Source organism: Saccharopolyspora sp. NPDC000995, from assembly GCF_053599315.1.
In genome coordinates this window covers 57288-105404 of the sequence record NZ_JBSFLZ010000010.1, presented here as the reverse complement: position 1 = coordinate 105404, position 48117 = coordinate 57288, and the positions used below count along the sequence as shown (strand labels likewise).

The 48117-nt window shown below is 68.4% G+C and carries 43 protein-coding genes and 1 tRNA gene (1 of these 44 cut by a window edge); 18 read left to right on the top strand and 26 right to left on the bottom strand.

The features are described from left to right. Nucleotides 1–201 precede the first annotated feature (201 nt). The 3 genes from otsB to ACWDKQ_RS06150 all read right to left on the bottom strand — a co-directional run bounded on the left by otsB (nt 202) and on the right by ACWDKQ_RS06150 (nt 5909). Nucleotides 202–2751 carry a trehalose-phosphatase gene (gene otsB / locus ACWDKQ_RS06160; RefSeq protein WP_450137659.1) on the bottom strand — a complete coding sequence of 850 codons (2550 nt, stop codon included), beginning with the start codon at nt 2749–2751 and terminating at the stop codon, nt 202–204. 136 nt (nt 2752–2887) lie between these two features. Further along, entirely contained in the window at nt 2888–4327 is a 1440-nt protein-coding gene (locus ACWDKQ_RS06155) for an alpha,alpha-trehalose-phosphate synthase (UDP-forming) (protein ID WP_450137658.1), read from the bottom strand. Nucleotides 4328–4469: 142 nt separating this feature from the next. Continuing rightward, the gene (locus tag ACWDKQ_RS06150) at nt 4470–5909 is read right to left on the bottom strand and encodes a threonine/serine ThrE exporter family protein (RefSeq protein WP_450137657.1); all 1440 of its coding nucleotides are present in this window, start codon (nt 5907–5909) and stop codon (nt 4470–4472) included. A gap of 221 nt (nt 5910–6130) precedes the next feature. Between ACWDKQ_RS06150 and ACWDKQ_RS06145 the strand changes: the two genes are divergently transcribed. Next, nucleotides 6131–6203, top strand: a tRNA-Thr gene (locus ACWDKQ_RS06145). A 104-nt stretch (nt 6204–6307) separates the two neighbouring features. Here ACWDKQ_RS06145 and ACWDKQ_RS06140 read toward each other — a convergent pair. After that, nucleotides 6308–7399, bottom strand: a complete 1092-nt coding sequence (locus tag ACWDKQ_RS06140) for a chitinase (RefSeq protein ID WP_450137656.1) — start codon at nt 7397–7399, stop codon at nt 6308–6310. Here ACWDKQ_RS06140 and ACWDKQ_RS06135 point away from each other — a divergent pair. The 8 genes from ACWDKQ_RS06135 (at nt 7298) to ACWDKQ_RS06100 (ending at nt 14058) form a co-directional block, all read left to right on the top strand. Continuing rightward, nucleotides 7298–8140 carry a DUF2127 domain-containing protein gene (locus ACWDKQ_RS06135; protein ID WP_450137655.1) on the top strand — a complete coding sequence of 281 codons (843 nt, stop codon included), beginning with the start codon at nt 7298–7300 and terminating at the stop codon, nt 8138–8140. The two genes, ACWDKQ_RS06140 and ACWDKQ_RS06135, sit on opposite strands and share 102 nt — an antisense overlap. A 61-nt stretch (nt 8141–8201) precedes the next feature. Beyond that, a complete protein-coding gene (locus tag ACWDKQ_RS06130) occupies nt 8202–8507 on the top strand; it encodes a DUF3099 domain-containing protein (RefSeq protein ID WP_450137654.1) in 306 nt (101 codons plus the stop codon). Nucleotides 8508–9092: 585 nt separating this feature from the next. After that, entirely contained in the window at nt 9093–9482 is a 390-nt protein-coding gene (locus tag ACWDKQ_RS06125; protein ID WP_450137653.1) for a hypothetical protein, read from the top strand. Between the two features lie 442 nt (nt 9483–9924). Beyond that, nucleotides 9925–10425 carry a diaminobutyrate acetyltransferase gene (gene ectA, locus ACWDKQ_RS06120; RefSeq protein WP_450137652.1) on the top strand — a complete coding sequence of 167 codons (501 nt, stop codon included), beginning with the start codon at nt 9925–9927 and terminating at the stop codon, nt 10423–10425. Nucleotides 10426–10513: 88 nt separating this feature from the next. Next, the gene (ectB, locus tag ACWDKQ_RS06115; RefSeq protein ID WP_450137651.1) at nt 10514–11761 is read left to right on the top strand and encodes a diaminobutyrate--2-oxoglutarate transaminase; all 1248 of its coding nucleotides are present in this window, start codon (nt 10514–10516) and stop codon (nt 11759–11761) included. Between the two features lie 106 nt (nt 11762–11867). Continuing rightward, complete coding sequence (locus ACWDKQ_RS06110) at nt 11868–12278, top strand: ectoine synthase (protein ID WP_450137650.1); 411 nt, start codon at nt 11868–11870, stop codon at nt 12276–12278. A gap of 207 nt (nt 12279–12485) precedes the next feature. Beyond that, nucleotides 12486–13388 (top strand): ectoine hydroxylase, encoded by a 903-nt coding sequence (thpD, locus tag ACWDKQ_RS06105; protein ID WP_450137649.1) that lies wholly within the window; start codon nt 12486–12488, stop codon nt 13386–13388. 520 nt (nt 13389–13908) lie between these two features. Further along, complete coding sequence (locus ACWDKQ_RS06100; protein WP_450137648.1) at nt 13909–14058, top strand: hypothetical protein; 150 nt, start codon at nt 13909–13911, stop codon at nt 14056–14058. Between the two features lie 269 nt (nt 14059–14327). On the opposite strand, the gene ACWDKQ_RS06095 is transcribed toward ACWDKQ_RS06100, so the two are convergent. Both ACWDKQ_RS06095 and ACWDKQ_RS06090 read right to left on the bottom strand, forming a co-directional pair. Further along, on the bottom strand, nt 14328–15611 hold the full coding sequence (locus tag ACWDKQ_RS06095; protein ID WP_450137647.1) for an alginate O-acetyltransferase AlgX-related protein: 1284 nt from the start codon (nt 15609–15611) through the stop codon (nt 14328–14330). Between the two features lie 1163 nt (nt 15612–16774). Then, complete coding sequence (locus tag ACWDKQ_RS06090) at nt 16775–18208, bottom strand: MBOAT family O-acyltransferase (RefSeq protein WP_450137646.1); 1434 nt, start codon at nt 18206–18208, stop codon at nt 16775–16777. A 159-nt stretch (nt 18209–18367) separates the two neighbouring features. On the opposite strand from ACWDKQ_RS06090, the gene ACWDKQ_RS06085 reads away from it, so the two are divergent. Next, nucleotides 18368–19231 carry a phospholipid scramblase-related protein gene (locus ACWDKQ_RS06085; protein WP_450137645.1) on the top strand — a complete coding sequence of 288 codons (864 nt, stop codon included), beginning with the start codon at nt 18368–18370 and terminating at the stop codon, nt 19229–19231. Between the two features lie 66 nt (nt 19232–19297). Here ACWDKQ_RS06085 and rlmB read toward each other — a convergent pair whose 3' ends face one another. From rlmB to ACWDKQ_RS06045, 8 genes are all read right to left on the bottom strand, one after another. After that, nucleotides 19298–20251 (bottom strand): 23S rRNA (guanosine(2251)-2'-O)-methyltransferase RlmB, encoded by a 954-nt coding sequence (gene rlmB, locus ACWDKQ_RS06080; RefSeq protein WP_450137644.1) that lies wholly within the window; start codon nt 20249–20251, stop codon nt 19298–19300. Between the two features lie 3 nt (nt 20252–20254). Continuing rightward, entirely contained in the window at nt 20255–21649 is a 1395-nt protein-coding gene (gene cysS, locus ACWDKQ_RS06075) for a cysteine--tRNA ligase (protein ID WP_450137643.1), read from the bottom strand. 71 nt (nt 21650–21720) lie between these two features. Further along, nucleotides 21721–22401, bottom strand: coding sequence for an HAD family hydrolase (locus ACWDKQ_RS06070; RefSeq protein ID WP_450137666.1), 681 nt, complete (start codon nt 22399–22401; stop codon nt 21721–21723). Between the two features lie 643 nt (nt 22402–23044). Beyond that, on the bottom strand, nt 23045–23287 hold the full coding sequence (locus ACWDKQ_RS06065; protein ID WP_450137642.1) for a hypothetical protein: 243 nt from the start codon (nt 23285–23287) through the stop codon (nt 23045–23047). Nucleotides 23288–23500: 213 nt separating this feature from the next. Continuing rightward, complete coding sequence (locus ACWDKQ_RS06060; RefSeq protein WP_450137641.1) at nt 23501–23722, bottom strand: hypothetical protein; 222 nt, start codon at nt 23720–23722, stop codon at nt 23501–23503. Between the two features lie 168 nt (nt 23723–23890). After that, entirely contained in the window at nt 23891–24373 is a 483-nt protein-coding gene (ispF, locus tag ACWDKQ_RS06055) for a 2-C-methyl-D-erythritol 2,4-cyclodiphosphate synthase (RefSeq protein WP_450137640.1), read from the bottom strand. Beyond that, nucleotides 24370–25092, bottom strand: coding sequence for a 2-C-methyl-D-erythritol 4-phosphate cytidylyltransferase (gene ispD / locus ACWDKQ_RS06050; RefSeq protein ID WP_450137639.1), 723 nt, complete (start codon nt 25090–25092; stop codon nt 24370–24372). Before ispD ends, ispF begins: the two co-directional genes overlap by 4 nt. A gap of 19 nt (nt 25093–25111) precedes the next feature. Then, nucleotides 25112–25600 carry a CarD family transcriptional regulator gene (locus tag ACWDKQ_RS06045; protein ID WP_132623361.1) on the bottom strand — a complete coding sequence of 163 codons (489 nt, stop codon included), beginning with the start codon at nt 25598–25600 and terminating at the stop codon, nt 25112–25114. Nucleotides 25601–25898: 298 nt separating this feature from the next. On the opposite strand from ACWDKQ_RS06045, the gene ACWDKQ_RS06040 reads away from it, so the two are divergent. From ACWDKQ_RS06040 to disA, 3 genes are all read left to right on the top strand, one after another. Next, nucleotides 25899–26486: a copper chaperone PCu(A)C gene (locus ACWDKQ_RS06040; protein WP_450137638.1), complete on the top strand. Its 588-nt coding sequence runs from the start codon at nt 25899–25901 to the stop codon at nt 26484–26486. Between the two features lie 190 nt (nt 26487–26676). Beyond that, nucleotides 26677–28053: a DNA repair protein RadA gene (gene radA, locus ACWDKQ_RS06035; RefSeq protein WP_450137637.1), complete on the top strand. Its 1377-nt coding sequence runs from the start codon at nt 26677–26679 to the stop codon at nt 28051–28053. Next, a complete protein-coding gene (gene disA / locus ACWDKQ_RS06030) occupies nt 28050–29159 on the top strand; it encodes a DNA integrity scanning diadenylate cyclase DisA (protein WP_450137636.1) in 1110 nt (369 codons plus the stop codon). Before radA ends, disA begins: the two co-directional genes overlap by 4 nt. A gap of 47 nt (nt 29160–29206) precedes the next feature. Here the strand turns inward: disA and ACWDKQ_RS06025 are convergent, their stop codons facing one another. Beyond that, nucleotides 29207–29794, bottom strand: a complete 588-nt coding sequence (locus ACWDKQ_RS06025; RefSeq protein ID WP_450137635.1) for a hypothetical protein — start codon at nt 29792–29794, stop codon at nt 29207–29209. 339 nt (nt 29795–30133) lie between these two features. On the opposite strand from ACWDKQ_RS06025, the gene ACWDKQ_RS06020 reads away from it, so the two are divergent. The 5 genes from ACWDKQ_RS06020 to ACWDKQ_RS06000 all read left to right on the top strand — a co-directional run bounded on the left by ACWDKQ_RS06020 (nt 30134) and on the right by ACWDKQ_RS06000 (nt 34733). Next, nucleotides 30134–31039 (top strand): A/G-specific adenine glycosylase, encoded by a 906-nt coding sequence (locus ACWDKQ_RS06020; protein WP_450137634.1) that lies wholly within the window; start codon nt 30134–30136, stop codon nt 31037–31039. Continuing rightward, nucleotides 31039–31566, top strand: a complete 528-nt coding sequence (locus ACWDKQ_RS06015) for a 2'-5' RNA ligase family protein (protein ID WP_450137633.1) — start codon at nt 31039–31041, stop codon at nt 31564–31566. The genes ACWDKQ_RS06020 and ACWDKQ_RS06015 overlap by 1 nt, the downstream gene beginning before the upstream one ends. 176 nt (nt 31567–31742) lie before the next feature. Next, nucleotides 31743–32423, top strand: coding sequence for an ATP-binding cassette domain-containing protein (locus ACWDKQ_RS06010; protein ID WP_450137632.1), 681 nt, complete (start codon nt 31743–31745; stop codon nt 32421–32423). After that, entirely contained in the window at nt 32420–34360 is a 1941-nt protein-coding gene (locus tag ACWDKQ_RS06005) for a YhgE/Pip family protein (RefSeq protein ID WP_450137631.1), read from the top strand. The genes ACWDKQ_RS06010 and ACWDKQ_RS06005 overlap by 4 nt, the downstream gene beginning before the upstream one ends. A gap of 64 nt (nt 34361–34424) precedes the next feature. After that, nucleotides 34425–34733, top strand: coding sequence for an antibiotic biosynthesis monooxygenase family protein (locus ACWDKQ_RS06000; RefSeq protein ID WP_168586235.1), 309 nt, complete (start codon nt 34425–34427; stop codon nt 34731–34733). A 105-nt stretch (nt 34734–34838) separates the two neighbouring features. Here ACWDKQ_RS06000 and ACWDKQ_RS05995 read toward each other — a convergent pair whose 3' ends face one another. The 11 genes from ACWDKQ_RS05995 to ACWDKQ_RS05945 form a co-directional block, all read right to left on the bottom strand. Beyond that, complete coding sequence (locus ACWDKQ_RS05995) at nt 34839–35834, bottom strand: endonuclease/exonuclease/phosphatase family protein (protein WP_450137630.1); 996 nt, start codon at nt 35832–35834, stop codon at nt 34839–34841. Between the two features lie 977 nt (nt 35835–36811). After that, nucleotides 36812–39367: an ATP-dependent Clp protease ATP-binding subunit gene (locus tag ACWDKQ_RS05990; protein WP_450137629.1), complete on the bottom strand. Its 2556-nt coding sequence runs from the start codon at nt 39365–39367 to the stop codon at nt 36812–36814. Nucleotides 39368–39609: 242 nt separating this feature from the next. Continuing rightward, nucleotides 39610–40473, bottom strand: coding sequence for an ABC transporter ATP-binding protein (locus ACWDKQ_RS05985; RefSeq protein WP_450137665.1), 864 nt, complete (start codon nt 40471–40473; stop codon nt 39610–39612). A gap of 11 nt (nt 40474–40484) precedes the next feature. Continuing rightward, nucleotides 40485–41576, bottom strand: coding sequence for a FecCD family ABC transporter permease (locus ACWDKQ_RS05980; protein ID WP_450137628.1), 1092 nt, complete (start codon nt 41574–41576; stop codon nt 40485–40487). Then, nucleotides 41573–42655, bottom strand: a complete 1083-nt coding sequence (locus ACWDKQ_RS05975) for a FecCD family ABC transporter permease (RefSeq protein WP_450137627.1) — start codon at nt 42653–42655, stop codon at nt 41573–41575. The genes ACWDKQ_RS05980 and ACWDKQ_RS05975 overlap by 4 nt, the downstream gene beginning before the upstream one ends. 286 nt (nt 42656–42941) lie before the next feature. Next, entirely contained in the window at nt 42942–43295 is a 354-nt protein-coding gene (locus tag ACWDKQ_RS05970) for a histone-like nucleoid-structuring protein Lsr2 (protein ID WP_450137626.1), read from the bottom strand. A 183-nt stretch (nt 43296–43478) separates the two neighbouring features. Then, nucleotides 43479–44933 carry a lysine--tRNA ligase gene (gene lysS / locus ACWDKQ_RS05965; RefSeq protein ID WP_450137664.1) on the bottom strand — a complete coding sequence of 485 codons (1455 nt, stop codon included), beginning with the start codon at nt 44931–44933 and terminating at the stop codon, nt 43479–43481. Between the two features lie 276 nt (nt 44934–45209). Further along, nucleotides 45210–46013 (bottom strand): type III pantothenate kinase, encoded by an 804-nt coding sequence (locus ACWDKQ_RS05960; protein ID WP_450137625.1) that lies wholly within the window; start codon nt 46011–46013, stop codon nt 45210–45212. Between the two features lie 263 nt (nt 46014–46276). Next, entirely contained in the window at nt 46277–46753 is a 477-nt protein-coding gene (gene panD / locus ACWDKQ_RS05955; RefSeq protein WP_450137624.1) for an aspartate 1-decarboxylase, read from the bottom strand. Between the two features lie 90 nt (nt 46754–46843). Further along, complete coding sequence (gene panC, locus ACWDKQ_RS05950) at nt 46844–47761, bottom strand: pantoate--beta-alanine ligase (protein ID WP_450137623.1); 918 nt, start codon at nt 47759–47761, stop codon at nt 46844–46846. After that, a protein-coding gene (locus ACWDKQ_RS05945) for a Rossmann-like and DUF2520 domain-containing protein (protein WP_450137622.1) crosses the window boundary here: on the bottom strand, nt 47758–48117 show its 3' end. Its footprint extends 540 nt past the window's final position; 360 of the gene's 900 nt are visible here — the last part of the coding sequence; its start codon lies beyond the right edge, outside the window; its stop codon occupies nt 47758–47760. Before ACWDKQ_RS05945 ends, panC begins: the two co-directional genes overlap by 4 nt.

Genomic DNA, 48117 nt, shown 5'->3' with positions numbered 1-48117 from the left:
CAACGCGAACAGCCCGTCGACCACGCCCTCAACTCTCCAGAAACCACGATCCCCGCAACTCCCTGAAATCCAGGGTGTTGCGGGGATCGCTAGAACCCGCCGGCACGAACGGTCCGTTCACCTCACCTTTGTGGGCTGGGGCGAACGGACCGCTCGTGCCGTAGGGGGTGGCGAACAGGCCGTTCGCTGCTCTCGACCGCCCTACGCCGACAGCAGCTGGGCGCAGCGGATCAGGCCGAGGTGGGAGTAGGCCTGCGGGTGGTTGCCGAGGGAGCGCTCCGCGATCGGGTCGTACTCCTCGGACAGCAGCCCCGTCGGGCCCGCCGTGTCGACGATCTGCTGGAAGAGCTCCTCCGCCTCGGTGCGCCGACCGATCAGCAGGTACGCCTCGATCAGCCATGCGGCGCACAGGTGGAAGCCGCCCTCGTCGCCGGGCAGCCCGTCGTCGCGACGGTAGCGGTACACAGTGGACCCGCTGCGCAGCTCCGCCTCGATCGCCGTGACCGTCGCCTGGAACCGCTCGTCGGACGGATCGATCAGCCCGGACAAGCCGACGTGCAGGGACGCCGCGTCCAAGTCCGATCCCTCGTAGGCGGTGGTGAACGCCTGCACGTCCGGGTGCCAGCCGTTCTTGATCACGTCCTGGGCGATCTGGTCGCGCAGCGGCTCCCACGACGGGTCGGCCTCGCGGCCGTACGCGGTGGCCAGCTTCAGCGCCCGGTCCAGCGTCACCCAGCACATGACCTTGGAGTACACGTGGTGGCGGGGCACGTCGCGCTCTTCCCAGATGCCGTGGTCGGGTTCGGCCCAGCGGTGCGAGACGGCCTCGGCCATCGCCGTGACCAGCTCCCAGTCCACGTCCCGGACCCGGCTGGTGGCCTGCGCGAGGTGCGCGATCAGCTCCACCACGGGGCCGAACACGTCGAGCTGCACCTGTTGGTCGGCGAGGTTGCCGACGCGGACCGGCCGCGAACCGGCGTAGCCAGGCAGGCTGTCGATCACAGCCTCCGGCCCGAGCCCGGTGCCCTGCAGCGTGTACAGCGGGTGCAGCCGCTCCGGACCGGGCAGCGTCTCCAGCACCCGGTGCAGCCAGTTCAGGAACGCCTCGGCCTCGGCCGTGGAGCCGAGCGTGACCAGCGCCTGCGCGGTCATCGCGCCGTCGCGCAGCCAGCAGTACCGGTAGTCCCAGTTGCGGACGCCGCCGATCTCCTCCGGCAGCGAGGTGGTGGCGGCGGCCATGATCCCGCCGGTGTCGGAGTTGCACAGCCCGCGCAGCGTCAGCGCGGAGCGGGCGACCAGGTCGCGCTCCACCTCGGGCAGCGACAGGGTCTTCATCCATTCCGACCAGTACCGGTCGGCCTCCAGCCGGCGGTTCACCTCGGTGCGCGCCGACGACAGGTCGTCGGTGCCGCAGCGCAGCTCCAGCACGAGCGGGCTGTCCTCGGTCGGGTCGACGACCGCGTGCGCGGACTCGTGCATGCCATCGGAGGTGATCTCCCACTGCACGCCGGGCGAGTAAAGGACCATCGGCTCCGAGGTGCCGAGCACTCGCAGCCCGCCCGCCTCGGCGGTCAGCCGCACCGGCACCTGCCCGAACTCTGGCCGCGGCGCGAACTCCACGGCCGCGCGGGTGCTGCCGCTGATCACCCGGACCAGGTCGGTGCGGTGACTGTCGGTTCCGTGCGCGAGGTAGTCCGTGACCAACAGCCGCGACCAGCGGGTTTCCACGATCATGGTGTTCGGCACGTACCGCTGACCCAGCGGCAGCGGGCTGCGCTGGGCACCGTTGCCGCCCTGCGGGCGGATCGTGAAGTGGCCCGCGCCGGGGCCGCCCAGCAGGTCGGCGAACACCGCCGCCGAGTCCGGGCCGGGGTGGCACATCCAGGTTAGTCGCGCGTCCGGGGTGAGCAGGCCGACGGTGCGCTCGTTGGACAGCATGGTCAGCCGCTCGATCGGCGGGGCCTGCTCGCCGTAGAGCCAGGTGCGCCGCTCCTCCATCAGGAACGCCAGCACGGTGGCGACGTCGGTGGTGCTGCCGATCCGGTACGACGCCAGCGTGTCCCCGTCACCGACCTTGATGCCCAGATCGGGGCCGTGCAGCCGGGCGAAGGCCTTCTCGTCGGTGACGTCGTCGCCGAGGAAGACCGCCGCGGTGGCGCCGACCTGGTGGCGCAGCGCGTCCAGCGCGTTGCCCTTGTCGGTTTGCACCACGGCGAGCTCGACGACCGCCTTGCCGTCGGTGACCTGCACGCCGTCCCAGGACGCCGGGCCGTTTCGGACGGTCTCCAGCACCTCCTCGGCCAGGGCGGGCTCGGCGCGCCGGACGTGCACGGCGACGCTGGCGGGCTTGTTCTCCAGCGTGACGCCGGGCTTACCGCGCACGATGTCCTGCAGCGCGATCTGCAGTTCGGTGCGCAGCTGGGTGGCCTCGGGTTCTAGCTCATGAACGAACCCGACGTCGAACTCGGAACCGTGGCTGCCGACCAGGTACACCTCGGCGGGCAGGCGGGACAGGATGGCCAGGTCGCGCAGCGCGCGGCCGGAGATCACCGCCGTGGTGGTCGCCGGCAGCGCGGCCAGCGACCGCAGGGCGTGCACTGATTCGGGCAGCGGTTTGGCCTGGGTCGGGTCCGCCACGATGGGGGCGAGGGTTCCGTCGTAGTCGCAGGCGACCAGAAGTCGAGGCGTCCGCGCGAGCTGCACGATCACGCGGCGCAGCTCGGCAGGCAGGGCTTCGGCGGTCAACGCCATACTCCTCAGGGGGGCGTGGTCAAGTCTGGTGTGAATCGGTCCGGTGCGAGCCGTGGATGGTGACCATCGACGTCGACCGGGTTCGACAAGTATCGCTGACGCGGTGCTGTCCGTGTTGCGGACCGGTTACCCGCAGCTACTCCGCGAGCGGTGTGCCCAGTGCTTCGAGGAACGACCGGGCCCAGCGGTCGACATCGTGTGTGAGCACCTGCCTACGCAGTGCGCGCATCCTACGGCGTCCCTCCGCCTCGTCGATGTCGAGGGCCGCGAGCAACGCGTCCTTCACGCCATCCAGGTTATGCGGATTCACCAGGAACGCGCTCGTGAGCTCCGCCGCAGCACCGGCGAACTCGCTCAACACCAGTGCACCGCCCAGGTCGTACCGGCAGGCCACGTATTCCTTGCACACCAGGTTCATGCCGTCCCGCACCGGCGTCACCACCATGACGTCGGCGGCGCAGTAGAAGGCCACCAGGTCCTTGCGGTCCACCGAGGTGTGCAGGTAGTGCACCGCGGGGTGGCCGACGCGGCCGAACTCGCCGTTGATCCGCCCGACCTCGCGCTCGATGTCCTCGCGCATCTGCTTGTAGTGCTCGACGCGTTCCCGGCTGGGCGTGGCGATCTGGATCATCGTCACGTCCTCGGCCTTGACGTGGCCCTCGGCGAGCAGCTCGTGCATCGCGTGCAGCCGCACGTCGATGCCCTTGGTGTAGTCGAGGCGGTCGACGCCGAGCATGATCTTCTTCGGGTTGCCGAGCTCGGCGCGCAGCGTCTTGACGCGCTGCTGGATCTCCTTGGTGCGTGCCAGCCGGTCGAGTCCGGTGGCGGCGATGGAGATCGGGAACGCGCCGACCCGCACGGTGCGGTCGCCGACCTGCACCACACCGGGGCGGGACCGGACCCCGACCTGGCCGCGGCTGGGTTCGAAGCCAGCCAACCGGCGGGCCAGCCATAGGAAGTTCTGCGCACCGCCGGGCCGGTGGAAGCCGACCAGGTCGGCGCCGAGCAGCCCGCGCACGATCTCGGTGCGCCACGGCAGCTGCATGAACAGCTCGACCGGCGGGAACGGGATGTGCAGGAAGAAACCGATCCGCAGGTCGGGCCGGAGTTCGCGGAGCATCGCCGGGACGAGCTGCAGCTGGTAATCCTGCACCCAGACCGTCGCGCCCTCGGCGCTGACCTCAGCGGCGGCCTCGGCGAAGCGCCGGTTCACCCGCCGGTAGGCGTTCCACCAGGCGCGGTTGTACACCGGTGGCACGACCACGTCGTGGTACAGCGGCCACAGCGTGGCGTTGGAGAATCCCTCGTAGTACTCGGCGAATTCGGCCGCCGACAGCGGCACCGGGTGCAGCTGCAGGTCGTCGTCGGCGAACGGTTCGACCTCGATGTCGGCGACCCCGGGCCAGCCGACCCACGCGCCGCGCTGGGCGCGCAGGAACGGCTCCAGCGCGGTGACCAGCCCGCCGGGGCTGTGCTTCCAGCGCTCCGTGCCGTCGTCGAGGCGTTCCAGATCCACCGGCAGCCGGTTCGCGACCACGGCGAAATCCGCTCGATCGGGCGTGCGGCCCTTGCTCACCGGTAATCCTCCCGCCGTGTCGGCTACCTGTCGCGAGGCTAGCCAATCCAGCCAGTTGCTGCGTGCTGCGTGTGGGGCAAACGAGACGTGCGGAGTGTGAGTCTTTTGGGCTGCTGCGGCGACGCAAAAGACTCACGGCCGATCAGTCCAGCCGCCGTTTCGCGGGACGCAGCGGACCGGACATCCGCGGCCCGGAGAAACGGCGTTCCAACCTACCGAGCCTGGTACGAACCGGCTGTGCGAGGTATTCGCCGAGCACCACCCCGGCTCCGAGCGCGAGCCCCGTGGCGACGGCGAGCATCAGCGTGGCGACGCCGGCCGGGCTGCCCAGCACGGACAGCTCGTACAGCCCGCGGTAGGTCGCCAACCCTGGCAGCAGCGGCGCGACGCCGGAAACGGCGATCACCAGCGCGGGAATCCGCAATCGCCGCGCGATGATCCCGCCGATGAAACCGACCACGGTGGTCGCCACCGCCCCGGCCAGCACGGAGTGCACGTCGGCCAGCGTCAGCAGGGCGTGCACCGCGGCGGCCACGGCACCGCCGATCCCGGCCGTGAGCAGCGGCCGCGGCGGCGCGTAGCTGGCGAGCGCGAAGCAGGCCGACGTGGAAGCACCGGCGAGCATCTGCACCGGCAGGTGCAAGGCCGGTGCCAGCACTTCGGCGCGCCCCAGGGCTTGCGCGTCGAGGCTGCCGACGCTGTCCCCACCGATCCGCACGCCGATGTACAGCGACAGCACCACCCCGGCGATCAACCCGGCCGACATCAGGGCCAGCTCGGCTATCCGGCCGGCCGCGGTCACGTTGTAGCCGGTGATGGCGTCCTGCATCGAGCCGACCACGGTCATCCCGGACAGCAACACGATGATGCTGGCCGGGATCGCCAGCGCCGCGTTGTCGAGCAGGCCGGTGGCGTAGCAGCCCAGCGCGACGGCGGTGGCAAGCGCCCCACCGACGGCTTGTTGGAAGAAGAACGGCAACGAGCGTTTGTTCAGCAGCCGCCCGACGCGGTCGACCATCGCGGTGGCACCGGCGGCGACCAGCGGCAGCAACGGGGTGGAGCCGCCACCGAGCAGCACGGCCAGCGACGCGGCCATGCCCGCCCAGGACAGCGTTGCGACCCAGCGCGGGAACGGGTGGGGCGCCGTGGTGATCCGGTCCAACTCTGCGTAGGCCTCGGCGGCGGTCAGCTCGTTGGCGGTGATCCGCCGCAGCAGCGCTTCGACGTCCGTGAGGCGCGTGTAGTCGAGGGAGCGGTTGCGGACCACCCTCAGCGAGGTGATCGGCGGCAGGTCGGTGCCCCGGTAGGTCGACACCGTGATCGACGTGTAGATCACGTCGACCTCGGTGTGCGGCAGACCGTAGGCGGTGACCACGGCGACGATCGTCGCGGTCACGTCCGAGGCGCCGGCCCCGCTGGCCATCTGCACCTCGCCGATGCGAAGCCCGAGGTCTAGGACGAGGTGGACGGTGGATTCGTTGGGCAGTGCCGGCCCGTAGACGACGTTGCGAGACCCCGGCGGGATGGTGAGCTCCGGGTCGCGCCGCCGCAGCACACCGCGGGCGCGCTGCGTGATTCCCACTGCTGGTCTTCCTTCCTGCCGGACCGCCTTGCGGGCGGTTCGCCGTGCCTGATCTTCCCCTCGGGCATCGCCTGTCATGAGCCGACCGTTGCACCCGCGATCTGTGGCGTCCATCACCGATTTCCAGCCGGTCGGCGGCCATCGTCCGGCACGGTCGACACGGCCGCTTTCCATCCCAGGCGGATCGCCGCTTACGATGTCCCCGCACGACGGAAGTGCGTGCCGCTGTAGCTCAGTTGGTAGAGCGCCCGCCTTGTAAGCGGACGGTCAGGGGTTCGAGTCCCCTCAGCGGCTCCGACGGTACCTGGCCAGCGCTTTTGACGAAGCCATCCGATCTGTCGAATTCAGCACACCGCCCCGCCCGGCAGCGGCCGAGCGGGGCGGTTCGGTTCGGGCCGTCAGCGACCCTGGAGCGCCTTCACGTTGTCGCCGAAGGTCCAGGACTTGGCGCCGTCCCAGTTGATCGACCAGGTCATCAGGCCCTTCAGGCTGCCGTTGTAGTGATTCCAGGCTTGGGCGACCAGATCGGGCGACATGTGACCGCCGCCCGCGCCCGGCTGGGCCGGCAGCCCGGGAACCTGCTTGTCGTGGGGGACCCTGATCGTGGTGCCCTGGACGACCAACCCCTTGTCCAGGCAATCCGTCTGCACCGTGAATCCCTGCACCGTGCCGGCCTGGTACGAATCACCCGAACAGCCGTACATGCTGCCGTTGTAGTACTGCATGTTCAGCCACCAGAGCCGGCCGTTGTCCGTGTACTTCTTCACGATCGGAAGGTATGCACCCCAGATCGATCCGTAGGTCCCGCTACCGCCGGTGACGTACGCGGTTTCCGGTGCCATCGTCAACCCGAACTCCGGGGGCATCTTGGCGAGCACGCCGTCGATGATGCGGATCAGGTTTGCCTGCGACTGCGAGAGTTCGTTGATGTTGCCGCTGCCGCTGAGGCCGGTCTCGATGTCGATGTCGATGCCGTCGAAGTTGTACTTCTGCAGGATCGGTACCACGGTCTCGACGAACCGGTCGGCGACGGCGCTGGAGGACAGGTCGATCCCCGCCGTAGCGCCGCCGATGGACATCAGGATCGTGAGCCCGTCCGCCTTGGCCTGGCACATCTCGGCCGGCGTGGCCACCTTCACCGTGCTGTCCATCCCGTCCTCCCACAGGACGGTGCCGTCCGGGCGGATTACCGGGAAAGCCGCATTGATCACGTTGTAGCCGTGCTCGCGAATGGCAGGATCCGTGATCGGGGTCCAGCCGAACGGCGGATGCACCCCATTTACCGCGCCGTCCCAATTTTCCCAGTACCCGTGGAGCACCTTGCCCGCCGGTTTCGATTTCACCGGACAGGTTTCCGACGCCGGGGCAGGGCTTGAGGCGTTCGCCTCGTGTGGCGCCTCGTACGCCGCGGCGACCTGGGAGAACGACACAGCGGCGAGGAACGACGCCACCAATCCGGTTCTCAGCAGGCGTTTTTTCCGACCAACCATTCCCGGTTCCCTCCGCGACAGGACCAATTTCGGAATTGGTCCGGATCCGATGAGACTCACCCGTCGTCCACCAGTAACTTTTATGACAAATTCCGCGACCGGAAACAAGATTTTGAAGAAAAGTGGTATTTACCAATTTTCCGCTCGTTCCCTGAGCTCTTCTCGATTGTCGGCCGGCAGGAGCGGGCGGCCAGGGACGTGAGCCGCATGTGGCCGGCGACGCGCAAGATCGCTGGCCCGGGATTCAGCGCGCATCATGGCTTCATGGCCGCCGAAACCACGATGACGGACAAACTGTTCCGCGTCGCCGTGCTGCTCAAGGGACTTGACGGCGCGGTGCAGCTGATCGGCGGGGTGCTGCTGATCTTCTTGCCCCCTGACATCGTCACCCGGTTCGCGCACGCCGCCGTCACGCGGGACCTGCTGGGCCCGCCGGCCGGATCGCTGGCCGGGCACTTCGAGGAAGCTGCACAGCACTTCGCCAGCGGCGGCAGCACGTTCGTGATCGCCTACCTGATCGCCCACGGCGTGATCAAGATCGGTCTGGTGATCGGCCTGCTGCTCAAGATCATGCCGCTGTACCCGGTGGCGCTGACCGCACTGGGCCTGTTCGTGATCTTCGAGGTGCTGCGCGCGGTGCAGACGAGGTCGATCGCGCTGCCGTTCTTCGCGGCGCTGGATGTGGTGATCATCATCCTCGTGCTCCGGGAATACCTCGAATTGCGCCGCCGGTCCCAGTGACCCGAGCCGGGGGTTGCGCCACGCTGGAGGTGCCGGGTTGTGGCCTACTCCGGAGGTGGTCATGCGGCGACGGAAGCACGACGAACCGGTGCTGATCACCGATGCAGCGCCGTCCTTCGACGAGGAACAGCGACACCGCAAGCGGGTCTACGCCGTTGTGATGGTGGTGCACCTGGTTGGCTTCACCGCCGCCGGACTGCTGGCGCACATCTGGTGGCTCGCGCTCGGCATCGTGGCCGTCACCGGCGCCCTGCCGTGGGTCGCGGTCGTCCTGGCCAACGACCGCACGTCCCGGCGCGGTCAGCGCCGGATGCGAGGCGGCGGCCACGCCATCGAGGACCGCCACCACGACCAGATCGATATTTGACGCCGCGGACCCCGTCCGGCGCGCCGCTGTCGCACCACCACCAGCAGCGTCCCGGCAAGCACGGGGCGGACGTGTCAGACCAGTCGGTTTGTTCGAGGCGGCCGGCTTGGTTATAGCCGTCGTCTCCGTCGTAGGTGTCGGCTTCGTCGTTGTCGGCCAGGCCGGCGGCGTGGTCTCCGCCGAAGTCGCCAGTTATGTCGATATCGTCGGCTTTGCCGGAATCATCGGGATGGGGTGGTGGTCTCGTCACCTTCGCAGGTCACCCGGACGTCGCCAACCGTCACGTCCCTGGCCAGGACCCGCACGGATGCGATCATGCGGGGCCGTGCCGTCCGCGGTCCACTTCGGCCCGCAACCAACACGCCGCCCGGGCCGCCGATGCCGAAAACCGATCCGCCCCTATCGACGCGAGTTGATCTCCACCGTATTTCGGGATGCGCGAAATACGGGAATTCACCACGATCGTTCGACTTCGCCCACGCGGAGGGGTTGACAAATTCGATCATTTCGCCAGCAATTGGTGAGTTGGGCCCAAGCAATGGACGACTTCGCTCGACCGAGCGAAGAGTCTTTCGGTTCAAACAGTTGCGTCCTCGCGAACCGAAGGAGCTCAGCGCGTCGCCCGCCCGAAACGTAGCCGACCTCGCCGGAGCCGCACTCGCGGTGGAGCCTTCGCCTGCGCCGGCGCAGGCGAAGACCCCGCCGGAGGTCTCGACCAAGATCGTCTATGACCGGGAGGCGGGCAGCACCCCTGGGCGGCGCGGCGCTACGTCGACGACCAGGAGAACTGCACCCCACGAGGATCACCTGAGAATGTGTGTCACCGCGCGGCACTGCGTCGCGGGCGGCGGCCACGTGAGCTTCAACATCGACGACGGCATCCCGGCCGGCGGCGGCTCCGACGGCCCTATGTTCACCGGGGACACGCAGGTGGGCGTGGCCTCGACCAGCGACCGGCAGGCCACCACCGTCTAACCAACGCCACCGAATACCGCGCCTGGATCCGGTCTCTGGCGGGTGTGTAACAGCTCACGTGAGGCGGTCTGCCCGGGCGTGTGCCAGCCTTGGGAGGCCGCCTCGTCCCATGTTTCACCTGATTATCGGAGTTTGAATTTTCAAAAAAGGGGTACGGTGCACTTCGGAGCCTTTTGGGAACTTCGTTTCCACAGGTCAGGGCGCTGACAAATGATCGAGTTCGTAATCACCAAGGGTCTCCCTAGCATCAACTTCGGGCGAATTGCAACGTTTCTGTAGTGCTTCTCACGTGTAAGATTGCATCTCGCCTGGTAGATCGATAGTTATCGCGCCGACAGCCTGGCGCGTTACGGATGTTCTGTTAAGTTGGCAAAGCATGACCGGCGATAAACCGAGCCATAACATCAACAACGGGAATTGCGAAAGTGGTTCAGCCGGAGGGTTGGAGATCGACACTCCGGTCGTCTCGGACGGCCCTGAGCTCTACCGAATCACCCGCGATTCGGCAGTGCTGGATGTGAACTCGTCCTACGCATATTTGTTGTGGTGCCGGGACTTCGCGCAAACCTCCGCGGTGGCACGCATCGACGGTGCGGTCGTGGGATTCGTGACCGGGTACGTCCGGCCCGACGCCCCCAACACGCTCGTCGTCTGGCAGATCGCCGTCGATGCATCCCAGCGCGGTGGTGGCGTGGCAGGTCGGCTCCTGGGCCACCTGGTGGATCGTGTACTGCCGCGTGGGGTTCGCTACCTGGAAACGACGATCACTGCGGACAACGCCGCGTCGATCAAGCTGTTCACCGCGCTGGCGCGCAAGCGCGCGGCGAACCTGGAGCGCAGCGAGCTGTTCACCGCCGACCTGTTCCCGGATGCGCACCTGGGGGAGGACCTGTACCGCATCGGGCCGTTCGAGCCCGTCCTGGCCGCCGCGGCCGGATCCTGACCGCTGCCGCCGTCAGTACCGGCACGAAATCTTGTTCTTGAGGTGCCGGGGCGCGCGAAGCGCGCGCTGCCCGGCCGAACGGAGGATCGTGAACGACATCTTCGCAACCCTGGAATCGGAAGTCCGCAGCTACAGCCGAACCTGGCCGACGGTCTTCGACCGCGCCGGCGGCAGCTACCTCTACGACGAAGACGGCACCGCCTACCTGGACTTCTTCGCCGGTGCCGGCGCGCTCAACTACGGGCACAACAACCCGTTGTTGAAACGAAAACTGATCGAGTACATCGAGCGCGACGGGGTGACCCACGGCCTCGACCAGTCCACTGTGGCCAAACGAGCGTTCCTGGAAGCTTTCCGGGACAACGTACTCAAGCCGCGCGGGTACAACTACAAGGTCCAGTTCCCCGGCCCGACGGGCACCAACTCGGTGGAGTCGGCGCTGAAGCTCGTCCGCAAGATCACCGGGCGGGAATCGATCATCAGCTTCACCAACGCCTTCCACGGCATGACGCTGGGCTCGCTGTCGGTCACCGGCAACTCGATGAAGCGCGGCGGCGCCGGCATCCCGCTGGTGCACGCCACCCCGATGCCCTACGACGACTACTTCGACGGCCAGGTCCCCGACTTCCTCTACTTCGAGAAGATGCTGGAGGACAGCGGCAGCGGCCTCAACGAGCCCGCCGCAGTGATCGTCGAGACGCTGCAGGGTGAGGGCGGCATCAACTCGTCGCGGCCGGAGTGGCTGCGCGGGCTCTACGACCTGTGCCAGAAGCACGGCATGCTGATGATCGTCGACGACGTGCAGATGGGCTGCGGTCGCACGGGCCCGTTCTTCAGCTTCGAGGAAGCGGGCATCCAGCCCGACATCGTCTGCCTGTCCAAGTCCATCGGGGGCTACGGGCTGCCGATGGCGCTGACGCTGATCAAGCCGGAACACGACGTCTGGGAACCGGGCGAGCACAACGGCACCTTCCGCGGCAACAACCCGGCGTTCATCACCGCCACGGCGGCGCTGAAGCAGTACTGGGCCGACGACGCGCTGGAGAAATCCACCATCGCCAAGGGCGAGCGGGTCGGCGAGGTGCTCGAAGAGCTCGCCGCCAAACACGGCTCCGCGGTGGCCAAGGGCCGCGGCCTGGCGCGCGGGCTCGGCTTCGAGGACACCAACGTCGCGGGCAAGGTCTCCAAGGCTGCGTTCGACCGCAAGCTGCTACTGGAGACCTCAGGACCCAGCAGCGAGGTCCTGAAGCTCATGCCGCCGTTGACCGTGTCGGATGACGAACTGGAGCAGGGGCTTCAGATCGTCCGAGAATCGGTGCAGGCTGTCCTGGCCTGACTCGGCAACCGAATCGCAGCGATCGGACCGTTCACCTCACCAGACAGCGTGAACAGGCCGATCGCTGCACTGCGGTAGAGCAGAACGAAGATCCACTGGAGGAAATGTGATCGTCCGGCACCTCTCGGACATCGAGGACACCGACGCCGACATCAAGACCGAAAACTGGCGCAGCAAGCGCATCGTGCTGGCCAAGGAGAAGGTCGGCTTCTCGGTGCACGAAACCACCCTCTACGCCGGCACGGTGAACGACTTCTGGTACGCCAACCACATCGAGGCGGTGTTCATCACCGAAGGCGAGGGTGAGATCGAGGACAAGGCGACCGGCGAGGTGCACCAGCTCAAGCCGGGTTCGCTGTACCTGCTGAACAACCACGACCAGCACCAGGTCCGGCCCCGCACGACCATGCGCACGGTGTGCGTGTTCAACCCGCCCGTGACCGGGCGTGAGGTGCACGACGAGAACGGCGTGTACCCGCTGGTCGTCGAGGAGGACGAGACGCCGGTCGCAGGCTGACCCGGGCGACCGAGCGTGTTGACCGCCCGTGGCGGGTAACCGGAAACGGTTGCCCGCCATGCGCGTCGACGGGTCTTTCCCACGCGCGGACGTGGGAAATTGCGGGCGCATCCAGAATGCGCCGCTTCTAACCGAGGAACCGAGAAAAGGCGGGGGTGCCACCGGCACCAGCCGCTCCGGCGGGAATTCGCGAAGGAGGCGCAAACCATGACCGTCGCTGATCTGAGCACCCAGGACCGCTACCCGACCCGGGTGGCTGCCGAGCCGGCAATGATCCGGCGCTGCGATCCCACCGTCTGGCCCGGTGTGAAAGCCGGCCCGGCCACCGCGGAGAAACTCGCGGGGCACGAGGCCAAGGGCTTCCACGTCGTAGAGGGCTTGTTGTCCCCGGCCGAGGTGCAGACCTACTGGCGGGAGCTGGAGCGGCTTACCCGGGATCCGGAGGTGCGGGCCGACGAACGCACCATCGTGGAGCGCAGCTCCGAGGAGGTCCGCTCGATCTTCGAGGTGCACCGGATGAGCGAGCTGATCGCCGAGCTGGTGCGGGACCCGCGAGTCCTGGACCGGGCCCGTCAGATCCTCGGATCTGACGTGTACGTGCACCAGAGCCGGATCAACTACATGCCCGGATACCGGGGCACCGGCTTCTACTGGCACTCCGACTTCGAGACCTGGCACGCCGAGGACGGCATGCCGGCGATGCGCGCGGTGAGCATCTCGATCGCGTTGACCGACAACTACCCCTTCAACGGCGGCCTGATGATCATGCCCGGCTCGCACCGGACCTTCGTGTCCTGCGTGGGAGAGACACCGGACGACAACTACAGGTCGTCGCTGAAGGAGCAGCGGGTCGGGGTGCCGACTGAGGCCGACATCACCAAGCTCGCCTACGAGCACGGCATCGAGCAGTTCACCGGCCAGGCGGGATCGGCGCTGTGGTTCGACTCGAACTGCATGCACGGATCGGGCAACAACATCACGCCGTTCCCGCGCTCGAACATCTTCGTGGTGTTCAACAGCGTGGAGAACGCCCTGGTGGACCCGTTCGCGGCGGGCCACCCGCGCCCGGGCTTCATCGCATGCCGCAACCCGGCACCGATCCTGCGCTGACCGACCGAGGTGAGGGGCACCCGCGACCCAGCAACTTGCCAGGTACTGGGTCGCGGGTGCCCCTCACTCGTTCGTTTCGCGCCGTGCCATGGATTCGGTTGGCAATCCGCGGCTGAAGATCACAAATAGTGTAGCTCTGCGTGATCAGTCAGTTTCAGAACCGTTCGATTACCCTATTTTGACTAATCCAGCCGAGAAACCACCTAAGCCCAGCGGATTTACTCGACGGTAGGTAATTGCCTGCGGAATATTCCAGCAAGAAAAGAGTACCCGACACACCCATAGGTGGGGTGGTGACGGTTACGCGCCGTGGCCTATGGTGTTCGTTATCAAAATTTCCGGCCTCGTCGGCAAGTTTCCAACCTGGGGTTCAGAAGGGAGGAGTCCTGCGGTACTACCTGGCATGGGTCCTGTCGCAGCGCTTCAACAGGACTCGTCCTGTTGTTGTCAGGCCCGACACCGGTCGGGCCGCGTTCGGCAGCCGCCGAGCGTTGGGATCGACAACGAAAGGAAAATGCAGGTGAACCGCAAGAAGGCCCGCAAGGCTCGTCGTCGGCGGGGCGCAGCAAAGCGCCCGGACCGGCCGCGGCGGACGACCCGGGCGCTCCTGCTGCTGATGCTGCGGGTCTCGTTGTGGTGGCTCGTCACTTGGTTCGACGACCACAGCTGATCCCCTTCGGGGGCGGGTTGAAGTGGCAGCTTCGGCCCGCCCCATCCCAGCCGACGCACCGCCAGGGCGCATCGTGCACGTGTAGCTACGGACAGTTGATCCGCAATCGCAATGCGCGGTCAGACTATCGGAATCCGGTCTCGCACGACACGGCGATCGGCAAAAATAGTACGTGTGTCCGGCTACAAAAACTGCCGAGTTGCGCTGAAGCTGACCGGAGCGTTCCGCATTGCGAATTTCGATGGAAGCTCGCCGGAATCCCGGAAGAATCAGCGCACGGGGTGGGCGGCGAGGACGGCGCCTACCTGGTCGGCTACCGCTGGGTCGAGCATCGGGTAGCGGCCGCCGGCGACGAAACGTTCGGACAGTTCGAACGTGACCACCTCGCCTTCGGCGAGCAGTTGGCCCGCCGCCATCGGGTCGACCGCGACGTTGTCCGGGTGCGTGATGGTGATGTTCCCGAACGTCGCCGCCAGGTACGGGCTGGCGAACTGGGTGAACGAGTCGCCGACCATCCGCACCGGCTGGGCGATCATGCCGGACTTCGGCTGCGACTCCAGGTGCAGCGGCTGGTGGAAGTCGCTGGGCTTGAACTGCGTGTTGTCCTCGGCCCCGCCGTCGGGCGCCAGCGAGTACGCCTGGATCGGCACGGTCCGGTCCTGCCCGAGGAGGTCCGGGATGTCGGCGCTGTGCGGGTACTGGCGGGACGGCCGGACCTTCCAGCTGCTCGTCACGCCCGGCTGCAGGCGCTCGGCGAGCTGGTACGTCATGGTGATGCCGCCCTCGTGGGTCCAGTGCGTGTCGATGTCGTGGTAGATCGGCCGCTGGTTGCGCGCCGCGACCTCGCGCAGCTGGGCGCGCAGGTCGACCGTGCCGGTCGCGGCCGGCACCCGGCGCCAGAACTCCTCGCGGGCCTTCGTCGAGCAGTCCTTCCCGGCGTAGTCGTCCGGCATGTTATCCGGGTACTCGGTGGACTTGTCAGGGGCGATGACCAGCTGGAACTTCCGGCCCGACGCCTCCACCACGGACCGCCAGCGGCGCAGTCCGGCGATCACCTGGTCCGTGCTCCGCTTCGGCACGCACCGGTAGGACACGTCGTGGCCGAGGTACAGCCAGCCGTTCTTGCCCTCGATGACGGCGGGGAACACGTTCTCGTCGATCGGCGGCTTTTCGTCGACCTGCCCGGCGCCGACCGGAGAGGTGTGCGAACCGCCGGCCAGCCGGGCGGGCTCGCCGAACACTCCGCGGCTGAGCGCGTCGACCGACTGCACCGCACCCTTCCGGAACGGCAGGTTCTCGGTGGCCCAGGCGTTCAGCCCGGTGAAGAACCCCCAACCGTCGGTGATGCTGGGGAAAGCGGCCTGCGGGCGGTTCTCCAACTGTTCGGCGCGCGCCCCGAAGATCCAGGTCGCCACCGGCGCGGTGAAGAACAGCATGGCGCAAACGAGCGCGGCCAGCTGACGCCTGCCGTGCCGGGGCCGGTGCAGCGGATGCTCCCGCGGCAACCACGCCTCATGGACCGGGGGAAGATCGGAGTGCTCCTGCCGCGACACGGAACCCACGTTAACCGGGCACGCAGCGCGACCGGCCCAGAACTCGCGGATCTCCCACACAGCGGCCCGTAACAGCGCGGACGCTACCGCCGCGCCCGCTCGCGTTCCTCGACGCTTTCCCAATCCTGCAGGCACCCGGCCTCGGAATGCGCTCGGATTCGCGCCGATCCACCTCGGCGCGGCGATCACCGCCGCGCAGGACGACCAACCCGAAGCACTCACGAGCTCCTACACCGTTCGGGTCCTGCATCAGGGCCAGGACCGCGCCGACCGGGTCCTTGATCACCTCCCAGGAGAGCGGATCCGCAAGGACATTCCGATCACCGTGGAGGAATCGCCTTGCTTCACAAGATCGCGCCGTCTTGCGCTCGGGACTGCCCGGTCGCGGCTGGCCGGCCAGCATTGCCCCTCGGACCGGTACCGCATGGTCGGCGAGCACCTGCCAAGCGCCAAGGTTCGTTCGGGCAGTGCGACCGGCGGGTGTGTGATCGGGTGCCGGGATGACCCTTTTGCGGGTCCCACGATGGCGTGTTACTCCTGACCTGCAACAACTCGTAGCAGCGTCTGGGGAAGGCATCCGGTGATGCATGAACATCCTTATGCGGCAACGCTTTCCGCGATCAGGTCACTCCACGTCCAGTGGTCCGCGGAAGCAGAACTGACTTCGGATCCAGCGCATGCCGCTGTGCTATACCGTCGCCTGCTCGAACTTGCCGACACCGTATCCCGGCTGGTCGTCTACGAACGGTTCCACCTCGAACAAGTGCGCACCACGAACCCCCCGCAACAACTTGTTTTGATCACTGGCACGAAGCCACGAGCAGACAACCCCGTACGCGGCGAAACAGGTTCGGTGCCGGCCGGATTGGCAAGGTGATCACTTCGGCGACGTGCCCAGCACCGTTGTTCGACGGCTCGCCCAAGTGCGAGTCAGGTCGCCCGTGGTCCATATCTACATCTCGGTGGCTCCTGCGGGACCGCATGCGATCCGCTCGCGCCCGGCCCGCAGTTTATTCCGGTTCGGCCGCCACTGATCAGCGCCCCGGTCCGGGATCCTCCCCGGCCCGGGGCGCTCTTGGGGTTCAGACGGCCTAATGACTGCCAGGCACCCGCGAAATAGGCCGTCGTAGCAACAAAAATACCTGTTCAGGTCGCGATCTTCGTCAGAACTGGTAGTACAGGAAAGGGCTGAAGGAGCCGGTGGCGACGAGGAGGCCCGCGTAGCCGAGGCCGAGGGTCAGGACTCCGATCCGGAGGACGTATGCCTGCGGGGTTCGGATCGCTTCCAGGAAAGGGCCGGTGCCCGAGTTCGCCGGGAGCGCCACGACCACCAGCGCCAGCAGCAGGAACACGAGGCGCTGGTTCGTCACCGATGCCGACACGATGTCCGTCAGGCCCGCGAAATCCGGCACCAGCATGTGGCCCAGCATCACGAACGCGCTGCCCAGGTCCGGCGACCGGAAGAACACCCAGCCGACCACCACCAGCAGCAGCGTCAGCGCGCGGCGTCCGAGGCGGGCCCGGATGCCGCTCGGCGCGTGCGACCAGCCGAATGCGCGCTCGACCACCAGCAGCGCGCCGTGGAACAACCCCCATACCAGGTACGTCCACGCCGCGCCGTGCCAGAAACCGGTCAGCACGAAGATGATCGCCAGGTTCCGGTAGGTGCACGCGGTGCCCCGGCGGTTGCCGCCCAGCGGGATGTAGACGTAGTCCCGGAACCAGCGCGACAGCGACATGTGCCAGCGCCGCCAGAACTCCGTGATCGTCACCGAGGAGTAGGGCCGGGCGAAGTTCTCCGGCAGCCGGAACCCGAGCATCCGGCCCAGCCCGATCGCCATGTCCGAGTAGCCGGAGAAGTCGAAGTAGAGCTGCATCGCGTAGCCAATCGCACCAAGCCAGGCGATCACGAAGGTCATGTCCTCGTTCGGGGTGGCGAAGCAGGCGTCCACCATCGGCGCCAGCGTGTCGGCGATGACGACCTTCTTCGTCAGGCCCCACGCGAACCGGGGGAAGCCCGCAGCGATGTCGTCGAGCCGGTGGGTGCGCCACTGCGGCAGCTGGTCGGCGATCTCCCGGTAACGCACGATCGGACCGGCCACCAGCTGCGGGAACATCGCGATGTAGGTGACGAACGAGACCGGGTCGCGCAGCGGCGGGCGCTGTCCGCGGTAGGTGTCCACCACGTAGGAGATGTGGTGGAAAGTGTAGAAGGAGATCCCGATCGGCAGCGCCAGATGCAGCACCGGGAAGTCGTTGCCGAACCACTGGCTCAGCACCGCCAGCTGCGCGGTGGCGAACCCGGCGTACTTCCACACCGCCAGGATCGTCAGGTTGAACGCGACGGTCCCGATCAGCAGCCACTTCCGCCGGTTCCGCTCGATTCCCCGCTCCTCGGGTTCCAGGTGCCGCCCGGCGAAGTAGTTCACCACGATGCCGGCGAGCAACAGCAGCGTGGTCCCGCCCGCGCCGCTGGCGTAGAACAGCAGGCTGGCGACGGCGATCACGGCGTTGCGTCCGCTGCGGGGTGCGATCAGCACGGCCGCGAGCACGGCTGGCAGGAAGTACCAGAGGAACAGCGGACTTGCGAACGACATCGGGGGCCTCGGGGTGCGGGAGGCCCGCGCCTCCCCTTTTGAGCGGGGTTCAGCTTTCTTGCTCGTCGGACTCTAGCCGAGCCCCGAACGTCACCGGCCCGGAATGCGACGGGTCCAAATCCCGGACAGCCGGTGCCGCGATCACCTAACCTGGGGTTCATGAACGCTCCGCCGCCGCCCGGTTGGTACCCGGACCAGGCAGATCAGCGTTATGTGCGCTGGTGGGACGGCAGGCAGTGGACCCAGCACGTCCAGCCCGCCCGGCGGCCTGCTCAGCAGCACCCGCAGCAATACGCCCCGCAGTACCCGGCAGCGCAGCACAACGACGCGTCGGCCATCGAGCTCGCGATGGGCGGCACCGGCGACGCCGCGGCCGTCCAGCACCAGGTGCAGCAGCGGGCGGCGTCGCCAGGCGCGGTCGCAGGCGGCGGTGGCACGCTGTTCACGGAGCCGGTTCTGGTGATCAACCAGCGAGCGAAGCTGATCGAGGTGGCGAACGAGTACGCTGTCTACGACCAGCACGGGCGACAGCTCGGTTCAGTCATGCAGGTCGGCCAGAGCGGCGCGCAGAAGGCGCTGCGGATGCTCACCAAGCTCGACTCGCTGATGACCGTGACGCTGGAGATCCGCGACAGCACCGGCCGCCCCGTCCTGGTGCTGACCCGCCCGGCGACCATGTGGAAGGGCACGGTCCACGTGCAGCGCCCGGACCAGTCGCCGGTCGGGGACATCAAGCTGACGAACTTCTGGGGCAAGGCCCGGTTCGACTTCGAGGTCAACGGGCAGCGCATCGGCGGCCTGCACGCCGAGAACCTGCGCGCCTGGGACATCAAGGTGCTCGACCACGCCGACGCGGAGATCGGGCGGATCACCAAGACCTGGCAGGGCCTGGCGAAGGCGGCGTTCACCACGGCGGACAACTACGTCCTGCAGATCCACCGGCCGCTGGCGGACCCGTTGCTGAGCATGGTCGTCGCATCAGCCCTGACGGTCGACACGATCCTCAGCCAGAACCAGCGGTAACCGCGATTTCCATGGAAATCGACGGTTCGATTTCCATGGAAATCGCGGTTTGGTGAGGCCTGGTGGTCAGGACCGGCGGCGGCGGGCGACCTCGGCGAGGACCACGCCCGCAGCGACCGATGCGTTTAGCGACTCCACGCCGCCCGCCATCGGGATCGAGACCGTCTGGTCACAGGTCTCCCGGACCAGCCGCGACAACCCGCGCCCTTCCGAGCCGACGACGACCACCAGCGGCTCCGTAGCCAACTCCAGTTCGTCCGAGGTGATGTCGGCGTCGGCGTCCAGACCGATGACCATCAGCCCGGCGTCCTTGAGGTCCTTCAACGTCCGGGTGAGGTTGACGGCCTTGGCCACCGGCAGCTTCGCGGCCGTGCCCGCGCTGGTGCGCCAGGCGACCGCCGTGATCCCGGCGCTGCGCCGCTGCGGCACGATCACGCCGTGTGCGCCGAACGCCGCCGCGGACCGGATCACCGCGCCCAGGTTGCGCGGGTCGGTCACGCCGTCGAGCGCGACGATCAGCGGCGGCATCCCGGAATCGCTGGCCGCCGTCAGCACGTCCTCCGGGTGCGCGTAGCTGAACTGCGGCACTTGCAGCGCAAGTCCTTGGTGCAGCGCGTTGTTCGTCATCCGGTCGAGCTCGATGCGCGGCACGTCGACCACGGAGATCCCGCGCGACTTCGCCTCCCGCACCGCCTCGGTGACCCGGTCGTCGATGTCGATGCCCTGCGCCACGTACAGCCCGGTCGCCGGCACGCCGGCCCGGATGCACTCCACCACCGGGTTGCGCCCGGCAACCAGTTCCGGCTGCGCGTCCTGCTGTGCCCGGCGCTTCGCGCGCTGCTGCTCCGTCTTGCTCCGCGTATCGGCGCGCTTCTTCGCGGGGTGGCTGACCCGGTCCTCCGCCTTCGGCGTCGGGCCCTTGCCGCGCAGCCCCCGACGGCGCTGCCCGCCGGATCCGACGACCATGCCCTTCTTGTTGCTCTTGCGCATGCCGCCGCGGCGTTTGTCGTTGCCGGCCACGTGTTACCCGTCTTTCAATGTCCACATCGGACCGTCGGGGGTGTCCTCGACGGCAATTCCGCTGTCCTGCAACCGATCGCGCAGCAGGTCGGCGGTGGCGAAGTCCCGCTCCTTGCGCGCCTGCTGGCGTTGTTCCAGGAGGGCCTCGACCAGGTCGGACAACGCGCGGTGCGCGGCGTCGTCCGCGCCGGAGTCGTCGGCCCACTGCTCGGACAGCGGGTCCAACCCGAGCACGTCGGTCATGGCCCGCACCGACGCTGCCGCGTCCCGGGCCGCCTCGTCGTCGCCGCGGTCCAGGGCGGCGTTGCCTTCCCTGGTCGCGTTGTGCACCGCCGCGATCGCCTGCGGCGTCGACAGGTCGTCGTCCATCGCCGCGGTGAACTCCGCTGCCAGCGCGCCGTGCTCGACGCTGCCAGCGCGCTGGCCGACACGGCGGACGAACGACTCGATGCGGTGGTACGCGGCGACCGCTTCGGCCAGCCCCGCCTCGGAGAACTCGATCGTGGACCGGTAGTGCGGGGTGACCAGGTAGTAGCGCAGCTCGGCCGCGCGGGCGCGCCCGAGCACGGCCGGGATGGACAGGGTGTTGCCGAGCGACTTCGACATCTTCTCGCCGCTCATGGTCACCCAGGCGTTGTGCATCCAGTACTGCGCGAAGCCGTCCCCGGCCGCGTTCGACTGCGCCAGCTCGTTCTCGTGGTGCGGGAACACCAGGTCCAGGCCGCCGCCGTGGATGTCGAACTCGCTGCCGAGGTAGAAGGTGGCCATCGCCGAGCACTCCAGGTGCCAGCCCGGCCGGCCGCAGCCCCACGGCGTCGGCCAGCTCGGCTCGCCCGGCTTGGCGCCCTTCCACAGCGTGAAGTCGCGCGGGTCGCGCTTGCCGCTGGCCAGGGTCTCGCCCTGCTGCACCTCTTCGAGGCGCTGCCCGGAGAGCTTGCCGTAGTGGTCGGCGTAGGAGGCCACCGAGAAGTAGACGTCGCCACCAGCCGCGTAGGCGTGCCCCTTGTCGATCAGCCGCTGAATCAGGCCGACCATCTGCGTGACGTGCCCGGTCGCGCGCGGCAGCACCGACGGCGGCTGGCAGCCGAGCTGGTCGTAGGCCCGCTCGAAAGCGCGCTCGTGCGTCGCGGCCCACTCCCACCACGGGCGACCGGCCGCGGCCGCCTTGGTGAGGATCTTGTCGTCGATGTCGGTGACGTTGCGGACCAGGAGCACGTCGTGGCCGCTGTGCTGCAGCCAGCGGCGCAGCACGTCGAAGTTCAGGCCGCTGCGGACGTGTCCGACGTGGGGAATGCCCTGCACGGTGGCACCACAGACGTAGATCGACGCTACTCCGTCGCAGCGCGGGTGGAATTCGCGCGTCGTGCGGGTCGCGGTGTCATGCAGGTGCAGGCTCACGCCCCTGATGGTACGGGGGCAGGTCGATGCCCAATCACGACAGGGCCTGGCTCGTCAAGGGGTAATGATCGTCAGCGCAGCACGTCGCGGACAGCGGTCAGCAGTCCGTCCGGCCGCTCTGTGGTGGACACCGGGTCGACGATCGCGACCCGGCATCCGACCGCGGCCGCGCCGCCGTCGGCCTCCTCGCTGTCGCCGACCATCAACGCCTCGCCGGGTGCGACGTCGAGCCGCTCGCAGGCCCGCAGGAAGATCTTCGAGTCCGGCTTGATCACGCCTTCGAGGTACGAGAGCAGGAATTCATCGACGTACCGGGTGACACCGATCCGCTCGAAAGCGGGGCGGATGTCAAACGCGATGTTGCTGATCACGCCGATCTTGATGCCCGCCTCGTGCAGCCCGCGCAGCACGTCCGTGGCGTCCGGGTACGGCGTCCAGAAGTCGGTGTCGATCAGCCGCTCGTAGAGGCCCTCGGCCTGCCCATCGAGCACGCCGGAACTGCGCAGCACCTCCAGGTAAACCTTGCGGTGCAGGGCGGGGTCCAGGTCGCGGTTCTCCCAGGCGTCCTGGAACTCGGGGCCGAGCTGCACGACCTGGCCGACCGGTGCGGTCATCCGGCGCATGACCTCGGCCTGCGCCGCGAGGTCGAAGGGGGTGCCGTCGGCGTCGGCGAGGTCGGAGAACCAGGACTCGTCCTCCTCCAGCCGGAAGAGCGTGCCGGAGAAGTCGAAGAGCACCGCGCGCAGAGTCACGAGGTCCACGGTAAGTGGGCTGAACCGGGCCGAGCACCGACATGCGTCCAAGCTCACGACACCGCCCGCCCCGGCCCGTTGGTTCGCAGTTCCAATTTCAGGGCGGTGGGGTAGTCGAGGTAGCCGGCTTGGGCTTTGCGGGTGAGGTAGGTGACCGTGGCGGCGGCGTTTTTGCGTTGGGTCGGAGTCGGGTCGCCTCGTGTGCCGGTGGTGGTGTTTGCGGTTACGTTTCTCCTCTTTGGACAGGCGAGTGCCCAGTTTCCTGACCGATTCGGCGGCTTTCTTACGGGTGGCCTCGCGTAGTGCTTCGGGATGCATGACGATGCCCTTGCCGTCAGGGCCGCCGTCGACGGAGAGCACCAGCACATCCCCGCTGGCCCCGGCCGGGGACCGCCGGGTTTCGTAGAAGGCCTCGACATCAGCCGCAGCCAAAGCGGCCAGCCGCTGGAGTTGGCGTTTGCCCAATGCTTGGCCAGTGGCGCGACTGATCGCGGCCCGGGCATCGCCGAAGCAGCCGCGGGCGGCCTCGAGGGCGGCCAGCCGCCGCAGCCCGTGCGAGTGCTTCTCGGCCGGCAGGTTCAGCACGCCGTCCGCGGGATGGACAGTGGACTCACCCGGCGCCGGTAGGCCAGCCGGGTCACGGTCACCTCCCCGAACACCGTGGCCAGACCACGCCGGCGACCCGCTCCAGGAGAGTGCGCTGGATGCCCTCGGGGCCGGTCACGCCACCGGGAACCGGGTGCTCACGCACCGCACGAAGATCAAGATGGTCCTGCAGCAGCCGGCGCATTAACTTCCGGGACCGCTCGGTCAGCGGCTCTTCCAGCTCGCCATGCGTGATGCCACGGTCAACGGCGCCGAGCTCCGTGATGATCGACCCGAACACCGCCCGAGAGGATTCGAACGCTCCGGCGACATCGTGGTTCGCGTACCTGCCACAGGGCTCCTTCTTTGCGTTGATGGACGTCAGACACCCACAACGTAGCCAGAAGGAGCCCTTTCATGATCACCACCCGCCGAACCCCCGACCACAGCTCCCCGCAAAAGAGCCACACCCATTTCAATTCAAACTGCGAACCACGAGGTCTCCAGCGCAGTTTCAATTGAAACTGCGCTGGGGACCGCAGCGTGGGGTTTGGTGGTTGCGCATCGGGACGATGATGCCCGCGATGCAGATCGCGGCGCTCGCCCACAACAGGACCACGGCTGCCGCCAGCCCGAGGTCGTCTCCCCCGGACCACAACACGAACGACATCGGCCACGCCAGCACCGGCTGCACTACGAGCAGCCGACGCACCCACCGGTTCCGCTCGATCTCCATGTGTCGAGCATGGCGCGCACCGCCCCTGGCATTCCAGACCGCGAGCCCTGAGTTTTCCCCGACTCCGCCTACCCGTTACACCCCGGTACCTGTCCGTTGCTCCAGATGCCACTGATCAGCGCCCGTGAGTGCTTTTCGGTGCTGCAGCGCCGGAAGACGCTCACGGCCTCAGGCCGTCGGGACGACCAGGGCGGTGGCGACGGCGGCGACGCCTTCGCCGCGGCCCGTGAGACCCAGGCCGTCGGAGGTCGTGCCGGACACCGATACCGGAGCGCCTATCGCCTCCGAGAGCACCTGCTGCGCTTCCTCGCGGCGCTTGCCGATGCGCGGCGCATTGCCGATCACCTGCACGGTCGCGTTGCCGATCCGAAAACCCGCCGCAGCGACCCGGTCTCGCACCTCGACCAGGAAGTCCACCCCACGGGCACCCGCCCAGCGTTCGTCATCGGTGCCGAACACCGCGCCAAGATCGCCGAGCCCAGCCGCCGACAGCAGCGCGTCGCACAGCGCATGCGCCGCGACGTCGCCGTCGGAATGCCCGGCGCAGCCGTCCACGTCCGGCCACAGCAGACCCGCGATCCAGCAGTCGCGCCCAGCTTCGATGGGGTGGACGTCGACGCCTTGACCAACCCGGGGCAGCAGTTCGGTCACTGGAGTTCTCCGGTGTTCGCAACATCCGCATCCGAAGTCACGCCGGCCACGGCCAGCACCGACTCCGCGATGGCCAGATCGAAGGCGGTGGTGATCTTCAATGCGTGCGGGTGCCCGTCGACGGTGTGCACCTTGCCCCCGACCCGCTCCACGAGCCCGGCGTCGTCGGTGGCCACATCACCGGCCGCGGCGTAGGCCTCCCGCAGCACATCGATGGCGAAGCCCTGCGGGGTCTGCACCGCCCGCAGCCGCGAGCGGTCCACGGTCGAAACGACGTCACGTGCGTCGTCGACCTGCTTAATCGTGTCTGCGACCGGCAGGACCGGGATCACCGCGGGAGCGCCCTGCTCGACCGCGGCCACGACGTCCCGGATCACCGAAGCTGGGGTGAAGGCCCGCGCCGCGTCGTGCACCAGCACCACCCGCGCGTCCGGGGCCACCCGCTCGACCGCGTCCAGCGCGCGCCGCACGGAGTCGGTCCGCTCCGCTCCCCCCGGGACCACGTGCGCGGAGGGCAGCGCGGCCAATTCTGCTGCCACTACCTCGACCTGATCGGCCGGTGCAGCGACCACGACGTGCTGCACGCGGCCCGAGGCCAGCAGGCCACGGACCGCGCGCAACAACAACGATTCACCGTTAACCGGGACCAGCGCCTTCGGCATCCCGGCACCCAAGCGCACCCCGCGACCCGCCGCGGGGACCAGCGCGACTACGCTCACGCTCGTCTATTCCCGATGATCACACTGCGGCGGCGAGGACTTCGTCCAACAGGGTCTCCGCTTTGCCTTCGTCGGTACCCTCGGCCAATGCCAGCTCGCTGACCAGGATCTGCCGTGCTTTCGCCAACATCCGCTTCTCGCCTGCGGACAGGCCACGATCCTTCTCGCGTCGCCAGAGGTCGCGCACCACTTCAGCCACCTTGTTCACATCGCCGGAGGCGAGCTTCTCCAGGTTGGCCTTGTACCGCCGAGACCAGTTCGTGGGCTCTTCGGTGTGCGGGGCCCGCAGCACGTCGAAGACCCGATCGAGTCCCTCCTGACCGACAACGTCCCGGACACCGACGATCTCGGCGTTGTCCGCAGGAACGCGCACGGTCAAATCGCCCTGCGCAACCTTGAGGACGAGGTACTGCTTTTCCTCGCCCTTGATCACACGAGTCTCGATTGCTTCGATGAGCGCGGCACCGTGATGCGGGTAGACGACGGTCTCTCCGACCTTGAAAACCATGTGTCCTCTGCCCCTTTCGCTATGCCCACTTTAACACGTGGGGCAACTGGGCCTCGACCACCTCACCATCCGTAATCGCAGGTCAGGCCGTGGACAGGGGTTGACAACAACGCCCCGGACGTGCAAGGACGCACATTTCGGCCCACTGAAACCGTCCACTATGGACACTTCGATGGGGGTGTCTTGGCGGCGCTCAGTGACCCCGAAATAGGTAGTTCGGCTAGCCCCTGGAACGCCCCGTGCAGGCGGGGATTAAGCTTCCCCCGGTTGTCCGGCAATCAGGAAGGACGCTGCAACCGTGAGCCGCCCTCAGCATCTCAAGGCCGTCCGCCTGCGGTTGATCACGGCCGCTATCGGGCTCGGCGCCGTCGTCGCCCTCGCTGGGTGCAGTGCCGGTCAGGTGACCGAGACCGACACCCAGGTCGCCGCAGTAAATGGTGGCAGCGGCGATCTCAAGCAGATCACGATCCGCAACGCCACGTTCACCTTCCCGACCTCCGACGCCCGCTACCCGGCCGGTTCCTCCGCGCCGATCCAGCTGGTGCTTATCAACGAGGGCCCGGACGACAAGCTGGTCCAGGTCACCAGCCCATACGCCGCGTCGGCCACCCTCGGCGGCGTCACCGACGTGCCGAGCAGGACCGCGCTGCACGCCGTCGGCCAGTCCTCGGTGGTCCAGCAGGGCGAGACGTCCGCGGACCGCGAGGTGCAGATCACGCTGAACGGCTTCAAGCAGGACATCACGCCGGGCGTGACGGTCCCGGTGACCTTCGTCTTCGAGAAGGCCGGTTCGGTCACCGTGCAGGTCCCGATCGGCTCCGACCACACGCCGCGCCCCGAGCACGGCAGCCCGCTGCCGGGCGCCGAGCAGGGCGGCGGTCACTGACCGGGGCTTCACCGGCATCAGCCCTTCGGGTCCGCTCAATTTCGATGGAAATCGAAGGTCCGTTTTCCATTCAACCTGCGCTGGCCACGGGACCTTTCCGTCGCTTGATCCACTCGAAGGTGGGGAATCCGGCGTGGTCGCCGCAATGCCGGTGATCGGGCCTGTCGTCGAGGGCGGATAGCCTCGCGGCGTGCCCCCGAAGAATGCCCGCGCCGCCCGCCCCGCATACCGCTGCGCCGACTGCGGCCACGAGGTCGCCAAGTGGGTCGGCCGCTGCCCGAGCTGCCAGGCGTGGGGCACCATCGACGAGATGGCCGCGGCCCGCCCGGTGCTGACGAAGGTCGCGGCGGGCGCACCCGCCACCCCGGCCCGCCCCATCGCCGAGGTCGACCTCGACTCCGCCCGCGCCGTGTCCACCGGCATCGCGGAGCTGGACCGGGTGCTGGGCGGTGGCATCGTGCCGGGCGCGGTCGTGCTGCTGGCCGGCGAGCCAGGTGTGGGCAAGTCCACACTGCTGCTGGAGGTCGCGCACCGCTGGGCCGCGGGTGCCTCACCTGGCCCGTCGCTCTACGTCACCGGCGAGGAATCCGCAGGTCAGGTGCGCCTTCGCGCGGAGCGCACCAACTCGGTGCACTCGGAGCTCTTCCTCGGCGCCGAGAGCAACCTCTCCGCCGTGCTCGGGCACGTCGACGCGGTGAAACCGGGCCTGCTGATCGTCGACTCGGTGCAGACCGTGCAGTCGCCCGAGGCCGACGGCAGCCCCGGCGGCGTCACGCAGGTCCGCGCGGTGACCACCGCGCTGGTGGCGCTCGCCAAGGAGCGCGGCCTGCCGGTGGTGCTGGTGGGGCATGTCACGAAGGACGGCGCGGTGGCCGGTCCGCGCGTGCTGGAGCACCTGGTCGACGTCGTGCTGCACTTCGAGGGCGACCGGCACTCGGCGCTGCGGATGCTGCGCGGCGTAAAAAACCGGTTCGGACCCGCCGACGAGGTCGGCTGCTTCGAGCAGCGCGACGACGGCATCGCCGAGGTCCCGGACCCCTCCGGGCTGTTCATCAACCGCCAGGAGACGCAGGTCGACGGCACCGCGGTGACCGTGATGGTGGAGGGCAAGCGCCCGCTGCTGGTCGAGGTCCAGTCGCTGGTGATGAAAACCCAGATGGCCATGCCGCGGCGCTCGGTCAGCGGCCTGGACTCGGCGCGGGTGTCGATGATGCTCGCGGTGCTGGGCAAGCACGGCCAGGTGCACACCGGCGACTGCGACGTGTTCGCCGCGACGGTCGGCGGCACGAAGGTGTACGAGCCCGCCGCGGACCTCGCGATCGCGCTGGCCATCGCTTCGTCAAAGAAGGGCAAGGCGCTCCCGTCGAACCTGATCGCGGTCGGTGAGGTGGGGCTGGCCGGGGAGATCCGGCGGGTCAGCGGCGTCGGGCGGCGGCTGGCGGAAGCGGCCAGACTCGGCTTCGATCGGGCACTGGTTCCACCGGACGCGGGCCCGCTGCCCAATGGCGTGCGCGCCACGGTGGTGTCGAACCTCAGCGAGGCGCTCACGATCGTGAGGTGCAAATGAGCAACGAGCAGCTGCGCGGCACGCTCGCCCGGCTGGCTCCCGGAACCGCGCTGCGAGACGGGCTGGAGCGCATCCTGCGCGGGCGCACCGGCGGCCTGATCGTGCTCGGTTACGACCCGGCGGTCGAGGCGCTCTGCGACGGCGGGTTCCATCTGGACATCGAGTTCAGCGCCACCCGGCTGCGCGAACTGTCCAAGATGGACGGCGCGGTGGTGCTGTCCACGGACGCCAAGCGGATCATGCGGGCGAACGTGCACCTGGTGCCCGATGCAAGCACCCCCACCGAGGAGTCCGGCACCCGGCACCGCACGGCGGAGCGCACCGCTATCCAGACCGGCTACCCGGTGGTGTCGGTCAGCCAGTCGATGAGCATCATCAGCACCTACACGCAGGGCCACCGGCACGTGCTGATCGGCTCGCCGGAGATCCTTTCCCGCGCGAACCAGGCGCTGGCGACCCTGGAGCGCTACACCGCGCGGCTGGCCGAGGTCGCGCAGACGCTGTCGGCGCTGGAGATCGAAGACTACGTGACGTTGCGCGACGCGATGACCGTCGTGCAGCGGATGGAGATGGTGCGGCGGATTGCCGACGAGATCGAGGGCGACGTCGTCGAGTTGGGCAAGGACGGTCGACTCATCGAGCTGCAGCTGGACGAGCTGGTCGGCTCCTCGCGCCAGGCGCGCGACCGCCGGGGCCACGCCCGCGACGGCATCGACCTGGACCGGGAGCTGATCGTGCAGGAGTACCTGCCGACCAGCGGCGCGATGCCGACCTCGGAGCAGGTCGAGACGGCGCTGCGCAAGCTCGACGGCACGGAGCTGCTGGACCTGACCGCGATCGCCGGCGCATTCGGCTACCCGGATACGCCGGAGGCGCTAGATCAGCACCTGGCCCCACGTGGCTACCGGCTGCTCGCCAGGGTGCCGCGGCTGCCCGCGACCGTCCGCCGACAGCTGGTGGAGCACTTCGGCTCGCTGCAACGGCTGCTCGCGGCGACGGTGGACGAGCTGCGCGCGGTGGAGTCGATCGGCGACACGCGCGCGAGCCAGGTCCGGGAAGGCCTCTCCCGGCTCGCCGAATCATCCATAGTGGACCGATTCCCCTAGAGCCGCTGTGGTCTCTCCGATTTCGCCCGGGCTCTGTGCTCTGCCGGTCAGGGTGCGGCGGTCAGGCGGAACGGGGTGGGCGAGCTGTTGAGCGCCGCGACCCTGGCCACCACCTGGTAGTCGCCCGCCGATGCGCGCCCCGGCTCGTCCCGGCAGTCCGCCGTGGACATCTGGCCGGACCACTGGACTTCGTTGCGCACCGACTGCCCCGGCTGCAGCACTGGCTGCTCGTTGGTCGATTCCGAGTAGCAGTCGTTGCTGGACCACACGTGCTTGCCGCCCGGGGTCGACACGGTCAGCTCGCGCAGCATCCGGTTGATGTCCCGCACGCACGCCCGGTCGCCCGCGTTGGTCACCACGATGCTCATGCCGACCCGCTCGCCCACCTTGAACTCCGGGCGGGCCACCTCGGCGACGACGCGCATCGACTCGTCCGCGCACGGCGGCGCGTCGGCCGCCACCGCGACCGGCGGACCCGGCGGCGGCGCCTGGGCCGCCTGGGGCTCCGAAGCGCCGCCGATCAAGGCGATCGCGCCCCAGCCGATGAGGACCGCTGCGAGTACGGCCGCACCAATCGCCACCGCGCGGCGACGCCAGTACACCGCGGGCGGAAGCGGCCCGGTCGGATCAAGCACGGCACGACAGTAACTCGATGACTACTCCGAACAGCGCTACAAGTGATCACCCAATTGGGCGTATTGCATTCGATCATGCCTACAGCACTCGATTCCGCGACCCGCCGCCGACCGATCCCGGGCTTCGCACCTGAGCGCGCGGTTTCACGGTGCCGACGGGGACTGCGATTTCTCCCGAAACCGCGCCTCCCGCAGCGCGCGAAGGGCATTTTCGCAGGTAGCTAAGGCCGTTTCGGGTTCCAGTCGACTGGAACTTCGTGCGGCGGTGGGGTGGCGCCAGGTGACGGGCTCGGACGTGATTCCGCGAGGGTTCGGGGACCTGGCAGGATCGGTCGTGCCATGAAATCCACCGCCGCGAATCCCACCGTCCCGCCCTTGGACCCGGTCGACTTGATCGATTGGTTCGCCGCGACCGCCCGACCGCTGCCGTGGCGCGCGCCCGGCACGACGGGTTGGGGCGTGCTGGTCAGCGAGGCGATGCTGCAACAGACCCCGGTCAACCGGGTCCAGCCGATCTGGGAGGAGTGGATGCGCCGCTGGCCGCGTCCCTCCGACCTCGCCGCCGAGCCGCAGGGCGAGGTGCTGCGCGCCTGGGGGAAGCTCGGCTACCCACGCCGGGCGCTGCGGCTGCACGAGGCGGCCGCGACCATCGCCGCCGAGCACGGCGATGTCGTCCCGTCCGACGTCGACACCCTGCTGGCGCTGCCGGGCATCGGCGCCTACACCGCCCGGGCCGTGGCGGCCTTCGCCTACGGCAAGCGGGCGCCGGTGGTCGACACGAACGTCCGGCGGGTGGTAGCGCGCGCCGTGCACGGCGCCGGTGATGCCGGTCCGCCGTCGACCAAGCGCGATCTCGACGATGTCGACGTCCTGCTCCCGGCCGACGACGCCAGCGCCGCGAAGCTGTCGGCGGCGTTGATGGAGCTCGGCCAGGTGGTGTGCACCGTGCGGTCGCCGCGGTGCGAGGCCTGCCCGATCGCGCACGACTGCGCGTGGCAGCACGCGGGCCGACCGGCCTACGCCGGGCCGCCGAAGAAGGTGCAGAGGTTCGCCGGCACCGATCGCCAGGTGCGCGGCAAACTGCTGGACGTACTGCGCGGTTCGACCGGCCCGGTGCTGCGCGAACAGCTGGACGCGGTGTGGTCAGACGCCGGGCAACGGGACCGGTGCCTGGACTCCCTGCTGGTGGACGGGCTCGTCGAGCAGACCGACGACGGCCGCTTCGCGCTCCCCGGCGAGCACTGATGGCGCAGGCGTTGGTGTCATTCTTCGACGACGCGGCGGAATCGGAGATCCGGGCGTTGTGGCGCCGCTTGGACGACGCCGGGGTGCCCAACATCGCCACCCGATCCGACGGCAAGCACCGTCCGCACGTGATCTTCGCGGCGGCAGCCGGGATTCCCACCACCGCGCGCAAGGCGCTGCGCACCGAGTTGGAGCTGCTGTCCATTCCGGACCTCTGGCTGCACACCCTGGGAACGTTCCCCGGCGAGGACCGGGTCCTGCTGCTGGGAGCGGTCGTGGACACCGAGTTGCTTGCGGTTCACTCGGCGGTGCACGACGCGCTTGCCGGGCGAGTGCAGCACCCGTCCGCCTACTACTTCCCCGGCGCCTGGATCCCGCACTGCACTCTCGCCCAGGGCATCACCGACGACCAGCTGGCGGCGGGTTTCCGGGCCCTTCAGCCGCCGGAGCCGGTACGAGCGGGGATCAGCGAAATCGCCATCCTCGACACGCGAACCGGCGACACCGAAATCATCATCACCCGCTGATCCCGGGTTCCACGCAGCGCCGCTGCCGCGGACCGACACGCCGACGGTGCGGTTTTCCGACAGGAGCGACCCACCTGGCACGAGGCCGAACGTCGGCCTTAATCCACTTTGGACATGAGTTGCCGAGATCCGTGCGAGCCGCCACTTTGGACACAGTCGCGCGCTCAGGAGGGTCAATGTACGTCGACGGCGTGGCCATCCTCGCCCGCGGAATCGCCGCCAGGGGCCCCGAGGGCATCGTTTTCGCCAACCTAGACCTGCGCGTCGAACCCGGTGCGCTCGCCGTGGTGGCCGGACCCTCCGGGACGGGCCGCACCTCGCTGCTGCTCGCCCTCTCCGGCCGCCTCCCGCTGATCACCGGGTACCTGGACGTCTCCGGGCACGTGCTGCCCGCGCAGGCCAAGGCGGTGCGGCAGCTGCTCCGCCCGGCCCGGCTGCGCCCGGGCTACGAGCTGGAGGACAAGCACCGGGTCCGCGAGGCGATCGTGGAACGCCGCCTGATCAGCGGCGTCTCCGAGCGCTCCATCGATGCCGCGCTCGACAAGGTGCGGATCGCCCCGGACCGCACCGCGCTGATCGACGAGCTGCACCCCGCCGAACGGCTGCTGCTCGCCGTGGCGCTGACGGTGGCCGCCGAGCCCGCCGGGATCCTCGTCGACGACGTGGACGCCGGTCTCCCCATGTCCGCGCGGGCGCAGGTGTGGGCGGGGCTGCGCGAGGTGGCCCGCACCGGGATGACGGTGCTGGCCAGCGCCACCGATCCGCCATCCGGCGACGTCGAGGTGATCCCGCTGCCCGCGCGCGAACCCGACCGCCCCACGAAGGTGCTCGACCTGCAGGAAGAGGTCACCCGGTGAAAGCGTTCAAGCTCGCTTGGCTGGAGGTGCGGCGCTTCCGCGGGCCGCTGCGCCGCTTCGTGCCGCTCGCCCTGGTCCTGGTCCCGCTGCTTTACGGATCGCTGTACCTGTGGTCGAACTGGGATCCCTACGGCCAGTTGAACCGGGTGCCGGTCGCGGTGGTCAACTCGGACCAGCCGGTGGACAGCCGCGGCGAGCACATCAACGCCGGCGAGCAGTTCGTCCAGCAGCTCAAGGCCACCGACATCTTCGACTGGAACTTCGTGGACTCCGCCGAGGCCCGGCACGGGCTGCAGGAAGGCCGGTACTACTTCACGATCGAGGTCCCGTCGGACTTCAGCACGAAGCTGGCGACCGCGGCCGACCGCAACCCGGAGCGCGCCTCGCTGCAGTTGGTCAAGAACGACGCCAACGGCTACACCGCCGGGATCATGGCCGACACGGTGCAGACCGAGCTGCAGAACCAGATCAACGCCGCCGCGCACGCCACCTACGCCCGCGCGCTCTACGGCGAGCTCGACCAGGCGCGCGGGAAGCTGCAGCTCGCTTCGGAAGCGTCGAAGCAGCTCGTCGAGGGCACTGATCTGAGCAAGCAGGGCACTGCGGCCCTTTCCAAGGGCCTCAACGGGGTTCGCGACGGCACCGGCGAGGTTTCGCGTGGCGTGCAGAGCATCTCCGACGCCACCGCGCAGTTGGACCAGGAGCTGCGCACGATCAACAACTTCACCGCCGAACGGCTGCCGGACGCAGTCAACGCCCTGGTCAACGCGAGCAACGTGGCGGTCAACAGCCTGAGCAAAATCAAGGCCACCACCGGTTTCCTCGGCCAGCGCGCGGCAGAAGGCCGTGCGGCCATCGAGGAACTCGGCCAGAAGCACCCCGAGATCGCACAGGATTCCGCGTACCAGCGAGCGCTGGACAACGCCCGCAAGCTCGCCGACTCCGCGGCCGGCGCCGACAAGGACGCCCAACAGGCCTTGGGCACCACGCAGGACGCCAACGGCCAAGCGCTGGCCCTGCAGAAAAACGTCGGCCCGCTGCAGAGCCAGATCCGCGCGATCACCGCTCCGGCGGACACGCTGCGCGCGGGCGCCGCGGAGCTCGCCGGCGGTTCCAACGGCATCACCAACGGCCTCAACACGCTGGCCGCGAGCAGCGGGGTGCTGGAGACCGGCGCCGGGCAACTCAACGACGGCGCGAAGAACCTGCTGGGACTGGTCGACGACACGCTGGGCAAGATCCCGCCGACGAACCCCACCGAGGTCGCCAACGCCGCGGATGTCCTCGGGTCACCGACCGAGATCCACACCGAGAACCTCAACCCGGCCAACGTGTACGGGCGCGGGCTGGCGCCGTTCTTCTTCGCGATCGCCCTCTGGTTGTTCGGCCTGCTCGCGTACCTGCTGCTCAAACCGGTGAACCTGCGCGCGCTCGCGGACCGCGTCGGGGCGTTCACGATCGCGTTCGCCGGGTTCCTGCCCGCGGCGGTGCTGGGCGTGCTGGGCGGGCTCGTGCTGTACGCGGCGGTCGACTTCGGGCTCGGGCTCGACCCGGTGCACGTTTGGTGGACAGTCGGGCTGGTAAGCCTGGCCGCGGTCGCGTTCGTGGCGATCGACCACTTCCTGCGGACGGCGTTCGGCGCGGTCGGCGGCCTGTTGTCGTTGATGCTGCTGATCATCCAGCTCACCGCCTCGGGCGGCCTGTACCCGATGGAGACGACTCCGGTGCCGTTCCAGGCAATCCACCCGTTCCTGCCGATGAGCTACCTGGTGGACGGGCTACGGGTGACGATCTCCGGCGGTATGGCGGAGCACCTGCTGCGCGACGTCGCGGTGCTGACGGGATTCCTGGTGGTCTTCCTTGCCCTCACCACGGTGGCGGTGCAACGCCAGCGGTCCTGGACGATCGCCCGCCTGCACCCGCAATTCGAGCTGTAGCGATCCCCTGTGACCTCCGGCCGCACGGTCGCAGGCCACCCCTTCAGGCTCGTAGGCTGACTACATGGCTGTTGTGAAGATCAATGCAATCGAGGTTCCCGAGGGCTCCGGTCCGGAGTTGGAGAAGCGGTTCGCTTCGCGGCACGGCTCCGTGGACAGCGCTCCCGGCTTCCTCGGGTTCGAGCTGCTGCGCCCGGTCAAGGGCGAGAACCGGTACTTCGTCTACACGAAGTGGGAATCCGAGGAGGCGTTCCAGGCGTGGGCCAGTGGCCCGGCCAAGGCGGCGCACGCCGGTGAGGCCAAGAACCCGGTGGCCACCGGCTCCAGCCTCCTGGAGTTCGAGGTCGTCCAGGAGTCCCACCCCGGCGCCTGACCGGCGCTCATGGGCTCGTGAGCGGCTTCGGGCTGCGATGGCGGCGAAGCCGCTCACGAGCGACGGGCTGGGCGAACGCTGAACCTGCTGGCCTGCTGGGGTGCGTCAGCGTGTCAGGACGAGCGTGGCGAGGATCGCGCGGTGGTCGGCGCCAGCCACGTCGAAGGTCCGGTAGGACTGCGCGGCGATGCCCTTGCTGGTGAGCACGTGGTCGATCGTGACCGGCGGCGGGAACCAGGAGCCCGGGCCCGGCCAGGTCGGGTGCAGACCGGCACCGGTGACCTCGGCGGCATCGGTGTAGCCCTGATTGAGCAGGTATTTGAGGCGGGTGTGGTCGAGGGTCGCGTTGAAGTCGCCCGCCAGCATCCGGGGCGTGCCGTCGGCGGCCGGGCCCGGTAGCGCACGCAGGTCGCTGGCCCAGACCTCGGCGGTGTCACGGCCCATCGGGTACAGCGAGTGCACCGCCACGATCTCGAAGTCCCGCGCGCCGGGCACCTGCACCCGCGCCGAAGGCTGGGCCAGCGTGGCCTGCGGCACCAGCGCCAGTTCTCGCAGCGGATAGCGGGAGGCCATCCCGGTGCCGTCCGCCTTCGGCCCCGGTTGGAACACCCGGTGCGGCAACACCTCCGCGAGTCCGACGGCGTCCAGCTCGGCCACCAGCTCGGGCGTGAGTTCCTGCAGGCTGAGCACGTCGACCTGGTTCTGCCGCACCAGGTCCACGACCTGCGCGGCGTCCGCGCCGCCGAAGTAGGTGTTCAGCGACAGCACCCGCAGCGTCACGCCCTGGGCGGGGGTCGTGTTGGGAATCGCCCGGGGCACGACCGACAGCGCCAGGGTCGCGGTGACCAGGCCGACAACAATCGCGGTCAACCAGCGCCGCAGCACGAGGCCCAGCAACGCCAGCACGATTCCGACCAGCAACGCGTACTGGGTGAGCGCCACCAGCGCGACCGTGTACCGGTTGCCGTCCAGTCCGGCCAGCGGCAGCACCGCCCACCCCAGGAAGCTGAACGTGGCCAACAGCAGCAGCACCGTGATCGCACGCCCACCGGGCTTTCGGCGCGGCCGGTGCTCCGGCTCGGCCAGCAACGTCTGCTCCATGTGCCTTCCCTTGTCGTCCGCGTCACCCAGCCTGTCAGCGAGCTGTGCGCGGCCTGTCAGGACCCTCGGCGACATAGGTGGCCGCTAGCCGAGGGAGGTTGTATGTCATTCGCGATCCATGCCGAGGGCCTGGTCAAACGGTTCGGCGCAACCTCCACGCTGCCCGGGTCGATCTCGCCGTGCCCGCCGGGACGATCCTCGGCGCGCTCGGCCCCGTGGCCCTATCGGCACCGCTGATCGGCGCGATACCCAGGACATCGTGCGGGACCTGGTGTCGCTCGCGGTGCTGCTGGTGTTCGCCACCATCATGGGCTTCCGCATGGTGTCGCCACCATCATGGGCTTCCGCATCCTGATGCGCTGTTGGCACTGGCCGCGATCCTGGTGGTGATCCGCCTTCGCGCTGGCAGTGTCCTGGGTCACGGTGTCCCTCGGGATGCTGATCAGGAGCCAGCAGGCGCTGCCCGGCGTGGCGATGGCGTTCATGTCCCCGCTGACCATGGGCAGCAACGTGTTCGCGCCGACGGAGACGATGCCCGGCTGGCTGCAGGCGTGGATAACGTCAACTCGGTCACCAAGCTCGCGGACACGCGCGCTGCCTGATGATCGCGGCCCGGCCGGCGGATGTGATCAAGCGCCGTGTGCATGCTTCGCGCCTCTATAGCAACGCTCTAGCAGCCCAACGCACGCACGAGACCTGACCAGCGGTGACGGTGCCTGATGAGTGGGTCGCCCGGGACCACCCCCGATCGGAGCGGAATAATATTCACGACATCCTGCGGTCGATCCCTCCCGCGTCGGGGGCGGGAGGGATCGATCGCGGGGTCGAGCGCATGCGCCTGACCACGTTCCCTGTTCACCACGCTCGGCAGCCTGATCTGGAACACCGCCTTCGTCCTGGCGGGCGACCGGCCGAACCCAGCCCCGGAGATAGCAGGAGGCCCCGCGCCAGTGGACGCGGGGCCTTCTGGTGGTGCGTCAGGCGGACTCGGTGTCCGTGCCCTCCTGCTTGTTGTCGTCGGAGCTCGCCGAGACCGCGACCGGCGGGGCGTCCGGGACCAGCGACGGCTTCTGCTCGCCGCGGAAGGTGAAGTGGGCCTTGTCGTCGGCTCCCTCGCCATCCCAGCCCTCGACGTCGACGATCACGATCTGGCCCGGCTGGATCTCGCCGAAGAGGATCTTCTCGGACAGCTTGTCCTCGATCTCCCGCTGGATCGTCCGACGCAGCGGCCGCGCACCCAGCACCGGGTCGAACCCGCGCTTGGCCAGCAACTTCTTCGCCTTGTCCGTCAGCTCCAGGGCCATGTCCTTGGCCTTTAGCGCCTTCTCCACCCGGCCCGAGAGCAGATCAACCATCTGGATGATCTCGGCCTCGGTGAGCTGGTGGAACACGATCACATCATCGATGCGGTTGAGGAACTCCGGCCGGAAATGCTTCTTCATTTCCTCGTTGACCTTGTTCTTCATCCGCTCGTAGTTGGAATCAGCGCCCTGACCGCTGGAGAAGCCCAAACCAACAGCCTTGGAGATGTCCTGCGTACCGAGGTTCGAGGTGAAGATCAACACTGTGTTCTTGAAGTCCACCGTCCGGCCCTGACCATCGGTCAACCGGCCGTCCTCCAACACCTGCAACAGCGTGTTGTAAATCTCCTGGTGGGCCTTCTCGATCTCGTCGAAGAGCACCACCGAGAACGGCTTGCGCCGCACCTTCTCGGTGAGCTGACCACCCTCCTCGTAACCGACGTACCCGGGCGGGGCACCGAAGAGCCGCGACGCGGTGTAGCGGTCGTGGAACTCGCCCATGTCGATCTGCACCAGCGCGTCGTCGTCACCGAAGAGGAACTCCGCCAACGCCTTGGACAGCTCCGTCTTACCCACACCCGAGGGGCCAGCGAAGATGAACGACCCCGAGGGACGCTTCGGGTCCTTCAGGCCCGCACGCGTGCGGCGGATCGCCTGCGACACGGCCTTGACCGCGTCGTTCTGGCCGATGATGCGCTTGTGGAGCTCGTCCTCCATGCGCAGCAGCCGGGTCGTCTCCTCCTCGGTGAGCTTGAACACCGGGATACCCGTCCAGTTCGCCAGCACCTCGGCGATCTGCTCGTCGTCGACCTCGGCGACCACGTCCAGGTCACCGGCCTTCCACTGCTTCTCCCGCTCCTCCTTCTGGCCGAGGAGCTGCTTCTCCTCGTCCCGCAGGCGGGCGGCCCGCTCGAAGTCCTGCGCGTCGATCGCGGACTCCTTCTCCCGGCGCACGTCAGCGATCTTCTCGTCGAACTCCCGCAGATCCGGCGGCGCGGTCATCCGGCGGATCCGCATCCGGGCACCGGCCTCATCGATCAAGTCGATCGCCTTGTCCGGCAGGAACCGGTCGTTGATGTAGCGGTCGGCCAGACTCGCCGCCGCCACCAGCGCCGAATCCGTGATCGAGACACGGTGGTGCGCCTCGTAGCGGTCCCGCAGACCCTTGAGGATCTCCACCGTGTGCTGCAACGACGGCTCACCGACCTGGATCGGCTGGAACCGGCGCTCCAACGCCGGATCCTTCTCCACGTACTTGCGGTACTCCTCCAGCGTGGTGGCACCAATGGTCTGCAACTCACCACGGGCCAACATCGGCTTGAGGATGCTGGCTGCATCAATCGCGCCCTCGGCAGCACCCGCACCCACCAGAGTGTGGATCTCGTCGATGAACAAGATGATGTCGCCGCGGGTCTTGATCTCCTTGAGCACCTTCTTCAAGCGCTCTTCGAAATCACCGCGGTAACGCGAACCAGCGACCAGCGACCCGAGATCCAGGGTGTAGAGCTGCTTGTCCTTCAGCGTCTCAGGCACCTCGCCCTTGACGACCTTCTGCGCCAGGCCCTCCACGACCGCCGTCTTACCGACACCGGCCTCACCGATGAGCACCGGGTTGTTCTTGGTGCGCCGCGAGAGGACCTGCATGATCCGCTCGATTTCCTTCTCCCGGCCAATCACCGGGTCCAGCTTGCCCTCGCGGGCGCTCTGCGTCAGGTTCCGCCCGAACTGGTCCAGCACCAGCGACGACGACGGCGTGCCCTCACCACGGCCACCAGCCTCAGCAGGCTCCTTGCCCTGGTAACCCGACAGCAACTGCAGCACCTGCTGACGCACCCGGTTCAGATCCGCACCGAGCTTGACCAGCACCTGCGCGGCCACGCCCTCGCCCTCGCGGATCAACCCGAGCAGGATGTGCTCCGTACCGATGTAGTTGTGGCCGAGCTGCAACGCTTCACGCAGCGACAGCTCCAGCACCTTCTTCGCCCGTGGGGTGAACGGGATATGTCCGCTCGGAGCCTGCTGCCCCTGGCCGATGATCTCCTCGACCTGTTGGCGCACGCCCTCAAGCGCGATACCCAGCGACTCCAACGCCTTGGCGGCGACACCCTCACCCTCGTGGATCAAGCCCAGGAGAATGTGCTCGGTGCCGATGTAGTTGTGGTTGAGCATCCGGGCCTCTTCCTGGGCCAGGACGACCACCCGCCTCGCGCGGTCGGTGAACCTCTCGAACATTCGCACTCCCTGACTGCTGCGCCGGCGGTCTCGTTCCGGGACACGGCTCCTGCACGCCTATGCCCACGACGGGTTCAGCACTCTTGAGGACCACTGTAGTAGCCCCACCCGGTCGCGGTCCGTGCCCGCTACGGCCTACTGCCCACATTTCTTGTCCGGCTTCCCGCTCAACGACCCGCTGGCCTGCGGGATTCCGGATTTCGACCGATCGGATGGCCCTGTCCGCTCAGCGCGAACAGACCCTACGAACTGGACTGATCGGCGGACGCGCCACGTCGGCCGCCGATCGGGACCACCATCGGGGTACCCACCACGGGATCAGCAATCACCCGCGCATTCAGCTCGAAAACCTCGGCCAACAATTCCTCGGTGAGCACTTCGCCAGGCTCGCCCTCGGCGACGATCGCGCCGCCTTTCATCGCCACCAGCCGGTCGGCGTAGCGGGCGGCCAGGTTCAGGTCGTGCAGCACCATCACGACGGTACGGCCGCTCTCGTCGTGCAGCCGTCCGACGAGCTCCAGCACGTCCACCTGGTGGGACAGGTCGAGGTAGGTGGTCGGCTCGTCGAGCAACAGCAGGTCGGTGCCCTGCGCCAACGCCATGGACAGCCAGGCGCGCTGCCGCTGGCCGCCGGAGAGCTCGTCCAGGGTGCGGTCGGCGAGGTCCTCGATGCCGGTCATGCCCAGCGCCTCGGCCACCGCCGACTCGTCGTCCGAGGACCACTGCCGGTACCAGGACTGATGCGGGTGCCGACCGCGGGCGACCAGGTCGGCCACGGTCAGGCCATCGGGCGCCACCGGCGACTGCGGGAGCACCCCGAGCACCTTGGCGACTTCCTTGGTGGACATCTTGTGGATCTGCTTGCCGTCCAGCAGCACGCTGCCGCGCTTCGGGTGCAGCAGGCGCCCCAACGCGCGCAGCAGCGTCGACTTGCCACAGCCGTTCGGGCCGATCACCGCGGTGATGGTGCCGTCCACGACGTCGAAGTCCAGGCCGTCGACGATGACGCGGTCGCCGTAGGCCAGCTGCAGGTCGCTGGCGTGCAACCGCTGCCGTTGTCCGATGGCCGACACGGCGCGCTGGTCCTCGGCTTTCTCGCTGGACATGGCGGATGCGGTCATGCGCGGACCTCCCGGTACCGACGGACGAGCAGGTAGATCAGGTAAGGAGCGCCAAGGATGGCGGTGATGATGCCGACCGGGAGCTCCATTCCGCCGAAGGCGGTCCGGGAGATCACGTCGGAGCCGACGACCAGCGCGGCGCCCAGCACTGCCGAGGTGAGCAACGGCGGGCGCGGGGTGCGCGCGACGCGCAGCGCGATCTGCGGGGTGGCCAGCGCGACGAACTGGACCGGCCCGGCCGCGGCGGTGGCGATCGACGCCAGCGCGACCGAGGCCAGCAGCAGCGCGCCGCGCGAGAAGTCCATCCGGACGCCCAGCCCGCGCACCGTGTCGTCGTCGAACTGCAGCGCCCCGAGCACGTGCGTGCCGATCAGCGCCAGCGGGATCAGCACGACGAGGGCGATAGCCACCGGGATCACGTGCTCCCAGCCGCGCGCGTTGAGGCTGCCCGTCAGCCACACCATGGCCCGGCTCGCGTCGGTGACGTCGCCGACGGTCAGCAGCCAGTAGGTCACGTTTCCCGCCAGCGCGCTGACACCGACACCGACCAGCACCAGCCGGAAGGAGTCCACGCCGCGACGGTAGGCCAGCGCGTAGACCGCGATGCCGGTGATCAGCCCGCCCGCCAGCGCCACCAGTGGCAGGCCGTAGTTCGCCAGCGCGCCCGCGAGGCTGCCCGCCGTGCCGCCAACCACGATCACCAGGGTCGCGGCGGTGCCCGCGCCCCAGGTGATGCCGAGCATGTCCGGGCTGGCCAGCGGGTTGCGGGCGAGCGCCTGCATGATCGCTCCGGAGAGACCGAGCGCGGCGCCGACCAGCAGACCGGTCAGCGACCTCGGCAACCGCAGCTCCCAGATGATGATCTGCTGCGCCCGGTCGCCGCCGCCGACCAGCGTGTCGAGCACCTCCAGCGGGCTGATCTGGTACTCGCCGAGGCCGACGTTGAGCACGAAGACCGCCAGCAGCACGACCAGACCGCCCAGCAGCGCCGCCAGGGGCCGCCAGCGCAGCACCCCGGAGAACGGGCCGAGCCGGACCGGTCGGCGACCGGCGACGCCTGACAGCGAGTTGTCGAGAACCCGGGTCACAACCGCACCAACTTCCGGCGGCGCACGAGCGCGATGAACAACGGTGCGCCAACCATCGCCAGCATCACCCCGACCTGCACCTCGGACGGCCGCGCCACGATCCGGCCGAGCACGTCGGCGAGCAGCACCAGCGACACGCCCAGCAGCCCGGCGAACGGGAGCAGCCAGCGGTAGTCGGCGCCGGTGAAGAAACGGGCCACGTGCGGCACGATCAGCCCGACGAACCCGATCGGCCCGCAGATCGCGACCGCCCCGCCCACCAGGATCGCGATCCCGGCGATGCCCGCCCGGCGCGCCCACTCGACGCGGTGGCCGAGCGAGCGGGCCACGTCGTCGCCCAGCGACAGGGCGTTGAGGCTGGACGCGTTGGCCAGCGCCAGCACGACGCCCACCGCCAGGAACGGCAGCACCTGCGGAATCACCGCGGTGTCGGTGATCGCGATGGTTCCGACCTTCCAGAACCGGTAGGTGTCCATGGTCTGCTGGTCCGAGATCACCAGCGCCGAGGTGATGGCCTGCAGCAGGTGGCTGATCGCGGTACCGGCCAGCGCCAGCGTCACCGGTGTCGGGCCGCCGCGGCCGAGGGAGCCGATCGCGAACACCGCGAGCGCGCCCAGCAGCGCACCGGCGAAGCCGAACCAGATGAAGCCGAGCAGCGTGGTGACGCCGAAGGTGTAGACGGCGAGGACGACGGCCAGCGCCGCGCCCTGCGTGATGCCGAGGATGCCGGGGTCGGCGATCGGGTTGCGGGTGTGGCCCTGCATCAGCGCGCCCGCCAGGCCCAGCGCCGCGCCCGCGAGGACGCCGGCGATCGTGCGCGGCACCCTCAGCTCGCGGATGATCAGGTCGTTCTCGGTTCCGGAAGGCGCGAACAGCCCGGCCCACACGTCCTGCAGCGGGATCGTCTTGGCCCCGATCACCACGCTGAGCACGCAGGCGACCACCAGCACAACTAGCAGGACCGCGATGCCGATGCCCCGGCGGCGCCGGCGTTGTCGCAGGCGGGTGCCGCCGGCGGAGATGGGTGCCGCACCGTGCCCGGATGCGCGAGGGCTGCCGACGGCCACGCTGCGACTCACGTCCCACTCCCTCTGCCATTCGTCCGGACCGCACTTAGGTTAGGCCCACCTAAGACTGATCCAACAGAGTGGGGCGGATTGTCCGACGTCACACGTCGGCTCCCGGCGCCGGCGACCGGCGCCGGGAGCATCCGGAAAAAGGCCGACGGAGGCGACAATCGGACATGACCTCGCGTTGCTGATCAATGGCGCTTTTCCGCCAGCTAAGAGGTGAATGGAGTTATCCGAACGCAACGAAGGGCGTTTGCCGGCTGGTGAGCCGCGCAAACGCCCCTCGACGGTTCCTTCAGTTCGCCTGGTGGTACTGCTCCACGATGTCGGCGGGGATACGACCCCGGTCCGACACCTTCAGGCCGCGCTTGCGAGCCCATTCCCGAATGGCCTGGTTCTGCTCGCGATCGGCGCTCGTGGAACTGCCGGCGGAACGCGCCGTGGTACCCGGGCGCGGCCCCGGCTTCTTGCGGCCGCCGGCCCGACGCGCGTTGGAGACGTAGTTCGCCAGGGCATCCCGCAACTCGCCGGCATTGTCGACGGAAAGGTCGATCTGGTAGGCGACGCCGTCCAATCCGAACTCAACGGTTTCGTCGGCCTGCCCGCCGTCCAGATCGTCGACAAGAGTGACAGTGACCTTCTGCGCCATCTTCGAAGTCCTCCCGGAGCCAAAATTGTCTAATAGCGGGACAGCGACCATCCGCAGGAGCGCAACTCCCTTGCGAGTACGTCAATAGCCGTCACCGGAACATTCTGAGCTCAGGTTAGCGCAGTAACTGCCTTATTGCACTCACCCGAGCCGGAAAATTCACCGGTGTCCGCCCTGATCGGGTCATTCCGGGCGGACCAGCGGGAAGAGGATCGTCTCCCGGATACCCAGTCCGGTCAACGCCATCAACAACCGGTCTATACCCATTCCGACTCCACCACTGGGTGGCATTCCGTACTCCAGCGCGCGCAGAAAGTCGTCATCGATCGGCATGGCCTCGTCATCACCCGCGGCCGCGAGAGCGGCCTGCTCTTCGAGCCGGGCTCGTTCCACGACCGGATCGACGAGTTCGGAGTATCCGGTGGCCAGCTCGAACCCGCGAACGTACAGGTCCCATTTCTCAGCCAACCCCGGCTCGCTGCGGTGTTGCCGGGTCAACGGCGAGGTCTCCACCGGGAAGTCGCGAACGAAAGTGGGCGCGGTCAAATGATCGCCGACCAGGTGCTCCCACAGCTCCTCGACGAGCTTTCCGTGACCATGCACGGGATCGGTCTGCAATCCGTAGGAGTCCGCGTGCTTGCGCAACGCCTCGATCGAAGTTTCCGGAGTGATCTCCGAATCCAGCGCTTCCGACAAGGAGTCGTACATCCTGATCGACGCCCACTCGCCGGACAAGTCGTACTCGGTCCCGTCGAACCAGGTGACCACCTGCGAACCTGCGACCGCTTCGGCCGCTTCCTGGATCAGCGACCTGGTGAGCGCGGCCATGTCGTCATAATCCGCATAGGCCTGGTAGAACTCCAACATCGCGAACTCGGGTGAGTGGGAAGAATCACTACCCTCGTTGCGGAAGTTCCGGTTGATCTCGAAAACCTTCTCGATCCCGCCGACGACGCATCGCTTCAGATACAACTCCGGCGCGATCCGCAGGAACAGGTCGATGTCGAAGGCGTTGGAATGCGTCGTGAACGGACGCGCGGCGGCACCGCCTTGCAACGTCTGCAACATCGGGGTTTCGACCTCGATGAAACCGCGCCGATTGAACGAATCGCGCAGCGAACGCTGCACTGCGGCGCGAGTGCGCACCGTGTCGGCGGCCTGCTTGCGGACGATCAGGTCGACGTAGCGCTGCCGGACCCGGGTCTCCTCGCCGAGGTCCTTGTGCATCACCGGCAGCGGGCGAAGCGTCTTGGCCGCCATCCGCCACTCGTCGGCCATCACGGACAGCTCGCCGCGCCGGGAGGTGATCACCTCGCCGTGCACGAAGACGTGGTCGCCGAGGTCCACATCGCTCTTCCAGGACGACAGGGAGTCCTCGCCAACCTGCTTGAGGCTGAGCATCGCCTGCAGTTCGGTGCCGTCGCCGGCGCGCAGCGTGGCGAAGCAGAGCTTTCCGGTGTTGCGCAAGAACATCACGCGGCCCGCGACGCCGACCTGCTCACCGGTGGCGGTGTCGGGCACCAGGTCCTGGTGGGCGGCGCGCACCTGGGACAGGCTGTGCGTGATCGGCAGGTTCACCGGGTAGGGGTCGACTCCGGCGGCGAGCAGGCGCTCCCGCTTCTCCCGCCGGATCCGCATCTGTTCCGGCAGGTCGTCGACGCCGTCAGCGCTGGTTGCCGGAGGGTTGGGAAGGTCCTGGTCAGTCACGGCCTCCAAGGGTACGTTTCGCCCTCCCACCACCCGCCACCCGCCACCCGCCACCAGGAGCCATTCCAGCGATTGACACCACGATCCTGTTCCCGCTCGGCCCGCACCGCGCCTGCCAGCGGTGGAACCTCGGCCGCCTGCCCGACTCCGGGATCCCCGAACGGTACGACCAGTCCTCGCGGATCCCGACGAGTCCGGACCTCCGTGTCAGCGGACGTTCCGGTCGAAGACGAGGCGGAGGCCGAGGAGAGTCAGGTCCGGGACGTGGTGGGTGATCGTCGTCGACTCTGTCACCACCAGCGGGGCCAGGCCGCCGGTGGCGATGACAGTGGTGGGACCACCGTGGGTCGACTCCAACTCCGCGACGATGCGGCGCACCAGGCCATCGACCTGACCCGCGAAGCCGAACAGGATGCCGGACTGCAGGCACTCCACGGTGTTCTTGCCGATTACCGATCGCGGCCGGACCAGCTCGACCTTGCGCAGTTGCGCGGCCCGCGAGGCCAGCGCGTCCAGCGAGATCTCGATGCCCGGGGCGAACGCGCCGCCCAAGAACTCGCCCTTGGCCGAAATGACGTCGATGTTCGTGGACGTGCCGAAATCGACCACCACGCAGTTGGTCGCGTGCAGGTGGTGTGCCGCCAGCGTGTTGATCACCCGGTCCGCGCCGACCTCCTTCGGATTGTCCACCAGAAGCGGCACCCCCGTGCGCACGCCCGGCTCGACGACCACGCACGGCACGTCGCTCCAGTAGCGGCCCAGCATGACTCGGAGTTCGCGCAACAGGGCAGGCACTGTGGACAGCGCCGCGATGCCGGTGATCTCGTCCGCGTAGTCCCCGAGCAGCCCGCGCATCGTCAGCGCCATCTCGTCGGCGGTCATCCGCGGCTCGGTGCGCATCCGCCAGTCCCGCACCAGCGTCGTTGCGACGTCGGCGTCCGCGACCTCGGGGCGGTCGGCGTAGAGGCCAAGCACGATGTTGGTGTTTCCGACGTCGATGGCGAGCAGCACCGTCGTTCGTCCCTTCGGTTGTCAGCGATCACGCGGGTGCGGCCCCGCCGCGCTCGGCTGCGCTCTGACGTCAGGCAAGCGGCGAAGCCGCTTCCTCTTTCACGACGCACTCAACTCGCACCGCCGCGGGTTCTCAGACGTCTTCTCGCGAGGACAGCCCCGAAGCCGCGTTTGGACATCGGGGATCGGCGCAGTCGAGAAGGCGTCCGAGGTTCCACTGCCCGCACCGCCACGCAAACCGACCACGAACCCCCGCTTAAAGCTCAGTGCTCCGGCCGTTGCAGGAGGGCATCGAGCTTCGCGGCGTCGTCAGTTTCGGCCGTCGGGTCGGCGAGCACCGCCGCGCTGGTGAGGCCGGAACCCGCCGGGGCGCTGCCCGGGTCCTCGCCCTGCTCCAGGATCCGGTTGTCGGCGTCGACGAAGATCACCTTCGGCCGCACCGAACGCGCCTCCATCTCGTCCATCACGCCGTAGGACAGCAGGATCACGATGTCACCGGGCTCGATCAGGTGCGCGGCGGCGCCGTTGATGCCGATCACCCCCGAGCCGCGCTCGCCGGTGATCACGTAGGTCTCCAGCCGCGCACCGTTGGTGACATCGACGATGGCGACCTGCTCGCCTTCCAGCAGACCCGCGGCGTCCATCAGGTCGGCGTCGACGGTCACCGAACCGACGTAGTGCAGATCGGCCTGGGTCACCGTGGCGCGGTGGATCTTGGACTTCAGCATGGTGCGGAACATCGCAGACCTCCTACTGCTGATACCGCGGTTTGCCGACGTATCTTGCGCGACGCCCGATCCGTCTCGACGGGCACCCGCGCGTTCGCCGCTTCACCTCTGTTTCGACACGCCGGGGCTGCCCAGCAGCACCAGCGCGTTGTCGATCAACCTCGTTGGTCCGACCTTGGCTGCCACCAGAAGCCGCGCCTCGCCCTCTGCCGGTACCGGGCCCAGCTCGGTGTCGCGCAGCTCCAGGTAGTCGACGTCCACCGACGGCTCCGTGGCCAGCACGGCACCGGCGGCCTTGAGTGCCGCATCCGTTCCCGCCGCCGCGGCGTGCGCCGCGGCCGTCAACGACGCCGAGAGCACCAGCGCAGCCTCGCGCTGCCCGGCGTTGAGGTAGGCGTTGCGGGAGGACAGCGCCAAGCCGTCCGCTTCCCGCACGGTGGGGATGCCCTGGATCCGGGCGTCCAGGTTCAGCTCCCGCGCCATCCGGCGGATCAGCACGAGCTGCTGGTAGTCCTTCTCACCGAAGAACGCCAGGTCCGGCCGCACGATGTTGAGCAGCTTCAGGACCACGGTGAGCATCCCGTCGAAGTGCCCCTGCCGAAAGGCGCCCTCCAGCTGCTCGCCCAGCGGTCCGGAATGGACGGTGGTCTGCGGGTCGGGGCCGTACATCGCGTCGACCGACGGCGCGAAGACCAGCTCCACCCCGGCATCCCGGCACGCTTCCAGATCGGCCTCGAAGGTGCGCGGGTAGCAGTCGAAGTCCTCGCTCGGCCCGAACTGCAGCGGGTTCACGAAGATCGACACGACGGTGACGGCGTTGATGTCCCGGGCCCGGCGGATCAGCTCCAGGTGGCCGCGGTGCAGCGCGCCCATCGTCGGCACCAGGTGGATCCGGCGGCCGGTGGCCCGTAGGGCGCGGGTGACCCTGGCCAGTTCGGTGGGCTCGCGGTGCACGGTCAGCTCGCCCCGCGCGAAACCAGGGCTTTCGCTCATGACGGCTCCAGTGTCTGCAATGCTCATGCTGGCTCCTCGTCCAGCGCTTCGCGGACCGCCGCGGCGCCGTCCGCGTGCAGGATTCCGGCCTCCTCGGCGCGTTCCGCGGTCCGCTTCGCCAGTTCGCGGTAGCTGGCCACGGTTGCGGGGTTCTCCCCGCTCAGCGTCGCGAGGTGCGCGCGGACCGTGCCGGCGTCACCGCGCATAACCGGACCGGTGATGGCGCGGTCGCCGAGGCGCAGCGCGTTGTCCAGCGAGGCGGACAAGATCGGTGCCATGACCCGGTCGGGGATTTCGATGCCCGCGCCGCGCAGCAGCTCGGCGCACTCGTTGACCAGAGTGATCAGGTGGTTGGCGCCGTGGGTGAGCGCGGCGTGGTAGAG

Bases quoted from the DNA above. Each gene is read 5' to 3' on its own strand.
- otsB (WP_450137659.1), bottom strand. From the start codon at position 2,751: ATGGCGTTGACCGCCGAAGCCCTGCCTGCCGAGCTGCGCCGCGTGATC.
- ACWDKQ_RS06140 (WP_450137656.1), bottom strand. From the start codon at position 7,399: ATGGTTGGTCGGAAAAAACGCCTGCTGAGAACCGGATTGGTGGCGTCG.
- ACWDKQ_RS06130 (WP_450137654.1), top strand. From the start codon at position 8,202: ATGCGGCGACGGAAGCACGACGAACCGGTGCTGATCACCGATGCAGCG.
- thpD (WP_450137649.1), top strand. From the start codon at position 12,486: ATGACCGTCGCTGATCTGAGCACCCAGGACCGCTACCCGACCCGGGTG.
- ACWDKQ_RS06090 (WP_450137646.1), bottom strand. From the start codon at position 18,208: ATGTCGTTCGCAAGTCCGCTGTTCCTCTGGTACTTCCTGCCAGCCGTG.
- ACWDKQ_RS06085 (WP_450137645.1), top strand. From the start codon at position 18,368: ATGAACGCTCCGCCGCCGCCCGGTTGGTACCCGGACCAGGCAGATCAG.
- ACWDKQ_RS06060 (WP_450137641.1), bottom strand. From the start codon at position 23,722: ATGGAGATCGAGCGGAACCGGTGGGTGCGTCGGCTGCTCGTAGTGCAG.
- ACWDKQ_RS06045 (WP_132623361.1), bottom strand. From the start codon at position 25,600: ATGGTTTTCAAGGTCGGAGAGACCGTCGTCTACCCGCATCACGGTGCC.
- disA (WP_450137636.1), top strand. From the start codon at position 28,050: ATGAGCAACGAGCAGCTGCGCGGCACGCTCGCCCGGCTGGCTCCCGGA.
- ACWDKQ_RS06020 (WP_450137634.1), top strand. From the start codon at position 30,134: ATGAAATCCACCGCCGCGAATCCCACCGTCCCGCCCTTGGACCCGGTC.
- ACWDKQ_RS06015 (WP_450137633.1), top strand. From the start codon at position 31,039: ATGGCGCAGGCGTTGGTGTCATTCTTCGACGACGCGGCGGAATCGGAG.
- ACWDKQ_RS06010 (WP_450137632.1), top strand. From the start codon at position 31,743: ATGTACGTCGACGGCGTGGCCATCCTCGCCCGCGGAATCGCCGCCAGG.
- ACWDKQ_RS06000 (WP_168586235.1), top strand. From the start codon at position 34,425: ATGGCTGTTGTGAAGATCAATGCAATCGAGGTTCCCGAGGGCTCCGGT.
- ACWDKQ_RS05995 (WP_450137630.1), bottom strand. From the start codon at position 35,834: ATGGAGCAGACGTTGCTGGCCGAGCCGGAGCACCGGCCGCGCCGAAAG.
- ACWDKQ_RS05990 (WP_450137629.1), bottom strand. From the start codon at position 39,367: ATGTTCGAGAGGTTCACCGACCGCGCGAGGCGGGTGGTCGTCCTGGCC.
- ACWDKQ_RS05985 (WP_450137665.1), bottom strand. From the start codon at position 40,473: ATGTCCAGCGAGAAAGCCGAGGACCAGCGCGCCGTGTCGGCCATCGGA.
- ACWDKQ_RS05970 (WP_450137626.1), bottom strand. From the start codon at position 43,295: ATGGCGCAGAAGGTCACTGTCACTCTTGTCGACGATCTGGACGGCGGG.
- lysS (WP_450137664.1), bottom strand. From the start codon at position 44,933: ATGCGGATCCGGCGGGAGAAGCGGGAGCGCCTGCTCGCCGCCGGAGTC.
- panD (WP_450137624.1), bottom strand. From the start codon at position 46,753: ATGTTCCGCACCATGCTGAAGTCCAAGATCCACCGCGCCACGGTGACC.
- panC (WP_450137623.1), bottom strand. From the start codon at position 47,761: ATGAGCATTGCAGACACTGGAGCCGTCATGAGCGAAAGCCCTGGTTTC.